The organism is Streptomyces spiralis (assembly GCF_014654675.1).
Classification (GTDB): Bacteria; Actinomycetota; Actinomycetes; order Streptomycetales; family Streptomycetaceae; genus Streptomyces; species Streptomyces spiralis.
In genome coordinates, this window is sequence record NZ_BNBC01000044.1 from 20,417 (window position 1) to 76,224 (window position 55,808).

52 protein-coding genes and 2 tRNA genes (1 of these 54 cut by a window edge) are annotated in these 55,808 nt (G+C 70.1%); 28 read left to right on the plus strand and 26 right to left on the minus strand.

Annotated elements, in window-relative coordinates; translation table 11 throughout:
* Positions 1 to 171: 171 nt before the first annotated feature.
* Positions 172 to 1,530: a M6 family metalloprotease domain-containing protein gene (locus IE318_RS33905; RefSeq protein ID WP_189906526.1), complete on the minus strand. Its 1,359-nt coding sequence runs from the start codon at positions 1,528 to 1,530 to the stop codon at positions 172 to 174.
* A 904-nt stretch (positions 1,531 to 2,434) separates the two neighbouring features.
* Between IE318_RS33905 and IE318_RS33910 the strand changes: the two genes are divergently transcribed.
* The gene (locus tag IE318_RS33910; protein ID WP_229903927.1) at positions 2,435 to 4,255 is read left to right on the plus strand and encodes a putative bifunctional diguanylate cyclase/phosphodiesterase; all 1,821 of its coding nucleotides are present in this window, start codon (positions 2,435 to 2,437) and stop codon (positions 4,253 to 4,255) included.
* Positions 4,256 to 4,345: 90 nt separating this feature from the next.
* Here the strand turns inward: IE318_RS33910 and IE318_RS33915 are convergent, their stop codons facing one another.
* From IE318_RS33915 to IE318_RS33925, 3 genes are all read right to left on the minus strand, one after another.
* A complete protein-coding gene (locus IE318_RS33915; protein WP_189906528.1) occupies positions 4,346 to 5,437 on the minus strand; it encodes an LLM class flavin-dependent oxidoreductase in 1,092 nt (363 codons plus the stop codon).
* Positions 5,438 to 5,524: 87 nt separating this feature from the next.
* Positions 5,525 to 6,679 carry a glutathione-independent formaldehyde dehydrogenase gene (locus IE318_RS33920; protein WP_189906530.1) on the minus strand — a complete coding sequence of 385 codons (1,155 nt, stop codon included), beginning with the start codon at positions 6,677 to 6,679 and terminating at the stop codon, positions 5,525 to 5,527.
* A 219-nt stretch (positions 6,680 to 6,898) separates the two neighbouring features.
* Positions 6,899 to 7,627, minus strand: a complete 729-nt coding sequence (locus IE318_RS33925) for a maleate cis-trans isomerase family protein (protein WP_189906532.1) — start codon at positions 7,625 to 7,627, stop codon at positions 6,899 to 6,901.
* A gap of 106 nt (positions 7,628 to 7,733) precedes the next feature.
* Here IE318_RS33925 and ehuB point away from each other — a divergent pair, with 106 nt between their 5' ends.
* The 5 genes from ehuB (at position 7,734) to IE318_RS33950 (ending at position 10,966) form a co-directional block, all read left to right on the plus strand.
* On the plus strand, positions 7,734 to 8,645 hold the full coding sequence (gene ehuB / locus IE318_RS33930) for an ectoine/hydroxyectoine ABC transporter substrate-binding protein EhuB (protein ID WP_189906534.1): 912 nt from the start codon (positions 7,734 to 7,736) through the stop codon (positions 8,643 to 8,645).
* Entirely contained in the window at positions 8,642 to 9,370 is a 729-nt protein-coding gene (gene ehuC, locus IE318_RS33935; protein WP_189906536.1) for an ectoine/hydroxyectoine ABC transporter permease subunit EhuC, read from the plus strand. The genes ehuB and ehuC overlap by 4 nt, the downstream gene beginning before the upstream one ends.
* Positions 9,367 to 10,017, plus strand: coding sequence for an ectoine/hydroxyectoine ABC transporter permease subunit EhuD (gene ehuD / locus IE318_RS33940; RefSeq protein WP_189906538.1), 651 nt, complete (start codon positions 9,367 to 9,369; stop codon positions 10,015 to 10,017). The genes ehuC and ehuD overlap by 4 nt, the downstream gene beginning before the upstream one ends.
* Positions 10,007 to 10,795 carry an ectoine/hydroxyectoine ABC transporter ATP-binding protein EhuA gene (gene ehuA, locus IE318_RS33945; RefSeq protein ID WP_189906540.1) on the plus strand — a complete coding sequence of 263 codons (789 nt, stop codon included), beginning with the start codon at positions 10,007 to 10,009 and terminating at the stop codon, positions 10,793 to 10,795. Before ehuD ends, ehuA begins: the two co-directional genes overlap by 11 nt.
* A 97-nt stretch (positions 10,796 to 10,892) precedes the next feature.
* Positions 10,893 to 10,966, plus strand: a tRNA-Lys gene (locus tag IE318_RS33950).
* A gap of 359 nt (positions 10,967 to 11,325) precedes the next feature.
* On the opposite strand, the gene IE318_RS33955 is transcribed toward IE318_RS33950, so the two are convergent.
* Positions 11,326 to 11,931: a lytic polysaccharide monooxygenase auxiliary activity family 9 protein gene (locus IE318_RS33955; RefSeq protein ID WP_189906542.1), complete on the minus strand. Its 606-nt coding sequence runs from the start codon at positions 11,929 to 11,931 to the stop codon at positions 11,326 to 11,328.
* Positions 11,932 to 12,119: 188 nt separating this feature from the next.
* Here IE318_RS33955 and IE318_RS33960 point away from each other — a divergent pair.
* The 3 genes from IE318_RS33960 (at position 12,120) to glxA (ending at position 16,592) form a co-directional block, all read left to right on the plus strand.
* Positions 12,120 to 12,193: transfer RNA gene (locus IE318_RS33960), tRNA-Lys, on the plus strand.
* 404 nt (positions 12,194 to 12,597) lie between these two features.
* Positions 12,598 to 14,655 carry a glycosyltransferase family 2 protein gene (locus IE318_RS33965; protein ID WP_189906544.1) on the plus strand — a complete coding sequence of 686 codons (2,058 nt, stop codon included), beginning with the start codon at positions 12,598 to 12,600 and terminating at the stop codon, positions 14,653 to 14,655.
* Positions 14,652 to 16,592, plus strand: coding sequence for a radical copper oxidase GlxA (gene glxA, locus IE318_RS33970; protein ID WP_189906546.1), 1,941 nt, complete (start codon positions 14,652 to 14,654; stop codon positions 16,590 to 16,592). The genes IE318_RS33965 and glxA overlap by 4 nt, the downstream gene beginning before the upstream one ends.
* Before the next feature lie 62 nt (positions 16,593 to 16,654).
* Here the strand turns inward: glxA and IE318_RS33975 are convergent, their stop codons facing one another.
* From IE318_RS33975 to IE318_RS34015, 9 genes are all read right to left on the minus strand, one after another.
* Complete coding sequence (locus IE318_RS33975; RefSeq protein ID WP_189906548.1) at positions 16,655 to 17,692, minus strand: glycoside hydrolase family 6 protein; 1,038 nt, start codon at positions 17,690 to 17,692, stop codon at positions 16,655 to 16,657.
* Between the two features lie 222 nt (positions 17,693 to 17,914).
* Positions 17,915 to 18,121: a hypothetical protein gene (locus IE318_RS33980; protein WP_189906550.1), complete on the minus strand. Its 207-nt coding sequence runs from the start codon at positions 18,119 to 18,121 to the stop codon at positions 17,915 to 17,917.
* A 14-nt stretch (positions 18,122 to 18,135) separates the two neighbouring features.
* Positions 18,136 to 18,360: a hypothetical protein gene (locus tag IE318_RS33985; RefSeq protein WP_229903926.1), complete on the minus strand. Its 225-nt coding sequence runs from the start codon at positions 18,358 to 18,360 to the stop codon at positions 18,136 to 18,138.
* 102 nt (positions 18,361 to 18,462) lie between these two features.
* A complete protein-coding gene (locus IE318_RS33990; RefSeq protein ID WP_030185725.1) occupies positions 18,463 to 19,242 on the minus strand; it encodes an HAD-IIA family hydrolase in 780 nt (259 codons plus the stop codon).
* 42 nt (positions 19,243 to 19,284) lie between these two features.
* Positions 19,285 to 20,109, minus strand: a complete 825-nt coding sequence (locus IE318_RS33995) for an HAD family hydrolase (RefSeq protein ID WP_189906552.1) — start codon at positions 20,107 to 20,109, stop codon at positions 19,285 to 19,287.
* 8 nt (positions 20,110 to 20,117) lie between these two features.
* Positions 20,118 to 21,242, minus strand: a complete 1,125-nt coding sequence (locus IE318_RS34000; RefSeq protein WP_189906554.1) for a TIGR03364 family FAD-dependent oxidoreductase — start codon at positions 21,240 to 21,242, stop codon at positions 20,118 to 20,120.
* Between the two features lie 130 nt (positions 21,243 to 21,372).
* Positions 21,373 to 22,128 carry a GntR family transcriptional regulator gene (locus IE318_RS34005; RefSeq protein WP_030185731.1) on the minus strand — a complete coding sequence of 252 codons (756 nt, stop codon included), beginning with the start codon at positions 22,126 to 22,128 and terminating at the stop codon, positions 21,373 to 21,375.
* Positions 22,129 to 22,159: 31 nt separating this feature from the next.
* Positions 22,160 to 22,918, minus strand: a complete 759-nt coding sequence (locus tag IE318_RS34010) for a hypothetical protein (protein ID WP_189906556.1) — start codon at positions 22,916 to 22,918, stop codon at positions 22,160 to 22,162.
* A 250-nt stretch (positions 22,919 to 23,168) separates the two neighbouring features.
* A complete protein-coding gene (locus tag IE318_RS34015) occupies positions 23,169 to 24,329 on the minus strand; it encodes an ROK family transcriptional regulator (RefSeq protein WP_189906558.1) in 1,161 nt (386 codons plus the stop codon).
* 56 nt (positions 24,330 to 24,385) lie between these two features.
* Between IE318_RS34015 and IE318_RS34020 the strand changes: the two genes are divergently transcribed.
* The 3 genes from IE318_RS34020 (at position 24,386) to IE318_RS34030 (ending at position 26,953) form a co-directional block, all read left to right on the plus strand.
* On the plus strand, positions 24,386 to 25,465 hold the full coding sequence (locus IE318_RS34020) for a Gfo/Idh/MocA family oxidoreductase (RefSeq protein WP_189906559.1): 1,080 nt from the start codon (positions 24,386 to 24,388) through the stop codon (positions 25,463 to 25,465).
* Positions 25,462 to 25,941, plus strand: coding sequence for a heme-degrading domain-containing protein (locus IE318_RS34025; RefSeq protein WP_030167460.1), 480 nt, complete (start codon positions 25,462 to 25,464; stop codon positions 25,939 to 25,941). The genes IE318_RS34020 and IE318_RS34025 overlap by 4 nt, the downstream gene beginning before the upstream one ends.
* 112 nt (positions 25,942 to 26,053) lie before the next feature.
* Positions 26,054 to 26,953 (plus strand): LLM class F420-dependent oxidoreductase, encoded by a 900-nt coding sequence (locus IE318_RS34030; protein ID WP_189906561.1) that lies wholly within the window; start codon positions 26,054 to 26,056, stop codon positions 26,951 to 26,953.
* On the opposite strand, the gene IE318_RS34035 is transcribed toward IE318_RS34030, so the two are convergent.
* The 4 genes from IE318_RS34035 to IE318_RS34050 form a co-directional block, all read right to left on the minus strand.
* On the minus strand, positions 26,950 to 27,807 hold the full coding sequence (locus IE318_RS34035) for a fumarylacetoacetate hydrolase family protein (protein WP_189906563.1): 858 nt from the start codon (positions 27,805 to 27,807) through the stop codon (positions 26,950 to 26,952). The genes IE318_RS34030 and IE318_RS34035 overlap by 4 nt on opposite strands.
* A gap of 157 nt (positions 27,808 to 27,964) precedes the next feature.
* On the minus strand, positions 27,965 to 28,678 hold the full coding sequence (locus IE318_RS34040) for a YidC/Oxa1 family membrane protein insertase (RefSeq protein WP_030167452.1): 714 nt from the start codon (positions 28,676 to 28,678) through the stop codon (positions 27,965 to 27,967).
* A gap of 114 nt (positions 28,679 to 28,792) precedes the next feature.
* On the minus strand, positions 28,793 to 29,101 hold the full coding sequence (locus IE318_RS34045; RefSeq protein WP_189906565.1) for a DUF6412 domain-containing protein: 309 nt from the start codon (positions 29,099 to 29,101) through the stop codon (positions 28,793 to 28,795).
* Positions 29,102 to 29,133: 32 nt separating this feature from the next.
* Positions 29,134 to 29,661, minus strand: coding sequence for a winged helix-turn-helix transcriptional regulator (locus IE318_RS34050; protein ID WP_189906567.1), 528 nt, complete (start codon positions 29,659 to 29,661; stop codon positions 29,134 to 29,136).
* A gap of 173 nt (positions 29,662 to 29,834) precedes the next feature.
* Between IE318_RS34050 and IE318_RS34055 the strand changes: the two genes are divergently transcribed.
* The 7 genes from IE318_RS34055 (at position 29,835) to IE318_RS34085 (ending at position 39,526) form a co-directional block, all read left to right on the plus strand.
* Positions 29,835 to 31,253, plus strand: a complete 1,419-nt coding sequence (locus IE318_RS34055) for an MFS transporter (protein ID WP_189906569.1) — start codon at positions 29,835 to 29,837, stop codon at positions 31,251 to 31,253.
* Positions 31,254 to 31,384: 131 nt separating this feature from the next.
* A complete protein-coding gene (locus IE318_RS34060) occupies positions 31,385 to 32,416 on the plus strand; it encodes an SEC-C domain-containing protein (protein WP_189906571.1) in 1,032 nt (343 codons plus the stop codon).
* A 179-nt stretch (positions 32,417 to 32,595) separates the two neighbouring features.
* Complete coding sequence (locus tag IE318_RS34065) at positions 32,596 to 34,173, plus strand: ATP-binding protein (protein WP_189906612.1); 1,578 nt, start codon at positions 32,596 to 32,598, stop codon at positions 34,171 to 34,173.
* Positions 34,174 to 34,292: 119 nt separating this feature from the next.
* Entirely contained in the window at positions 34,293 to 37,208 is a 2,916-nt protein-coding gene (locus tag IE318_RS34070) for a Z1 domain-containing protein (RefSeq protein WP_189906614.1), read from the plus strand.
* A 47-nt stretch (positions 37,209 to 37,255) separates the two neighbouring features.
* Positions 37,256 to 38,236 (plus strand): NaeI family type II restriction endonuclease, encoded by a 981-nt coding sequence (locus tag IE318_RS34075; RefSeq protein ID WP_189906573.1) that lies wholly within the window; start codon positions 37,256 to 37,258, stop codon positions 38,234 to 38,236.
* 2 nt (positions 38,237 to 38,238) lie between these two features.
* Positions 38,239 to 38,997, plus strand: a complete 759-nt coding sequence (locus IE318_RS34080; protein WP_189906575.1) for an NgoMIV family type II restriction endonuclease — start codon at positions 38,239 to 38,241, stop codon at positions 38,995 to 38,997.
* Between the two features lie 10 nt (positions 38,998 to 39,007).
* Entirely contained in the window at positions 39,008 to 39,526 is a 519-nt protein-coding gene (locus tag IE318_RS34085) for a very short patch repair endonuclease (RefSeq protein ID WP_189906577.1), read from the plus strand.
* Here IE318_RS34085 and IE318_RS34090 read toward each other — a convergent pair.
* Positions 39,504 to 40,373 (minus strand): hypothetical protein, encoded by an 870-nt coding sequence (locus IE318_RS34090; protein ID WP_189906579.1) that lies wholly within the window; start codon positions 40,371 to 40,373, stop codon positions 39,504 to 39,506. The genes IE318_RS34085 and IE318_RS34090 overlap by 23 nt on opposite strands.
* Before the next feature lie 38 nt (positions 40,374 to 40,411).
* Between IE318_RS34090 and IE318_RS34095 the strand changes: the two genes are divergently transcribed.
* The 3 genes from IE318_RS34095 to IE318_RS34105 all read left to right on the plus strand — a co-directional run bounded on the left by IE318_RS34095 (position 40,412) and on the right by IE318_RS34105 (position 44,400).
* Positions 40,412 to 41,089 (plus strand): KpnI family restriction enzyme N-terminal domain-containing protein, encoded by a 678-nt coding sequence (locus IE318_RS34095; RefSeq protein ID WP_189906581.1) that lies wholly within the window; start codon positions 40,412 to 40,414, stop codon positions 41,087 to 41,089.
* 69 nt (positions 41,090 to 41,158) lie between these two features.
* Complete coding sequence (locus IE318_RS34100; protein WP_189906583.1) at positions 41,159 to 42,574, plus strand: ParB N-terminal domain-containing protein; 1,416 nt, start codon at positions 41,159 to 41,161, stop codon at positions 42,572 to 42,574.
* Positions 42,571 to 44,400: a DEAD/DEAH box helicase gene (locus IE318_RS34105; RefSeq protein ID WP_189906585.1), complete on the plus strand. Its 1,830-nt coding sequence runs from the start codon at positions 42,571 to 42,573 to the stop codon at positions 44,398 to 44,400. The genes IE318_RS34100 and IE318_RS34105 overlap by 4 nt, the downstream gene beginning before the upstream one ends.
* Before the next feature lie 54 nt (positions 44,401 to 44,454).
* Here the strand turns inward: IE318_RS34105 and IE318_RS34110 are convergent, their stop codons facing one another.
* Entirely contained in the window at positions 44,455 to 45,585 is a 1,131-nt protein-coding gene (locus IE318_RS34110) for a DNA cytosine methyltransferase (protein WP_189906587.1), read from the minus strand.
* A gap of 285 nt (positions 45,586 to 45,870) precedes the next feature.
* On the opposite strand from IE318_RS34110, the gene IE318_RS34115 reads away from it, so the two are divergent.
* Positions 45,871 to 46,164: an HNH endonuclease gene (locus IE318_RS34115; protein WP_189906589.1), complete on the plus strand. Its 294-nt coding sequence runs from the start codon at positions 45,871 to 45,873 to the stop codon at positions 46,162 to 46,164.
* On the opposite strand, the gene IE318_RS34120 is transcribed toward IE318_RS34115, so the two are convergent.
* Positions 46,161 to 46,793, minus strand: a complete 633-nt coding sequence (locus tag IE318_RS34120; protein ID WP_189906591.1) for an ATP-binding protein — start codon at positions 46,791 to 46,793, stop codon at positions 46,161 to 46,163. The two genes, IE318_RS34115 and IE318_RS34120, sit on opposite strands and share 4 nt — an antisense overlap.
* Before the next feature lie 220 nt (positions 46,794 to 47,013).
* On the opposite strand from IE318_RS34120, the gene IE318_RS34125 reads away from it, so the two are divergent.
* The 3 genes from IE318_RS34125 to IE318_RS34135 all read left to right on the plus strand — a co-directional run bounded on the left by IE318_RS34125 (position 47,014) and on the right by IE318_RS34135 (position 48,765).
* Positions 47,014 to 47,859 carry a helix-turn-helix domain-containing protein gene (locus IE318_RS34125; protein WP_189906593.1) on the plus strand — a complete coding sequence of 282 codons (846 nt, stop codon included), beginning with the start codon at positions 47,014 to 47,016 and terminating at the stop codon, positions 47,857 to 47,859.
* Positions 47,860 to 48,069 (plus strand): DUF397 domain-containing protein, encoded by a 210-nt coding sequence (locus tag IE318_RS34130; RefSeq protein ID WP_189906595.1) that lies wholly within the window; start codon positions 47,860 to 47,862, stop codon positions 48,067 to 48,069. It abuts the gene before it with no gap.
* Positions 48,070 to 48,213: 144 nt separating this feature from the next.
* The gene (locus IE318_RS34135; protein WP_189906597.1) at positions 48,214 to 48,765 is read left to right on the plus strand and encodes a lactonase family protein; all 552 of its coding nucleotides are present in this window, start codon (positions 48,214 to 48,216) and stop codon (positions 48,763 to 48,765) included.
* Positions 48,766 to 48,846: 81 nt separating this feature from the next.
* Here IE318_RS34135 and IE318_RS34140 read toward each other — a convergent pair whose 3' ends face one another.
* The 3 genes from IE318_RS34140 to IE318_RS34150 all read right to left on the minus strand — a co-directional run bounded on the left by IE318_RS34140 (position 48,847) and on the right by IE318_RS34150 (position 50,487).
* Entirely contained in the window at positions 48,847 to 49,323 is a 477-nt protein-coding gene (locus IE318_RS34140; protein WP_189906598.1) for a DUF2267 domain-containing protein, read from the minus strand.
* A gap of 139 nt (positions 49,324 to 49,462) precedes the next feature.
* Positions 49,463 to 49,882 carry an Hsp20/alpha crystallin family protein gene (locus IE318_RS34145; RefSeq protein WP_189906600.1) on the minus strand — a complete coding sequence of 140 codons (420 nt, stop codon included), beginning with the start codon at positions 49,880 to 49,882 and terminating at the stop codon, positions 49,463 to 49,465.
* 131 nt (positions 49,883 to 50,013) lie between these two features.
* Complete coding sequence (locus IE318_RS34150; protein ID WP_030167425.1) at positions 50,014 to 50,487, minus strand: carboxymuconolactone decarboxylase family protein; 474 nt, start codon at positions 50,485 to 50,487, stop codon at positions 50,014 to 50,016.
* 257 nt (positions 50,488 to 50,744) lie between these two features.
* On the opposite strand from IE318_RS34150, the gene IE318_RS34155 reads away from it, so the two are divergent.
* Positions 50,745 to 51,062, plus strand: a complete 318-nt coding sequence (locus IE318_RS34155) for a hypothetical protein (RefSeq protein ID WP_030167422.1) — start codon at positions 50,745 to 50,747, stop codon at positions 51,060 to 51,062.
* A gap of 30 nt (positions 51,063 to 51,092) precedes the next feature.
* Here IE318_RS34155 and IE318_RS34160 read toward each other — a convergent pair whose 3' ends face one another.
* Positions 51,093 to 52,643 (minus strand): MFS transporter, encoded by a 1,551-nt coding sequence (locus IE318_RS34160; RefSeq protein WP_189906602.1) that lies wholly within the window; start codon positions 52,641 to 52,643, stop codon positions 51,093 to 51,095.
* A gap of 320 nt (positions 52,644 to 52,963) precedes the next feature.
* Positions 52,964 to 54,304, minus strand: a complete 1,341-nt coding sequence (locus tag IE318_RS34165) for a DUF445 domain-containing protein (RefSeq protein WP_373311356.1) — start codon at positions 54,302 to 54,304, stop codon at positions 52,964 to 52,966.
* Positions 54,305 to 54,580: 276 nt separating this feature from the next.
* Here IE318_RS34165 and IE318_RS34170 point away from each other — a divergent pair, with 276 nt between their 5' ends.
* On the plus strand, positions 54,581 to 55,808 hold the 5' portion of the coding sequence (locus IE318_RS34170; RefSeq protein WP_189906604.1) for an SGNH/GDSL hydrolase family protein. Its footprint extends 119 nt past the window's final position; 1,228 of the gene's 1,347 nt are visible here — the first part of the coding sequence; the start codon lies at positions 54,581 to 54,583; the stop codon falls past the right edge of the window.

The following is a 55,808-nucleotide window of genomic DNA, read 5'->3' on the forward strand; positions in this document are numbered from 1 at the left end:
GCGATGGCGAGGCATGTTCGCGGAAAGCGCGAACCGGCCTCGCCATCGTTGTTTCCGCGCGGCTTCGCCGCGCGTTGTGGGGGCTTCGCCACCCACACCCCCCCGCGCCGCTCCCGCGCCCCCTCCGCCGCACCCCCTCCGCCCCTCCCCTCCCGGCCGCCCATCGTGCGGTCAGCCGGGGTGGTCCGTGGGGTAGCCGGGTGTGATCTTCACCGTGTACGCGCCCGAGGGCGTACGGTCCTCCACCTCCACACGGACGCCGTCGCCCGGCACCGTGAAGCTCTCCCCCAGGCCGATGGGCGCGTCCGCGAGCGGCGGGTACACGGAGCTCGCCGGGCAGGCCGAGGTGTGCGGATGGGCGTCGATCACCTGGACGGGGCCGCCGCCCGACTCCGTCTCGCTGCGCACCCGGTACACCAGCACCCCCTCCCGGCACCCGGCGATGTCGCTCCCGAGCGACTCCCGCACCTCGAAGGCCAGCGCGCTGTCGCTGCCGGTCCGCACCACCGCGAGCTTCGTGCCGCCGCCCAGCCCGAACATCGGCGGCCCGGCGGCACCCGTCGCCGGCGACTGCGCATCCGGTACGTCCGCGCCCGCCGGGCCCACCTCCACCGGCTCCAGCGTCAGCCGGGTCGGCCCGGTTCCCCGCACACAGGCCACCTGACGCGGGTCCAGCCAGCCGAGTTTCCACTTGTGCCAGGCGAACAGGTCCGGCGAGAGCGCGAACTGGCTCCCCATCAGGTCCCAGTCGCCCACATAGGTGTCCCAGTCACCCTTGTTGTCCGAGGGCCGGTGGTACAGGTCCGGCAGGTCGAAGACGTGCCCGGTCTCGTGGGCGAGCACCAGCCGGTCCGGGGGGTGCCGTTCGAACACCGTCACCACCCGCCGGATGTCCGTGTGGTCGGCCCGCAGCGGGGTGTCGAGGTTGACCACCTTCGTGGCGTCCGAGTCGACGCCGGGCGCGTCCGGGTCGGCGACGAAGTAGACGACGCGGTACCGCGAGAAGTCCACCTCCCTGTCGGCGGCCGCGAGGGCGTCGTGCAGGTAGGCGGCCCGGTCGGCAGGGTTCCAGTCGCGGTGCATGGCGTACGCGGTGGACGGCCGCGGCATCCGGATCCAGTGCTTCAGCGGGTGCGGGCGCAGCGCGAACCTGCCGTAGGACGCCCGTGCGTAGAACTGGCTGGTGGCCGGGAAATGGTCGGCGGCGATTTCCGCCGGGGTGGTGCGCGGGGTCGAGTCGGGGAAGGACAGGAAGATCATCACGGCGTCGATGGGCTTGGTGGGCCGGGCGTAGGCGGCGTTCCATGTGTCCACCCCCTCCGAGTGGTGCGCCTCGGTCCGCCGCAGCGCGCACGGCGCCGGCGAGAAGGGCTCGGCGACCGAGGGACCGCTCAGGATCGAGGTGGCGGCGACCGCCGACAGGACGCTGAACACGGCCGCCGTGCTGCGCAGTCGGGGCCGCGCCGCCGCCCCGGTCAGCGCGTTGAGGGCGTCACGGCTGAGCGCCTTCAAAGCGAGCTGACGCGGCACTGGGACCTCCGGGTGCGGTTCGCGGGGACACCGCACCCAGCCTGTGGGAGTTTGTAGGCGTACGCCCTGTTTGTCTGCACCGGAAGGGTGAGGGACGGGTGAGTGGTCCGAGTTCGCGCCGCACCAGGCCGTCGCCTGCCCGGCGTTCGCGGCCGGGGCCGCACGGAGTTCGCCGCCGTGGCGCATCCGGACGGCGACACCCCCGAACCGCTCACGGAACGTCACAAGTGGTCGGCCGTCAGAAGAACCCGTCCAGGTGCGAGCAGAAACGATCTGGCAGAAGGACCCGCCGCACGACAGAGGCGGCAAGTGGCTGGAACGGGTCAGGCGCCGGCATCTATGATCGGCACACTTTCCTGGCACTTCCTGCGCGGACACGGGCCCGGCGGCCGTGCGTCACCCGGCCGGCCACCCGACGAGACCGATACGAAGACCGAGTGCACTGCGGGAGCGAGCGGTGAGCGGAACGTCCGAGGGGCCGACGCCCACGGCAGACCTCATCCGGCCGAAAGTCACACAGAGTGATGTTACGAAGCCGTCCGGTACCGGGCCGCTCGCGGCCGCAGCCGACACGGGGGTCGTAGCCGCCACCGCCCCGGCCCCTCCCGCACCGCCCGAGAGCGGCCCCTGTGCGCCCTCCCCGACCGGTCTGACCGGCCCCTCCGACCCTGCGCCGGCACCCGTGCAGACGCCCCCGCCGGCCCCCCTCCGCACGCCCGGCCTCACTCCGATGGCGGAACCGGCCCCCACTCCGCCCGAATTCACCGACTTGGCCGAATCCCCGCAGGACCCCCGGCTCTCGCAGAACCCCCGGTCCGCGCAGGACCCCCGGCTCCCGCAGGACGCCCGCCCCGCCCCCGCCGGTCAGCCCTTCCGCTCGGTCTTCGAGGCCGCTCCCCTCGCGATGGCCGTCCTCGACGGCGACGGGCTGGTCGTCAGCGCCAACGACACCTTCGGCGCGCTGCTCGGCACCGGGCCCGACGAACTCGCCGGGCAGGTCGCCGCCGACCTGGTCGATCTGGCCTCCGACACCCGCACCTGGCACGCCTACCGCGAGGTCCTGCGCGGCCGGCAGGCCCGGCTGCGCTGCACCCGCCGCCTCAAACACGCCGACGGCCGCTCCCTGTGGGTCCAGGTCACGGTCGCCCCCCTGCCGCCCGAGAGCCCACCAGGACCCGCCGGACCCCCCGGCGTGCTGCTGTCCATCGCCGACGTCAGCGCCCGGCGCGAACTCCAGGCCCGGCTGCGGCATGTGCGGATGCACGACCCGGTGACCCGGCTGCCCAACCGCACGCTGTTCTTCGAACGCCTGTCGGCCGCGCTGGAGGCGGAGCCGACGGCGCCGGCGGAGTCGTACGACGAGGAGCGCGGCGGGACCGGCCGGATCGGCCTGTGCTACCTGGACCTCGACGGCTTCAAGGCGGTCAACGACACCCTCGGCCACCACGTCGGCGACCGGCTGCTCGCGGCCGTGGCCCAGCGGCTGACGAGCTGCGCCGACGCGGCCGCCCACGGCCGGGCCGGCGCCCCGCTGGTGGCCCGGCTCGGCGGTGACGAGTTCGCGCTGCTCGTCGAGGACTCCACCGGCACCGAGCAACTCGCCGGCCTCGCCGAGTCGGTGCTGACGGCCCTTCAGGCGCCGTTCGAGATCTCCGGCAGACGGCTGTCGGTGTCGGCCTCGATCGGCGTGGTCGAGCGGCAGGCGGCCGGGACCTCGGCCACCGCACTGATGCAGGCGGCCGACACCACCCTGTACTGGGCGAAGGCGGACGGCAGGGCCCGCTGGACCCTGTTCGACCCCGAGCGCAACGCGCACCGCATGACCCGTCAGGCGCTGGTCTCCACGCTGCGCGCGGCCGTCGAGCGGGGCGAGTTCACGCTGGAGTACCAGCCGCTGGTCGGCATGGACGACGGGCGGCTGCGCGGGGTCGAGGCGCTGGTGCGCTGGCGGCACCCGCAGTTCGGTGTGCTGACGCCGAATCGGTTCATCACACTGGCGGAGGAGGACGGCTCGATCGTGCCGCTCGGCCGCTGGATCCTGGCCACCGCCTGCCGCCAGGCCCGGCGCTGGCAGCTGGACCACCCGGACGAGCCGCCGATCTTCGTCAGCGTCAACGTGGCGGTCCGCCAGGTGTGGGACTCCGACCTGGTCGCGGACGTGGCCCAGGTGCTGGCGGAGACCGGACTGGCGCCGCATCTGCTGCAGTTGGAGCTGACCGAGTCGGCGGTGATGGGCTCGGCCGGGCGGCCGCTCCAGGCCCTGCGGGCCCTGAGCGACATGGGCGTGCACATCGCCATCGACGACTTCGGCACCGGCTACTCCAACCTCGCCTACCTCAGCCGCCTGCCGGTGTCGGCGCTGAAGCTGGACGGGTCCTTCGTGCGCGGCTTCCAGTACGAGGAGCGACAGCCGCGCGAGGCGGAGGCCCGGCAGGCGGAGTCCCCGGAGACGGAGCCCCGGCAGGCGCAGGCCCGGCAGACGCGGTCGGAGGAGGCCGCGGTGAACCGGTCGAGCCCCGCCGACGAGGTGATCGTGGAGGCGATGATCCAGCTGGCCCACCGGCTGGGGCTGACCGTCACCGCCGAGTGCGTGGAGACCTCCGACCAGGCCAGCCGCCTGCGCCGCATCGGCTGCGACACCGGGCAGGGCTGGCTGTACTCCCGGCCGGTGCCGCCGGACCGTATCTCCGAACTCCTCGACGGCCACGCCTGCGGACGCCGGTAGCGGCGTCGGGCCCCCGGCGAGAGATCCCCTAGGGGGTGTCTCGTCGATCAAACCGGATCAGGGAGCCCGGCATGATCGGCGCGACACCCCCTAGGGTGCGCCGGGCAGCCCGTAGGCGTCCGCGACGAGTTCGTAGCTGCGCAGGCGCACGTCCCCGGTGTGGGCGTTGCTCGTGATCATCAGCTCGTCGGCGCCGGTGCGCTTGTGCAGGTCGTCGAGGCCGGAGCGGACCTCGTCGGGCGTGCCGTGGACGACGTTGGCCGTCCAGGAGGCGATGAACTCCTCTTCCATCGGGCTGAATTCGTACGCCTCGGCCTCCTCGGGGGTGGGGACCAGGCCGGGGCGGCCGGTGCGCAGCCGGACCATGTTCAGCGCGGCGGCCCGCACCTGGCGGCGGGCTTCGCGCTCCTCGTCGGTGGCGAGGGCGGCGACGCCGATCAGGGCGTACGGGGCGTCGAGCACCGCGCTGGGCCGGAACGACTCGCGGTACAGGTCCAGGGCCGGGATGGTGTTCTGCGCGGAGAAGTGGTGGGCGAAGGCGAAGGGCAGACCGAGCATGCCGGCCAGGCGGGCGCTGAAGCCGGAGGAGCCGAGCAGCCAGATCGGCGGCCGGTGCGGGGACTGCACGCCGCCCGGGGAGGTGGCCTGGACCGGGCCGGGGACGGCGTGGATACGGCGGTAGGGGTGGCCGTCGGGGAAGTCGTCGTCGAGGAAGCGGGTGAGTTCGGCGAGCTGCTGGGGGAAGTCGTCGGCGCCCTCGTTCAGGTGGTCGGTGCGGCGCAGCGCGGCGGCGGTGGCGCCGTCGGTGCCGGGGGCGCGCCCGAGACCGAGGTCGATCCGGCCGGGGGCCAGGGCCTCCAGGGTGCCGAACTGCTCGGCGATGACCAGCGGGGCGTGGTTGGGCAGCATGACGCCGCCCGAGCCGAGGCGGATGCGCTCGGTGTGGGCGGCGAGGTGCGCGAGGATCACGGCCGGTGAGGAGGAGGCGACGCCCGGCATCGAGTGGTGCTCGGCGACCCAGTAGCGGTGGTAGCCCCTGGCCTCGGCGAGGCGGGAGATCGCGACACTGGTGCGCAGCGCGTCGGTGGCGGTGCTGCCCGCTCCCACGGTCACCAGGTCCAGTACGGAGAGGGGTACGGGTGCGATGCCGTGGGCTTCGCCGCGGATCTCGTTCGCCAACACGGGGGCGCCTCCTGTGTGTGCCGTGCGCTGTCCTGCCTGCGCGGCGTTAACAGGAGACGCTCTCCGCTTATTCCCTCACCCCGTCTCTCAGGCCGCCAGCGCGTGCCCCGGGTGCAGGACCACCTTCGTGTAGCCCTCGATCCGCTTGTCGAACTTCTCGTACGCCTGGGGCGCCTGGTCCAGCGGCAGCTCGTGGGAGACCACGAAGCTGGGCTTGGCCCGCCCGGCGATGATCAAGTCGCGCAGCTGGCGGTTGTACCGCTTGACGTTGCACTGGCCGGTGCCCATCTGCTGGCCCTTCTCGAACATCCGGCCGATGGAGACCAGCAGCTGGCCGTGCTTGGCGTGCTCGTCGGGGCCGCCCGGGTCGGAGGGGACGTACAGACCGGGCACGCCGAGCATGCCGGTGGGCCGTACCGTCTCCACGAGCGTGTTCAGGACGACGGCGGGCTCCTCGTGGCTGACGTCCTTGTGCGACTGCGCCTGGTAGCCGACGGCGTCCACACCCTTGTCGGTGCCCTCGCCCGCCGTCTGCTCCTTGATCTGCTGGGCCGGGTCGCCCTTGGTGAAGTCGATGGGGATGGCCCCGATCTCCTCCGCCTTGGCGAGCCGCTCCGGCACGCGGTCCACCGAGAACACCTTGGCCGCGCCGCGCAGCAGCGCCGAGTAGGCGGCCATCAGCCCCACCGGACCGGCGCCGAAGACGGCCACGGACTCACCCGGCGAGACCTGGGCGAGTTCACAGCCGTGATAGCCGGTCGGGAAGATGTCCGCGAGCAGCACGAAGTCGGTCTCGTGCTCCTCCCCGGGCGGCAGCTTCAGACAGTTGAAGTCGGCGTAGGGCACGCGCACCCGCTCCGCCTGGCCCCCGAGGAAGGGGCCCATCGCCACGTATCCGTAGGCTCCCCCGGCGAAGCCGGGGTTGACCGTCAGGCAGAACCCGGTCTTCTCCGCGAGGCAGTTCTTGCAGAAGCCGCACGCGACGTTGAACGGCATCACGACCCGGTCGCCCTCGGACAGGGAGGTCACGCCGCTGCCGACCTCCTCGATGATGCCGAGGTTCTCGTGCCCGAAGACGATGCCCGGCTCCGCGGCCGTGCGGCCCTCGTACATGTGCAGGTCCGAGCCGCAGATCGCGGACGACGTGACCCGGACGATCACATCGTTGGGGTGCTGGATCCGCGGGTCGTCGACCTCTCGCACCACCACGTTGTAGGGCTTCTCATAGACGACGGCTTTCACCTGGGTCACCTCCGCGTCGGACGCTGGCCGCCGACGGCGACGACGGGTCGCTGCCGGGGACGGGGACACACAGGGGCGGGGACACACAGGCCGACCGGGCCGCCGGGTGCTGCCGTGGGCCCCGGGGCGTTCTCGCTGCACCGCCGGTACTTCCAGGTAACGCCCCCGCGACGGGGGCCGCAACCGCGCCCCGACATGCCCGGACATACCCGGGCGGTCTCACACCTGGACGATCGGCTCCCGCGTGAACAGCGCACCCAGGTCGGGCGCGTTGACCCGGCGGTCGGTGAGCCTCAGCCCCTCCCACACGGTCACCTGGTTCGCGGTGAGGACCGCTTTGCCGAGCCTCTCCTCCAGGACCGGGATGTGGGAGGCGGTGTGCAGGGCCGTGTCCGGCAGGAGCAGCGCCTCGGCCCCGGTGGTGTCCACGGCCCCTGCCAGGGCCAGCACCTCCGGCTCGCCCCAGCCGGCCACCTCGGCCGCGGTGGCCGCACCGGCGCTGTGCGCGGCGACCACCTCGATGCCGCCCGCCCGCAGGAAGTCCGCGAACAGGGCGGTCACGTCCTCGGGGTACGGCGACGCGACCGCGACACGCCGTACGCCGATCTCGCGTACCGCGTGCACGAAGCCGAAGGAGGTGGATGAGGCCGGCATGCCGGCGGCCCGGGCGAGGGTGCGCACCTGTGTGTGGGCGTCGTGCGGGCCCGGCCCGAAGCCACCGCTGGTGCTCGCCCACACCACGGCCTCCGCACCGGCCAGTCGCAGCCCCTCGACGTTCCGCGCCAGTCGCTCGGCCGGGACCGTCTCGCGCACCGCCGGCGCCCGGTAGGCGTCCTCGCAGCCGACGTGCACCAGGTCCACCCGAATGTCACTGCCCAGGAGTTGCTCGATGCGCGGATAGTCGTCGTCGGCGAAGTGGCCCGGATAGAGGACTCCGAGTGCGGTCATGACCAGCCTTCCTGCTGCGGTCGTTGCGGCCTTCCGATGCGGGTACCCAGCAGCCGCCGCCATCTTCCGTTGCATAACTCGCTTGGGTCTGGGTAGCGGCGCGCCCATGGCTGCACCACTTGCACTGGGAAGAGGCAGACGGATACCCGGGCCCAGCCGGCGGTCGCTGCTCGCGGGGGTCGCGGCGCTCGGCGCGCTCGGCGCCGCGGGCTGCAGTCGCGTGGCGACGGCGTCCACCGAGAACGGCGGTGACCTGCTCGACCGGCTCCGGGCGGCGGGCGTCGTACGGCTCGGCATCGCGGGCGAGATCCCGTTCGGGTACATCGACAAGGACGGCGAGCTGACGGGCGAGGCGCCCGAGCTGGCCCGGGTGATCTTCAAGCGCCTCGGCGTGGACAAGGTGCAGCCCGTGCCGACCGAGTTCGGCTCGCTGATCCCAGGGCTGAACTCACAGCAGTTCGACGTCGTGGCCGCCGGGATGTACGTCAACCCCGACCGCTGCGAGCAGGTCATCTTCGCCGACCCCGACTACCAGATGCTCGACTCCTTCATCGTCCGCAAGGGCAATCCGAAGGGGCTGCACAGCTACCAGGACGTGGTGGCGAAGAAGGCGAAGTTCGCCACCGGCACCGGATACGCCGAGATCGAGTACGCGGTGGGCGCCGGCTACAAGCAGAGCGACATCCTGATCGTCCCCGACCAGGTGGCGGGCCTGAACGCCGTGGAGGCCGGCCGGGTGGACGTCTTCGCCGGTACGGCGCTGACCACCCGCGAGGTGGTCAAGAAGTCCTCCAAGGCCGAGGCCACCAAGCCCTTCGCTCCCCTCGTCAAGGGCAAACCGCACGTCGACGGCGGCGCCTTCGCCTTCCGGCCGACCGAGACCAGGCTGCGGGACGCCTTCAACACCGAGCTGCACAAGATGAAGAAGAGCGGCGAGCTGTTCCGGGTCCTGAAGCCCTTCGGTTTCACCGAGGACGAGATGACGGACCTGACCGCGAAGGAGTTGTGCGGCGGATGACCACAGGACTCTGGGAACTCGTCCTCAAGGGCGTCTGGACCACGGTCCAGCTGCTGATCTTCAGCGCGCTGCTGGCCACCGCCGTCTCCTTCGTGGTCGGTGTCGCCCGCACCCACCGGCTGTGGATCGTCCGCTTCCTCGCGGGCTTCTACACCGAGGTGTTCCGCGGGACCTCGGCGCTGGTGATGATCTTCTGGGTGTTCTTCGTGCTGCCGCCCGCCTTCGGCTGGCAGCTGGTGCCGATGTGGGCGGGCACGCTGGCGCTCGGGCTGACCTACGGCGCGTACGGCTCGGAGATCGTGCGCGGCGCGCTGAACTCGGTGGACCCGGCACAGCGCGAGGGCGGCGTCGCGCTCAGCTTCACGCCCTGGCAGCGGCTGCGGCTGATCCTGCTGCCGCAGGCGGTGCCGGAGATGATCCCCTCCTTCTGCAACCTGCTGGTCGAACTGCTCAAGGGCACCTCGCTGGTGTCGATCATGGGCATGGGCGATCTGGCGTTCAGCGGCAACCTGGTGCGCCTGGCCCTCCAGCAGAGCGCGGAGATCTACACGTACGTGCTGCTGATCTACTTCGTGATCGCGTTCGTGCTGACCCGGCTGATGCGGGGGCTGGAGAAGCGGCTGAAGCGGGGAGTCGGCAAGGACCCCGGGACCGAGTCGGCGGCGCGTGAGCTCAAGCGCGCGGAGACCACCGGCGTCGGGACCGCCGGAGGTGGTGCAGCGTGAAGTGGGACTGGGGCGCCGTGAGCGACTTCATGCCGCACTTCTGGGACGGCCTGCTCGTCACCCTTCAGGCCCTGGCGCTGGGCTCGGTGATCTCCTTCGCGCTGGGGCTGGTGTGGGCGCTGCTGATGCGGCTGCCGACCCGGTGGGTGCGCTGGCCGGTCGGGGTGGTGACGGAGTTCGTCCGCAACACCCCGCTGCTGGTGCAGCTGTTCTTCCTCTTCTACGTGCTGCCCGAGTGGGGGCTGACCTTCTCGGCCCTGACCACCGGGGTCGTCGCGATCGGGCTGCACTACTCGACGTACACGATGCAGGTCTACCGGGCCGGCATCGAGGCGGTGCCCGCCGGCCAGTGGGAGGCGGCGACGGCGCTGAACCTGCCGCGGCGTCGGACCTGGACGGCGGTGATCCTGCCGCAGGCGATCCGCAGGGTGATCCCGGCGCTCGGCAACTACGTCATCTCGATGCTCAAGGACACGCCGATGCTGATGGCGATCACCGTCCTGGAGATGCTCGGGCAGGCGCGGCTGTACTCCCAGCAGCACTTCCAGTTCACCGAGCCCCTGACCGTGATCGGCGTGGCCTTCATCCTCGTTTCCTATCTGGCCTCCCTCCTCCTGCGAGCACTGGAGCGACGTCTTGTCCGTTGACGCAGCCAAGAATCCCGAACGCCCGACCTCCGCCACCACGACCGACGAACTGGTCCGCCTGGATGGCGTGACCAAGCGCTTCGGGGACCAGACCGTCCTCGACGGGCTCGACTTCTCCGTCCGCCCCGGCAAGCACGTCACCCTGATCGGCCCCTCCGGCTCGGGCAAGACCACGATCCTGCGGCTGCTGATGACCCTGACCAAGCCCGACGAGGGCACCATCACGGTCGACGGCGACCAGCTCTTCCCGGCCGCCGAGAAGCAGGTCCGGGAGATCCGCAAGAAGATCGGGATGGTCTTCCAGCACTTCAACCTGTTCCCGAACATGACCGTCCTGCGGAACATCACCGAGGCCCCGGTCACCGTGCTCGGCCTGTCCCGGGACGAGGCGGAGGCCCGCGCGCGGGAGCTGCTGGACCTGGTGGGCCTGGCCGACAAGTGCGACTCCCGGCCCTCGCAGCTGTCCGGCGGGCAGCAGCAGCGGGTGGCGATCGCCCGCGCGCTGGCGATGCGCCCGCAGGTGCTGCTGCTGGACGAGGTGACCTCGGCGCTGGACCCGGAACTGGTCGCGGGCGTGCTGGACGTGCTGCGGGACATCGCCCGCACCACCGACATCACGATGCTCTGCGTGACCCACGAGATGGGTTTCGCCCGGGACATCTCCGACCAGGTGCTGATGTTCGACTCCGGGCGGGTGGTGGAGTCCGGCCCACCGGAGCGGATCTTCGGCGATCCCCGCGAGGAGCGGACCCGGGAGTTCCTCAGCGCGGTGCTCTGAGCGTTCGCCTGGTCCCGAGGGGTGGTCACGAGCACCCCTCGGGACCAGGTAGTATTTTCTTCGTCGTCGGCCGCGTGAAGCGGAAGGCGAGAGTCATGCGCCGCTAGCTCAGTTGGTTAGAGCAGCTGACTCTTAATCAGCGGGTCCGGGGTTCGAGTCCCTGGCGGCGCACGATGACGATGGCGAGGCATGTTCGCGGAAAGCGCGAACCGGCCTCGCCATCGTTGTTTCTGCGCGGCTTCGCCGCGCGTTGTGGGGGCTTCGCCACCCACACCCCCCGCCGGCACTCTTCCTCGCACGGATGTGCCGCCGTGAGACTTACGTGTGCATGAGCGGACGACCGTGGCCGGGCCGTCCTCCTCCTCGAACCGCACCACGCGGCCGTCCCGCGCGGTGAACCGGGCACGGCATGGAACAACACGCTCATCGCGCTCCCCCGTGGTCCTCGCGCCGCCCCCGTTCGGCCGGCGTGGCAGGAACCTACCCACGCCGGCCGCGCCCGTGGCTCAGACCATGCTCAGAGTTGTGCGTCAGAACGTGACGTCCGAGCAGGCGTAGAACGCGTTGCCCGTGTCGGCGATCGTCCAGACGGCGAGGATCACGTGGTGGCCGCTCAGCCCGGTGGGCAGGGTGCCGCTGTGGCTGAGGGTGGAGGGTGGCTGCTTGCCGCCGTAGGGGACCGTCAGGAACGGCGTCGTGTTCAGGTCGGAACGGGTCAGGGCGTGGTCCTGGTTCCAGCCCTGCCTGGTGACGTAGTACTTGAAGTCGGTCGTCGCGTGCCTGGCCGTGAACTGCCAGCGGAAGGTGTAGCTCTGGCCGCCGGTGACCTTGGTCGTCGGCCAGGCACCGCCCGAGGGCGTCCGGGGGCTGTCGAGCTGGGCGAACCGGGTGTTGTTGCCGGAACAGATCCGCCCGTCCGCCGGTCCGGCCGCCGGGAAGCCCTTGGGCCCCTCGACGCTCTGCGGCTCCCACTGGATGTCGCCGCAGTTGGTGACCGTGCCGTTGGCGCAGAGCTTCTGCCTGCTGATGGGGAGGTCGGTGTAGCCGTGGCTGCTGGCGCCGCCGGTGGAGAGCACGAAGGCTCCGGCGGTGGTGAGGCCCAGCACGGCCGCGTACAACTTGGCCTTGGTGCGCATGCTGCCGCTCCTGAAACGTGTGGGGAGTTCGGTGAGCTGTGCTGTGCGTGTGCTGTGCATGCTGGTCTAGACCAAGTTCAGGCTATTGCGCGTACTTGAACATGTCCATACCAATAGCAGGACGGCTTCCGGACATCCGGTGGTCGGGACCACCCCTCACCGTCCTGTAAAGTTGTCCACGTCAGCAGGCGCCGCTAGCTCAGTTGGTTAGAGCAGCTGACTCTTAATCAGCGGGTCCGGGGTTCGAGTCCCTGGCGGCGCACGATGACGATGGCGAGGCATGTTCGCGCAAAACGCGAACCGGCCTCGCCATCGTTGTTTCTGCACGGCTTCGCCGCGCGTTGTGGGGGCTTCGCCACCCACACCCCCCGTCGGCACTCCTCCTCGCACGGATGTGCCGCCGTGAAACTTACGTGTGTATGAGTGGTTAACTCCGTTTTTCGCATCTTGCGATCATGCTGAGCACCGTAGAACCCTGGATGCGGAGATGCCGCATGTACGCGGCAATTGGGGGGTTGTAGGGGGGTTTCGAAAGGTCGTTTGAGCCTGTTGCCCGATGTGTGGGGAGAAGGGGCTCCCGCGCGTCGACGGCCGCCGAGGGGGGCAGCCATGCAACCGGCACGAATCCGATGACACGCGCGTGACCTGCGTGTGGGGGGATGACTCATGACGTCGACGCCGACGGGCGCCTGGCACCAGTACGACCACACCAGCCGAACCGGCCGCACAGGCCGCGACAGTCACACAGGCCGCTCCGGCCGCACAGGCCACACCGGGAGTCTCCGCAGACTCCGGAAGACCCTGCCGAGATACGACTACGAGCACTACAGCCGCCTGGCCGGTCCCCTCACCCAGCCCGACCCGGACCGGCCCTACCGGGTGCAGTACCGCTCGCTGATCTCGCAGGAACCGCACCGCCTCCGGGTCGCGCTGATGCTCGCCGCCGCGCCGCTGCTCTCGCTGGTCCTGCTGGCCTGGCTGCTGCGGCCCGAACACTGGACCGAGCGGGACTACCCGGCGTACGACTTCCTGCCGGTCCTCGACGTGGTGATGCTGGTCTCGATCGGCCTGATCGAGTTCTTCCGCTGCATGAACGTGCTGTCCAACGCGCACGCCACCCTGGTCGCCCGCGACCCGGTCCCGGTGGTGCCCGAGACCGGCACCCGCGTGGCCTTCCTCACCACCTTCGTGCCCGGCAAGGAACCGCTGGAGATGGTGACGAAGACCCTCCAGGCGGCCGTACGGCTGCGCCACCGGGGCGTGATGCACGTCTGGCTGCTCGACGAGGGCGACGACGACGAGGTGAAGGCGGTCTGCGCGCGCCTGGGCGTGCACCACTTCACCCGCAAGGGCGTCGAGCGCTGGAACCGGCCCAAGGGCCCGCACCGCGCGAAGACCAAGCACGGCAACTACAACGCCTGGCTCCAGGCGCACGGCGACGAGTACGACTTCTTCGCCTCCGTCGACACCGACCACGTGCCGCTGCCCAACTACCTGGAGCGGATGCTGGGCTACTTCCGCGACCCGGACGTCGGCTTCGTCATCGGCCCGCAGGTCTACGGCAACTACGACACGTTCGTCACCAAGGCCGCCGAGTCGCAGCAGTTCCTCTTCCACGCCCTGATCCAGCGCGCCGGCAACCGCTACGGCGCGCCCATGTTCGTGGGCACCTCCAACGCCGTACGGATCAGCGCCATCAAGCAGATCGGCGGGCTGTACGACTCGATCACCGAGGACATGGCGACCGGCTTCGAGATGCACCGCGCCAAGAACCCGGCGACGGGCCGCAGGTGGAAGTCGGTCTACACACCGGACGTGCTCGCCGTCGGCGAGGGCCCGAACGCCTGGACGGACTTCTTCACCCAGCAGCTGCGCTGGTCGCGGGGGACGTACGAGACCATCCTCAAGCAGTACTGGAAGGGCTTCGGCTCGCTGCCGCCGGGCCGGCTCTTCAACTACACCATGATGATCATCTTCTATCCGATGTCCGCCCTCAACTGGATCCTGGCCGCGCTGAGCTGCGCGCTGTTCCTGGGCCTGGGCGCCTCGGGCGTGAACATCGACCCGACGGTGTGGCTGATGCTGTACGGCAACGCCTCCGCGCTCCAGATCGGCCTGTACGTCTGGAACCGCCGGCACAACGTCTCCCCGCACGAGCCGGAGGGCTCCGGCGGTGTCGCGGGCATGGTGATGTCGGCGCTGTCAGCGCCGATCTACGCCCGCTCGCTGATGGACGCGGTGCTGCGCCGCAGGAGCAGGTTCGTGGTGACCCCGAAGGGCGAGTCGGCGAGCCCGGACACCCTGTTCGGGACCTTCCGCGTGCACTGGTTCTTCATCCTCGTCTTCGCCGGCTCCCTCGCCGCCGGCTTCGTCCGCGGTCACTCCCACCCCGCGATGATCACGTGGGCGGTCCTCGCCCTGCTGATCACCGCCTCGCCGATCCTCGCCTGGCGGTGGACGCTGCGGCAGGACGGGCGCGCGCCGGAGCCCGCCCAGGCCGCGCCGCACGCCGACCCGCAGGACGCCGCGCTGCCGGCGCAGACAGCACACGCGCAACCGCACGAGCCACACACGCCAACCCACGCACCACAGACGCAGCCTCACACGCCGCACACGCCACCACACAGGCCCACCTGGGCCGGGTCCGGCGCGAGGAGCTCGGAGGGGACGGGCGAGCACACCATGCAGATCGCCCTCGGCGGGCTGGGGGGACGTAAGGAATGAGGGAGCAGCAGGCCGGCCTCCGCCGTGCCCGCCGGCTCGGGATCGGCGCGGTGGCGGTCCTCGCCCTGGCCGGGATGAACGGGCCGTGGCTCTACCGCTTCGGCACGGAGCGCTACCACCAGTACGTGATCAACAAGCCCGAGTACAAGGCCGCCAACGGCCACTGGGACATCATCGAGTTCCCCAGGAAGTACCGGCAGGACACCATCCACGCCGTGCTGCTGCACACCGGGAAGGTGCTGCTGGTCGCGGGCTCGGGCAACAACCAGGAGAACTTCGACGCCAAGAAGTTCGACTCGCGGGTCTGGGACCCGGTCAAGGGCACCGTCAAGAAGGTGCCCACGCCCAACGACCTGTTCTGCACGGGCCACACCCAGCTCGCCGACGGCAAGATCCTGATCGCGGGCGGCACCAAGCGGTACGAGAAGCTGAAGGGGGACGTCACCAAGGCCGGCGGGCTGATGATCGTGCACAACGAGAACCCGGACAAGCCGATCACGCTGCCCTCGGGCACGCGGTTCATCGGCCGGGCGAACGGGAAGACCTTCGTCTCCAAGGACCCGGTGCTGGTCCCGCGCGCGAAGAAGAACTTCGACAAGAAGACGGGGAAGTTCCTCGGCAACACCCCGGGACTGGGCCGGATCTACGTCGAGGCGCAGAAGAGCGGCGCCGCCTACGAGACCGGGACCCAGGACAACTACCGGATCCAGGGCCTGACCGGCACCGACGCCCGCAACACCTACGGCATCGCGCAGAAACTCGCCCTGGACAAGAAGGACTTCCAGGGCATCCGGGACACGTACGAGTTCGACCCGGTCGCGGAGAAGTACATCAAGGTCGATCCCATGCACGAGGCCCGCTGGTATCCGACGCTCACGACCCTGAGCGACGGCAGGATCCTCAGCGTCTCGGGCCTGGACGACATCGGCCAGCTGGTCCCGGGCAAGAACGAGATCTTCGACCAGCGGACGAAGAAGTGGACGTACACGCCGAAGACCCGTCAGTTCCCGACCTACCCGGCGCTGTTCCTGATGCAGAACGGCAAGATCTTCTACTCGGGTTCGAACGCCGGCTACGGCCCGGACGACGTGGGCCGCGCCCCGGGCATCTGGGACGTGGCCGGCAACACCTTCAGCGAGCTGCCCGGCCTGAGCGACCCGGACATGCTGGAGACCTCCGGCACGGTGCTGCTGCCGCCGGCCCAGGACGAGAGGTACCTGGTCATCGGCGGCGGCGGGGTCGGCGAGTCCAAGCTGTCCAGCAGGAAGACCCGGCTGATCGACCTCAAGGCGAAGCACCCGCACTTCACCGACGGCCCGTCCCTGGAGAAGGGCACCCGCTACCCGCAGGCCTCCGTCCTCCCCGACGACACCGTGCTGGTCTCCGGCGGCTCTCAGGACTACCGGGGCCGCAGCGCCTCCGACATCCTCCAGGCCCGGTTGTACGACCCGAAGTCCAACACCTTCAAGCGGGTCGCCGACCCGCTGGTGGGCCGCAACTACCACTCGGGCTCGATCCTGCTGCCCGACGGCCGGGTGATGTTCTTCGGCTCCGACTCGCTCTACGGCGACAAGGCCAACACCAAGCCGGGCACGTTCGAGCAGCGCATCGAGATCTACACGCCGCCGTACCTGTACCGGGACGCGCGGCCCTCGCTCTCCGGCGGCCCGGGGACCATCGCGCGGGGCGCTTCGGGGACGTTCACCTCGCAGCACACCACCACGATCAGGAAGGTCCGGCTGATCCGGCCCAGCGCCTCCACGCACGTCACGGACGTCGACCAGCGCTCGATCGCGCTGGACTTCAAGGCGTCCGGGGACAAGGTCACGGTGACGGTGCCGAAGAACCGGAATCTGGTGCAGTCGGGGTGGTACATGCTGTTCGTGGTCGACGACCAGGGGACGCCGAGCACGGCGCGGTGGGTGAAGGTGCCGTAGCCGGTCCGATGGCCGGGCCGGCCCGAGGGCTGATCCGGCCCGAGGGCTGATCCGGCCCGGCGCTACCGGCTGGCCCTGGCGAGGGCGAGCGCATAGCTCGCCCACCACTGACCCGCCTTCGGCCCGCCCTTGCACTCGCCGTCCGACTCGCCGGGCCGCTTCACCCACAGGTAGGCGTCCACGAGCGGGTCGGCGGTCCTGGTCGTGGGCGGCTCACCCAGGGCGCGGCCCGGCGGGTTGCACCAGCGCTCGTCCGGGTCGCCGTCGGTGTAGGGGCCGTTGCCGTTGCGGCTGGTGTCGATGACGAAGTGCTTGCCGCCGGCCTCGGCCGACAACTGTTTGCCGTAGGCGAGGGAGTCCGGCGTGGAGTAGAAGTTGGACACGTTGACCGCGAAGCCGTCCGCCGGGTCGACGCCCGCCCGCTTCAGCGGCTCGACGACCTGGTCGGGGCGGCCCCAGCCGGCGTTGCCCGCGTCCAGGTAGACCTTGGTGTTCTTCAGTGACTTCAGCGTGGTGACAGCGCCCTCGAGGAGGTCGTAGCGCTCCTCGTGGAACTCCTCCGGGGTGCAGCCGTCCACCAGGTGCAGTACGGCGTCCGGCTCCAGGATCACCGTCGCCGGGCGGTCCCCGATGCCGCGGGCGACGGCGTCGATCCAGGCGCGGTAGGCGTCGCCGTCGGCGGCACCGCCCCGCGAGTACTGGCCGCAGTCGCGGTGCGGGATGTTGTACAGCACCAGCAGGGCCGTACGGCCCGCGCGGTCGGCGGCCTCGGTGAAACCGCGGGCCTCCTGCTCGGGGTTCTCCGGGCCGATCCACTCGCCGGTGGGCTGCTCGGCGATCTTGCGGATCTGCTCGGCGTCGCCCCTCCTGCCGGCCTTCTCGTACGCCGCGACCTGCCGGGCCGCGGTGCCGTCCGGGTTCACCCAGAACGGGTCGGCCTCCTTGGGCTGCTGGGTGATACGGGCGCCGGCCCCTTCCTTCCGGTCGCCTCCGTCCCCGTCCCCGCCACCCGATGAGCACCCCACGACGAGCAGCGCCGCCCCCAGCACCGCCGCGGTCACCGGGGCGCGCCGGAACCGGGCCCCCCTCCTGCCGTCCATGCGACTCCCCCTCGGTGCGCTCGGTCACCTGGCCCGCGTTCCATGCTGCCAGGTGGCCCCGGCGCACGGGCCGGTTCCGGCGAGGTGGCGCGTGGACCGGTTGCGCGAGGTGGGACGGGGTACGCGGACACGCTCCGGGCGCCGGCCGGGGGGTGCCCCAGCGGCCGGACGGTGTACCCGGGGGGGTGCCTCAGCGGCCGGGCGGTGGACCCGGGGAGTGCCTCAGCGGCCGGACGGCACAGGCGGCGGGCTGTCCGTCATGGGCCGGCCGACCGCGGCCATGTCCCCGGTGACGGTGGCCGGCCGGACCGGGCCCTGCCGCACCTCGGCCCGGTCGCTTCCCCACTCCCACACCCCGAGCAGCAGGACCAGCCAGGCGAGCCCGGCCAGCAGACGGCCGGTACTTCTCAGACGTTCGGTGTCGGACATCGTGATCGCATCCCTCAGACCTCTGTCTCGGACTCGGTCTCGTTCTCGGCCCGAGTCTCGGTCTTGGTCTTGGTCTCGCCGTCGTCCCGGGTGCGGCTCGCGCCGAGCGCCCGGGGCAGGAGGAGGACGGCGGTCGCCGCGGCGCCCGCGAGAACCAGGCCGGTCACCGCGTGCGCCGTACCGGGCGGGGCCGCGACGGGGTGGAGCTCCGCACAGAGCGTCATGCGCAGTGAACCCATCGTGACAACCTCCGGGTACCAGGAGACGCCCGGAGGACCGGCCCCGCATCCGCGGGCGGTGCGTCACTGCTCCGTTCGGGTGACGGGGAGGGTCGCGGAAGGTCAGACCAGGTCCACCAGGTCGGCGATCGAGTCGACGACCTCGGACGGCCGGAACGGGTAGCGGTCGACGTCCTTCGGCTGCGTCACCCCGGTCAGCACCAGGAACGTCCGCATCCCGGCCTCCAGGCCGGCGAGCACGTCGGTGTCCATGCGGTCGCCGATCATGGCGGAGCTCTCCGAGTGGGCGCCGATCGCGTTCAGCCCGGCGCGCATCATCAGCGGGTTGGGCTTGCCGACGAAGTACGGCTTCTTCCCGGTCGCGGCGGTGATCAGGGCGGCGACCGAGCCGGTGGCCGGCAGGTCGCCCTCGGCGGACGGGCCGACGTTGTCGGGGTTGGTGGCGATGAACCGGGCGCCGCCGTTGATCAGCCGCACCGCCTTCGTCAGGGCCTCGAAGGAGTACGTCCGGGTCTCGCCGAGGATCACGAAGTCGGGATCGTGGTCGGTCAGGATGTAGCCGACGTCGTGCAGCGCGGTGGTCAGGCCCGCCTCGCCTATGACATAGGCGCTGCCACCCGGCCGCTGGTCGGCCAGGAACTGGGCGGTGGCCAGCGCCGACGTCCAGATGTTCTCCACCGGCACGTCCAGGCCCATGCGGCTCAGCCGGGCGTGCAGGTCGCGCGGGGTGTAGATGGAGTTGTTGGTGAGCACCAGGAAGGGGCGGCCCGAGTCCCGCAGCTTCTTGAGGAAGGCGTCGGCTCCGGGGATCGGGACACCCTCGTGGATCAGGACTCCGTCCATGTCGGTGAGCCACGACTCGACGGGCTTGCGTTCTGCCATGTGCGGATCTCCTGCCGTACGCGGGCCTGCGTGGGCCTCAGCCTAACGAGTGACCCGATCTTGCCGGAACGGTTCAGCTTCCTGCGGTCCGCTTCCACGATCCGACACACACGGCGCCGGTCGCAGCAGGGCGGGCAGGGCGGCGACCGAGTCGAGGACGTGGGTCGCGCCCGCGCCGCGGAACTCCTCGTCGCCGTGGGCTCCGGTGCGGACCCCGGCCACCAGCCCCGCCCCGGCGCGGACGCCGCTGAGCACGTCGTAGGAGGTGTCGCCGACCACGGCCACCTGGCGCACGCCGTCGGCGGCCCTGGTACGCAGGAACGCCTCCAGCACCATGTCGGGGTACGGCCGCCCGCGCCCGCCCGCGTCGGCCGGGCAGAGGGTGAGCGGCACCAGGTAGCGCCAGCCGAGCGCGTCGAGGATCGCGTCCTGGGTGACGCGCGCGAAGCCGGTGGTCAGGACGACCGTGCGGCCCTCGGCCTGCATCTCCTCGACGGCCTCGCGGGCGCCGGGGACCGGCGCCACGAGCCCGCCGTCGACGAGTTCGCCGTACGCCCTCTCGAAGGCGGTGTTGGCCCGCTGAGCCGCTTCCTCGGCGCCGAACAGGTGCCGGAAGACGGAGATCTTCGACTCGCCCATGGTGGCGCGGACGTAGGCCAGCTTCCTGGCGTGGTCGGCGGAGCCGGGCTCGACGCCGAGTTCGGCGGCGGCCGCGGCGAACGCCTGCTCGACCAGGCCGCCGTCGGCGACGGTGGTGCCGGCCATGTCGAGGACGACGAGGCGGATGTCGTCCCGGTCGGTGGCGTGTGCGTCGGTGGTGGCGTGTACGTCGGTGGTGTGTGCGTCGGTGGTGTGTGCGTCGGTCATCTCTCTCCTCACCAGCCCAGTTCGTTCGCGGTCCGCTCGGCGATCGCGGGCGCGCAGGTCATGCCGCGCCCGCCGGGCCCGGTCACCAGCCACACCCCGGCGCGGACCTGCTGCCGGTGCACCACCCGGCTCGGGTCGGTGCACTGCGCGTACACCCCGGCCCAGCGGCGGCGGATCCTCGGCAGCGGGCGGCCGAGCAGGGACTCGACGACGGCGGCGAGGTGCTCGTACGGCTCCTCGACGGTGTCGAAGGCGAAGGGGTGCTCGTACTCGTGGGTGTCGCCGATGGTCAGGCCGCCGTCGGCGCGCTGCACCATGAGCAGCTGCATCCGGTGCGCGGCGGCCGTCGCGGACTGCGGCTGCCGGGCGTCGAGATCGTCCAGGGCGGCGGAGGCGTACGCCGGGTAGTACCGGAAGCTGTCGGCGTCCGCGACCGAGGTGGGCAGCGGCTCGCCCAGCGGGTCGGTCTGCATCATCTGCAGCCGGACCCGGCGCACCGGCAGGTCCGGGCCGGCCAGTTCCCGTACGAGTCCGCCGAGCCAGGCTCCCGTGCACAGCACCACCACGTCGGCGGCGTGGACGTCGCCGTGGTCGTCGCGGACGGCGCTCTCGCCGACGACCTCGCGGACCTCGCGGCCGGGCAGGAAGGTGTAGTTCGGGTGCTTGAGCAGTTCTGCGCGCAGGGCGCGCTGGGCGGTGCGCGGCTCGACGGCGGCGTCCCGCTCGCAGTACAGGGCCGCGTCGAACTCGCCGCGCAGGGCGGGGTTGAGGGCGCGGGCCTCGGCCGGGGTCAGCAGCTTGTGGCCGCGGGCGGCGGCGTCCGGGCGGGCCACGGCGGCCTCGGCGACGGCGCGCTCCAGCTCGCCCCGAACGGGGGTCAGGGAGCCGTTGGCGCGGAAGCCCAGCGCGGGCACTCGGCCGCCGATCTCCTCCCAGATCTCCCGGGCGCGCAGGGCGGTCTCCAGCTCCTCGCCGCCCGCCCGGCCGCTCACCCAGATCTGCCCGAAGTTGCGCAGTGAGGCGCCGCGGGCCTCGGCCTCGCGCTCGATCTGCACGACCTCGTGGCCGCGTTCCACTGCCTGCCAGGCGTGCATGGTGCCCACCACGCCGGCTCCGACGACTGTCACTTTCACGACGTCGACGCTCCTCTCGAAGGGGGAACCGGAAGAGTCCGGCCGACTACGAGCCTGGACGAGCCGCGACGATTGGGCTAGACCCGTTATCTTTTCGTGACACGACACTCCGGCAGGAGTGGCTTTTGTCTCAGCCGCGCAGGTGCGTGGCGAAGGAGAAGCGGTCCCCCCGGTACAGGCTCCGGACCCGCTCCAGCGGGCCGCCCTCGGTGTCCCGCGAGACCCGGTGGATGAGCAGCATGGGCAACGCGGGCGGCGTGCCGATGAGCAGGGCCTCGCGCGGGGTGGCGAGCACGGTCTCGATGCGTTCGTCGGCGTCGCCGAAGACGATGCCGAGCCCTTCGAGGTAGGCGTAGAAGGAGGAATCGGGGTCGAAGTCGGTGTCCAGGCGCGGCAGGCGGGCCACGGCCACGTACGTGCTCTCCAGGCCGATCCGCTCGTCGTCCGCGAGGAGCACGCGCTCCAGATGCCAGACGGGCTCGCCGCGGGTGAGGCCGGTCTCGGCGGCGAGGGCGTCGGGACAGGGGAAGCGGTCAAGGGTGACCAGGGTGCGGCCGGGTGTACGGCCCTGGCGCCGCACGCCCTCGGTGTAGCTGGCCAGGGACAGCGGCTGCTCCAGCTTGGGGCCGGCGACGACCGTGCCCCGGCCCCGGCGCCGCAGCTTGCCCTCCAGGACCAGCTCGCGCAGCGCCTGCCGCACGGTCTCGCGGGCGACGCCGTACTCCTCGGACAGATCGCGCTCGGTGGGGATCGGCCGGCCCTCCCCCAGCTCGCGGACGAGGCGGTCGATCCTCGCCTTCACCGCGTAGTACTTGGGGATCCGGCCGTGTTCCGGGATGCCGGAGCGGACCGGGGCGCCGGGGGCCTGGTCGTTCGGGTAGTCCACCCAGGGATCGTCGCAGACTCGGGCCACGCCTTCAGCGGCGCCTCCAGGTCAGTACGAGCGTGCCGCCGGCCGCCAGCAGCAGGGCGACGGCCGTGATCACTCCGTGCGGGGTGACGAGGCCGGTGCGGGCGAGCTGGTCGGCGAAGGGCAGGTCGTCGTCGGGGTCGGCGGGGTCGGCGGAGGCCGTGGGGGTGGTGGTGGAGGTGGCCGAGGGGGCTGGGCCGGTGTCCGTGTGGGCGTGGGACCGGATACGGAACCGGTAGTCGTTGGACTGCCCGACCCAGTCGCCGTCGTCGTCGTGCCGCTGTACGACGGCTGCGTTCGCGGTGACCTCGTTCGCCACGGCGTCGGAGGTGAACGAGAGCCTGACCTTCACGGTGACCGTCCTGCCCGGCCCCACGGTGAACCCGGGCAGCCCGGCGTCGAACGGGCCGACGAGTTCGTCCTGGTCGGTGGACTCGAGGCGCACGGGGTGGACGCGGGCGCCGTCGTAGAACTCCAGCCGGGTCTGGCCGGCCTTGAGGGCGCGCTTGCCGTCGACGAGGACGACGACGGGGTGGACGGCGGCGCAGGTGCCGGAGGTGGTGTTGGTGAGGTCGAGGGAGAAGGTGCCGTACCCGCCGCCCGCGCGGTAGGCGGCGGGGCCGCCGTGGATACGGCTGGTGATCGGGAAGTGACGGTCGTCCGGCCCGGCACAGGCGGGACGCGAGTCGGCCCGGGCGAGGGTGGGACCGGCCAGAAGGAGGGCGGCTGCGGCAAGGCAGGGGGACAGGGACGTGCACAGTCGCATGACCACGTGACCTTCCCGAACCCCACCCCCTCCAGGAAGCCACCCCGAACACACCCCTCGAACAGCCGCACATTTCCGCCCGACCAGCCCAGTTACCCAGCTACCCAGCTGCGGGCAGTCGTGCCTCCCCCAGTGCTCGACGCCTGGGAGGTACCCCCATGGCGGCACGGGTGGGCGCAGCGGCACCCCCACGCGGGGCAGGCGCCCCCACCCACAGCAACCACCCCCTGGGGGCGCCCAGGGGGTGCGCTCACCCCTCCCCCCGCCCGAACAACGGCGCCAACAGCAACTGCGCCGCCCCCACCGCGACCCCCCACTCCCCACCCGGCGCCACCCGAACCGGCACCCCGCAAGCAGAACTCCCACCCCGCCGAGCCCGCGCAGCGACCCCCGCGCCCACCCCCGACACGAACACCTCCGTCGCCGCCGCGACCGTACGCCCGCCCAGCAGCACCCGATCGATGTCCAGCAGCCCCACCAGATTCGCCGCCCCCGCCCCCAGCACCCGCGCCGCCTCCTCGACGTCCCCCCGCTCCACGGCCGCCAGGCACAGCGCCTCGACACACCCCCGCTCACCGCACTCGCACAGCGGCCCGTCCAGCTGGATCACCTGGTGACCGAACTCCCCTGCCCCGGTCCGCGCCCCCCGGTGCACGCTCCCGCCGATCACCAGCCCGGCCCCGAGCCCCGTACCGAGATGGAGGTAGGCGAACGAGCCGCCCTCCCCGGCGACGGCGAGCCCCAGTGCGGCGGCGTTGGTGTCCTTGTCGACGACGACCGGCAGCCCCAGGCGCGCGGCGAGCGCGTCCCGCAGCGGAAAGCCGTCCCACTCCGGGAAACCGGTCACCCGGTGCAGTACCCCCCGCGCATGGTCGAGCGGCCCGGGCAGCGCGGCGCCCACCCCGAGCACCGAGCCCGCCGGAACCGACCCGGCCGGCGGCCGCACCGACCGCTCCACGGCGTCCAGCACCGACTCGGCCCCCGCGCCGAGATCGAGCGGCGCACGCCGCTGCCCGACGACGGCACCGGTGAGGTCGACGAGGACCACCCGCAGTTCGTCGCGGTCCAGGTGCACGCCCACGGCATGCCCGGCGTCCGGCACCAGCCGCAGCACCGTGCGCGGCTTGCCCCCCGTGGAGGCGCGCCGCCCGGCCTCCGCGGCCAGTCCCTCCTCCCGCAGCCGGGCGGTGATCTTGCTGACGGCCTGCGGGGTGAGCCCGGTGCGCTCGGCCAGTTCGAGCCGGCTGATGCCCCGCTCACCGGCCGTGCGCAGCAGATCGAGCACCAGCGCGGTGTTGTGGCTGCGCACACCCAGCAGGTTCACGCCCGCCGCGTCGTTCCTGATGCCGCCGATGCCACCCACTCCGCCGATTCCGCCGTCTCCGCCCGCCCTGCCGTTCGTACCGCTCACAGCCCCATTCTCTCCGCCGCTTGCACTTTGGCAACAGCGTTGCGAAAGTGGGAGCCATGACAGGTACGACAGGCACCCCCCTCCGCGTGGGCCTCATCGGCTACGGCCTCGCGGGCTCCGTCTTCCACGCCCCGCTGATCGCCACCACCGACGGCCTGGTCCTCGACACGGTCGTCACCTCGAACCCGGAGCGGCAGGAGCAGGCCCGCGCCGAGCACCCGGGCGTGCGGACCGTGGCCGGCCCGGACGAGCTGTTCGCCCGCGCCGGCGAACTCGACCTGGTCGTCATCGCCTCCCCGAACAAGACGCACGTCCCGCTCGCCACGGCCGCGCTGAAGGCCGGACTGCCGGTGGTCGTGGACAAGCCGGTCGCGGGCACGGCGGCCGAGGCGCGCGAGCTCGCGGTCCTCGCCGAGGAGCGCGGACTGCTCCTGTCCGTCTTCCAGAACCGCCGCTGGGACAACGACTTCCTGACGCTGCGCCGGCTGATCGCCGACGGCGAGCTGGGCGACGTATGGCGGTTCGAGTCGCGCTTCGAGCGCTGGCGGCCCAAGCCCAAGGGCGGCTGGCGCGAGTCCGGCGACCCGGCGGAGATCGGGGGCCTGCTCTACGACCTCGGCAGCCACGTCGTCGACCAGGCCCTGGTCCTCTTCGGCCCGGTCACCCAGGTGTACGCCGAGTCGGTGATCCGCCGCGCGGGCGCCGAGACCGACGACGACACGTTCATCGCGCTCACCCACGCGAACGGCGTCCGCTCCCATCTGTACGTCTCCGCCACGACCGCCCAACTCGGCCCGCGCTTCCGGGTGCTGGGCTCCCAGGCGGGCTACGTCAAGTACGGGCTGGACCCCCAGGAGGACGCGCTGCGGGCGGGGGCGCGCCCGGGTCCCGAGGGCTGGGGCCGGGAGGACGAGTCCCTGTGGGGCCGTGTGGGTGCCGGGGAGTCCCCGGTGACCGGCGGCGGCCGGGCCGTACCGACCCTGCCCGGCGACTACCCGGCGTACTACGCCGCCGTGGCCGCCGCCCTCCGCGAGGGCGCCCCGAACCCGGTGACGGCCCGTGAGGCCGCCGCCGCGCTCGACGTCCTGGAGGCGGCCCGCCGCTCGGCCCGCGACGGAGTGGCGGTGCAGCTGTGACCACGAACCCGGAAACCACCCCCACCATCGAGGAGCTTCAGGCGCAGGAACGCCGCCTGGTCTTCAGCCGGTTCAGCCACGAGGACGCCTGGGTGCTGGGCTCGCTGCTGGTGGAGCTGGCGCGGGAGCGGCAGGCGCCGGTGGCCATCGACATCCACCGCGCCGGCCAGCAGCTCTTCCACGCGGCCCTGCCCGGCTCCACCCCCGACAACGACGCCTGGATCGCCCGCAAGCGCCGGGTGGTGGAGCGCTACGGCTCCGCCTCCTACCTGGTCGGCGCACGCTTCCGGGCCAAGGGCACGACCTTCGAGGACTCCTCCCGCCTGGACCCCGACACCTACGCGGCCCACGGCGGCTCCTTCCCGATCAACGTCGAGGGCGTCGGCGTGATCGGCGCGGTCACGGTGTCGGGCCTGCCGCAGTTGCAGGACCACCGGCTGGTGGTGGAGGCGCTGGAGGCTTTCCTCGACCGGTAGGGCGGTTGGCGCCGAGCCGTAGTCCCCTCGGGGGATTACCGGCGAGGCCCCACGGGTTGGGGTGCGTGTACGCGAGATGATCACCGCACCCCGCCCGGAGGGATCGGAACCGATGAGCGACACGACAGCCCCACTGAAGGAAACGGCCGCGCTGAAGGAGAAGGTCGGACGGTACGGCGTCTGGAGCATCGGCCTGCGCTCGGAGGACCCGACCCGGCGCGGCGAGATCGCCGAGGCCGCCGCCGAACTGGAGGAACTCGGCTACGGCGCCGCATGGCTCGGCGGCAGCAGCGCGCCGGGCAACGCCGCCCCGCTGCTCGAGGCGACGTCGAGGCTCGTCGTCGGCACCAGCATCCAGAGCATCTGGCAGCACGACGCCGAGGCGAGCGCGGCCGGCTTCACCGAGCTGGAGGCGTCCCACCCGGGCCGGTTCCTCCTGGGTCTGGGGGTGAGCCACGCCAGGGCCACGGAGCAGTACCGGCGCCCGTACTCGGCGCTGGTCTCCTATCTGGACGACCTGGACGCCGCCGGGGTGCCCGCCGGACGCCGGGTGCTGGCCGCGCTCGGCCCCAGGACACTACGGCTGGCCCGGGACCGGGCGGCGGGCGCGGTCCCCTACCTGGTCACCCCGGAGCACACCGCGCAGGCCCGGGAGATCCTGGGCGAGGGCCCGCTGCTGGCCCCTGAGTTGAAGGTCGTCCTGGACGAGGACCCGGACCGCGCCCGCGAGACCTCCCGCGACTACCTCGCGATGTACCTGGAACTGCCGAACTACACCAACAACTTCCTGCGCCTGGGCTTCACCGAGGACGACGTGCTGCACGGCGGCAGCGACCGCCTGGTCGACGCGGTGTTCGCCTGGGGCGACGAGAGCCGGATCCGCACCCGTGTCGAGGAGTTCCGGGCGGCGGGCGCGGACCACATGGCCCTCCAGATCGTCACCGGCACGGGCGACCGCGACGAACTCCCGCGGGAGCAGTGGCGCAGGCTGGCCGATCTGTTGAACGGCTAGGCATCCTTGAGTTCCTGGCGCTGGCGTCCCAGGCCCTCGATCTCCAGCTCGACCACGTCCCCGGAGCGCAGAAACGGCTTGGGGTCAGGCTGACCGAGGGCCACGCCGGCCGGGGTGCCGGTGTTGATGACGTCGCCCGGGTAGAGCGTCATGAAGTGGCTGACGTAGCGCACGACTTCCGCGACCGGGAAGATCTGCTCGGCGGTCGTGCCGTCCTGCTTCAGCTCCCCGTTGACCCACAGCTTGAGGGAGAGGTTCTGCGGGTCGGGCACCTCGTCGGCCGTCACCAGCCACGGCCCGAACGGGTTGAACGTCTCGCAGTTCTTGCCCTTGTCCCAGGTGCCGCCCCGCTCGATCTGGAACTCGCGTTCGGACACGTCGTGCGACACGGCGTACCCGGCGACATGCGCGAGCGCCTCCTCCCGCGACTCCAGGTAGCGGGCCGTACGGCCGATGACGATCGCCAGCTCCACCTCCCAGTCGGTCTTGGTGGAGCCGCGCGGCACGAGCACGGTGTCGTTCGGCCCGACCACCGTGTCGGCCGCCTTGAAGAAGATCACCGGCTCGGCGGGCGGCTCGGCACCGGTCTCACGGGCGTGGTCGTGGTAGTTCAGCCCGATGCACACGACCTTGCCGATCCGCGCGAGCGGCGGCCCGATCCGCAGCCCGGTCGCGTCCAGCGCGGGCAGCTCCCCGGCCTCGGTGGCGGCCCGGATCCGGCCGAGCGCCGCGCCGTCGGCGAGCAGCGCGCCGTCGATCTCCGGCACGATTCCCGACAGGTCACGCAGGGTGCCCTCGGCGTCCAGCAGCGCGGGCCGCTCCGCCCCCGCCGTACCGACTCGCAGCAGCTTCATGTTCCCCATCTCCCTCGATCGCGGTCAGCCCGGCCGAGCGACGCGACCTGGGTGCGGCGGACGCAGCCGTCGGACGACTGGTCGATCCTCCAAGGTCGGCATCCAGTCCGCAATACCCCGTTCACGTACTGGACCGTAGCCAGGTCCACGCACAGGGTCACCGGTAGAGCACCGCCCGCTCGACGGCGCTCCACGCCGTACTGGTCACCACATACAGCGCGGCGGCCAGCGGCACCACCGCCACGGTGACGAGCGTGAAGTAGGACATGAACGGCATGGCCCTGCTCACCGCACCGAGCCCGGGAACCTGCTCCCCGCCACCGAGGCCGACCCCGCCGCTCTCGGCCATGCTCCGCTTCGCGCGCAGGAAGTTGAGGGTGGCGACGGCGGCGACGACGGCGAACAGCGCGACGTACACGAACCCGGACACCCCGAAGACCTGGCCGTCCGCCAGGACGTCCGCCCACCGCCCGCCGAGCGGGGCGGCCAGCAGCCGGTGGCCGAGCAGTCCGTTGTCCTCGCCGCCGATCGTCGAGCTGGAGAAGAGGCGGTAGAGCAGGAAGAAGGCGGGCAGCTGGAGCAGGCTGGGCAGGCAGCCGGACAGCGGTGACACCTTCTCCTCGGTGTGCAGTTCGAGCACCGCCTTCTGCAGCCTCTCGGGATCCTTCCGGTACTTCTTCCGCAGCTCGGCGACCCTCGGCTGGAGCGCCGCCCGGGCCCGCTGCCCGCGCGCGGCGGCGCGGGAGAGGGGGAGGACGAGGAGTCGTACGAGCGCGGTGAACAGGACGATCGCGGCGGCGGCCGCCGAGGCGTGGAACAGCGGCTGGAGCAGGTCGGCGAGCCGCTCGACCAGGCTCGCGAAAACGGACAGCAGTGCGGACATGGGTGAGCCCTCCGGGGGTCTCTCGTCGTGCCGGGGTCGATGACATGGCGGCATGACGACCGGACCCGCGCAGGGCCGAAAAGGGGAGAGAAGAGGTGCGCCCTACGCGACGACGGTCGTCGGGAGGGCGCATCCGGGTGCCCGGGGCCGTCGCCGGCCCGCGGCGTCGGGATCGCGCTGCGGCAGGAAGGCCGTACGGCGCGCCCGGTCGCGGATGGCCGTGCGCACCCGGGTGGGCGGCACGACCGGCACGGAGCGCGCCGCGAGCAGGGCGCAGGCGACGAGCGCCGCCCCGGCCGCGACGGTGACGGAGAGGCTGCTGCCGGAGTCGAGCAGCGAGAGCTGGAGGACCAGGACCAGCAGGGACAGCAGCACGGGAGCGAGTCGCGCGCCGACCCGGTGACGGATCACGGTCGACTCCCTTCCTCGCGTCCCAGCCGTTCTCACGCAGGATCGATCTGGAGCGGCTGCAACAGCCTCTTCGGCCGCAGCAGCGCCCGGCTGACCGGATCCGCCGGGTGGGGATCGAGTCCGGGTCCCGGCACCATGATGACGTCCCGGACGGGCACGACGGTTCCGCAGGCGGGGCACTCGCCGTACGACCCGAGTTCGGTACCGCAGTCGGCGTGCCGGAAGAAGCGCAGCTGCTCCTCGCCGAAGTGCTCGCGCCCCCACAGGCCGAGCGCCCGCAGGGCGGGCCACAGGGCGATCCCGCGCTCGGTGACGACGTACTCGTCGCGGGGCGGCGACTCCTGGTACCGCCGCTTCTCGAGGATGCCCTCGGAGGTCAGTGTCTGGAGCCGGGCGGCGAGGACGGCGCGGGGGGCGCCGAGGTGGACCAGGAAGTCGTTGTAGCGCCGTATGCCGTAGAGCGCGTCGCGGACGACGAGCAGCGTCCAGCGCTCCCCGACGATCTCCAGCGCGCGGGCGATCGAGCACTCCTGCGTCGCGTAGTCCTTGCCCAGTGCCATGGGACCCACTGTAGCCACTTTTCGACATCTTGGTTCAGTGAACGAACTGAGGATGCTACGGTGACCGCAGGCACTGAGTTCAATCACTGAACCAACATGGAAGCCCAAGGCTGAACCAACGGATCCGGCACACGGAAACCGTGGATCCCCGCCCCGTCCGGAAGGACCAGGTCATGACCGGCCTCGACTCCCCCGCCACGGCAAACGCCACCACAACCGCAACCGCACTCGGCAAGGAGGCCCTCCGCGAAGAACGCCGGGCCTCGCCCCCACGCCCGCGGGCCACCCTCGCCGTGACCAGCGCCGCCACCGCCGTGACCCTGATGACGTACACGGCGCCGATGGTCACGCTCCCCGACACCGCGACCGCCCTGCACACCTCCCTCTCGGCGCAGGCCTGGCTGCTCAACGGCACCCCGCTGGGCCTGGCGGCACTCCTCCTGGTGGCCGGCAGCCTGGCCGACGACCACGGCCGCCGCCGCGTCTTCCTCGCCGGCACGCTGGCCCTGGGCCTGACCACGGTCCTGGGCGCCTTCTCGACCTCGACCTGGCAGTTCACGCTGGCCCGTATCGCCCAGGGCGCGGCGAGCGCCGCGCTGCTGGCCAGCAGCCTGGGCCTCATCGTCCACGCCTTCCCGTCCCCGCGCGGCCGGCTCCACGCGACCGGCGTCTGGGGCGCCTTCGTGAGCGGCGGCATCGCGGTCGGCCCCCTGGTCTCGGGCGCCCTGCCGAACTGGCGGATCGGATACGGCATCCTGGGCGCGGCGGCGCTGGTGGTGACGGCGCTCGGCGCACGCGCCCTCTCCGAGTCGCGCGCCCCGAGGCCCGGCCGCCCGGACGTAGCCGGCGCGCTGGCCTTCGGCCTGGCCCTGGTCGCCCTGGTGGCGGCCCTGACCCTGGGCCGGGACGGCTGGCTCCGCCCCTCGGTGGGCCTCCTGCTCGCGGCGGCGGTGCTGCTGGTCGGGGTGTTCGTGGCGGTGGAGCGCCGTACGGCCACCCCGATGATCGACCTGTCCCTGCTGCGCCACCCGCCCTTCCTGGCGTCCTCGGCGGGCGGCCTGTTCACCGGCCTGGCGGTGATCGGCCTGTTCAGCTTCCTGCCGGCCCTGTTGCAGCAGACCCTCCACCTGTCCCCCATGGCCACGGCCTGGCTGTTCCTGCTCTGGTCGGGCCTGAGCTTCGCCGTCGCGCTCCTGGCGAGGCACCTGGCCGGCCGGCTCTCCCCCCGCACGCAACTGGCCCTCGGCTTCGCCCTGCACGCGGCCGGCGTCCTGACGATGCTGGGCGCGATCGGCTCCGGTTCCTGGGTACGCCTGCTCCCCGGGCTGCTGGTGGGCGGCGTGGGCAGCGGACTGCTGAACGCGGCCCTGCCGCTGGTCGCGGTGGAGTCCGTACCGGCGCAGCGGGCGGCGATGGGCTCGGGCGCCCAGCAGACCTTCCGCTACATCGGCTCCTGCGCGGGCGTCGCCCTGACCATCGCGATCGCCACGTCGGCGGCGAGCCCGGCGCGCGGCGCGAACCTGGCGATGCTGGTGTCGGTGGGACTGGCCGCGGCGGGCGCGCTGACGGTGGCGGCGGCGCGGGGACGGTGACGCCGGCGCCCTGACGATGACGGCAGCGCGGGGACGGTGACGGCAGCGCGGGGACGGTGAGCGGCCAGGGCACACGATCCCGGCCGGCAGGTGCCTCACCTTTGTCACCGCCCGGCAGTACGGTGTCCACCATGCGCCCCGACACGCCGCCCGCCGACAACGCCGACACCGTCGACCACGCCGCCGAAGCGGCCCGCCTGGAGCGGACCGCCGGCCTGTACCCCGAGGACGCCGAGGCCCTGCTGCTCCGGGCCGCGGCACACCTGGAACTGTCCGGCGACCGCCCCGCCGCGACGGCTCTCTACGACCGTCTGATCTCCTCCGGCGACGGCCTGGAGAACCCCCACCTGGTCCGCGCCCTGAAGGCCTCCAACCTCTGGGAGTACGACCACGAGGCGGAGGCGAGGGCGATCATCGAGGGCATCCGCACGACGGCGCCCCGGGACCCGGCCCCCTGGGTGATCATCGCCGAGTCCCTGGAGTCCCACGACGAGCTGGAGTCGGCGCACAAGACGTTCACGGAGGCGGTGGACCTGCTGCTCAGGGACGTCCCGGAACCTCCGTACGCCACGCACCCCCTCCTCTTCGGCCGCCACCGGGTCCGCCGCATGCTGGGCGCGGCCCACGACACCTGGGACACCCTGGCCGACACCCTGCACACCGCCCCGGTCTCCCTGGACGAACTCCACGACCCCAAACGCGTCTGGTCCCTCGGCTCCGACAACCCGGCGGAACTCCAGGCCGAACTGGTACGCCTCCGCGCCGAACTCGGCACCTACCGGGAGGCCCTCTCCCGCCCCTTCCCGGTCGCGGTCCTCCACTGGCCGACCCAGGAACTCCAGGAACTGCTCACGGCCTACCCGGACCTCACCACGGAGTACCCCTCCCACGAGACCCACCTGGCGACCATAGAAGCGTCCCTGCGGGAACTGGCCGCCTCCGGCACCCAGAATCTCGGCATCGTCTCCGGCACCCTCCCCTCCTACGAGGCCTTCGCCGCCTCCGAGGGCTCATCACCGGCGGACACGACCCTCCTGCCCCAGTACGCGACGACTCTCGCGGCCAGGGGCCGAGCGGTGGCCTGGCCGCCGCAGAGGGAGGCGGAGTGCTGGTGCGGCTCGGAACGGCCGTACGAGACGTGCCACGGGGTTCAGCAGGCCTGAGGCCGCGGGTCGGGCGGGCCTCCTGCATCGCCCCGGGAACGCATCCAGGAGCTACGGACGTATTTGTTCCTATCCGGTTACTCCTTCACGTCACGCTCACGCTAACGTCACATGCGAACCAGTTGCACTGGCATGTCCGTACACACCTGGGCATGCCCCGGCCCGCGAGGAACACCCGTATGCCGCCCTACGAGCCGTCTTCTGACTGGCAGTTCGACGTACCCACCACCGGAAGCAAGCGGCTCCCCCCGGCGGCCAGGTCGTTCGAATCGCTCGCGCATCAGGGCTACGGCTTCGAGGCGGCCATCGCCGACCTGATCGACAACTCGATCGACGCAGGAGCGCGCAACGTCGTCGTCAGCTTCCTGCGGGACACCGGTGAGCGGGGTGGACGGGACCGGCTCGTGGGCTTGCTCGTCATCGACGACGGCCATGGCATGGACGAGACGGGCCTGGACACGGCGATGACCGTGGGCGGCCGTCAGGAATACGCCGTCGGCGCCCTCGGGCACTTCGGGGCCGGTCTGAAGGCCGCTTCCCTCTCGCACGCCGATGCGCTCACCGTGATCAGCCGCACCAAGCGCAGTCCGTCGGCCGGCCGCCGCTGGCTCACCGCCCGCGCCCAGGCCGACTTCACCTGCGACATCGTCGATGCGACGTACTGCCAGAACCTGGTCGACCGCTACGACGGGATCATCGGCTGGCACGGGACGATCGTGCGCTGGGACCAGGTCCGGACGTTCGAGACCATCACCGTCGGCCAGACCGACCGCTATCTCGACGACGCGATCGAACGGCTCGAGACCCACCTCGGACTGCATCTCCACCGCTTCCTCGCCCGCGACGGCTTCCACATCGACATCGTCGTCGAGGACGTCCACACCCGGGAGGAGCTGGACCACCGCGGCGTGGAACCCATCGACCCGTTCGGCTACCGGATTCCGGGCCGCCCCGGCTATCCCCGCGCGTACACCGCGCCTGTCGAGGGCGTCGGCGACGTCGAGCTCACCGCCCATATATGGCCGCCCAAGTCACCCCTCGTCGCCTACCGCGGCATCGGGCCGCTCGCCGAGCGGCAAGGCTTCTATCTCTACCGCAACGACCGGCTCGTCCAGGCCGGCGGCTGGAACGACACCCGGAGTCCGGAGGGCCACCTCGCCCTGGCCCGCATCGCCGTCGATCTGCCGCCCGAGCCCAATGACGTGTTCGCCCTGACCGTCAAGAAGGACGGAGTCCAGGTCACCCCGGCGTTCGCCCGGGGCCTTGAGAAGGCGGCGGCCCAGAGCGGCCACACCTTCGCCGAGTACGTCCGCGAGGCCGAGGTGACCTACCGCGAGGCCGCCAAGCGGCGTACGGAGGTCAAACGCGCGGCCGTCATCCCGCCCGGCAAGGGCATCGACCCGAAGCTGAAGCGGACGCTGCGGGACGAACTGCCGCAGCTGGAGGGCGCCGACCCCATCACCTTTACCTGGGCCAGGCTCGACGTGCCACCCGGCGTCGACTCCGCCGAACTGCTCTTCACGATCGACCACAAGGAACGCCGGGTCGTCCTCAACAAGGACTACCGGAACGCCTTCAACCGTGACCGACGCGGGGGTTCCAACGACGCACCGGTCCTCAAGAGTCTTCTCTATCTGATGCTCAACGAGATCTTCCAGAAGGAACGCGTCTGGGCCAACCAGACCGACAAGGTCGCCCTGTGGAACAGCGTCCTCGTCACCGCGGTGCGTGCCGAACTCGCCCGCGCAGAGGGTTAGTCACGCCTCTCGCCCGCGCCCGCCCGTATCTCCAGAAAGGCCGCCCAGCCACCGTGACCGCCGAGAACACATCCGCTCCCGACCACCTTGCTGACCTGCACGGCGAGGTCCTCGACGCGATGAGCAGGCGTGGCCCCAGGCACTTCGCCAAGCTCGCCTTCGTACTTGCCGACGCCGACGATCCGGCGGACGCGGACATGGCCCGTTTCCGCGACCGTCTGCTGGCCGCGGATCCCGGCGACGAGCTGCTCACCCTCTGGCGCCGCAAGCTCACGGCATGGGACTTCGAGCAGTCCCCGACGTGGTCGGCCACCACCGCGCCCCGCACCGCGGAGCGGCGCGCCGAGATCTACGACAAGCTCGCGTTCGGCGCGGACCTGCGCAAGGCGCTCGACGCGGCAGTCCCCGTGCACGAAGAAGCGGGACCCGTCACCATCAGCCGCGAGTTCGAGCCCTGGTACACCCGGGAGCAGGCCGCGAACCGCTCCTTCTACTGGACGTCGTACGAACGGCTGCTGCGTCGCAAGGGCTGGAGTGACGCGGCGGTCTCCAGCCTGGACGAGGCCGCCCACGCGGTCGTCGAGCGGCTTGCCGATCCCACGCGCGACACCCCGTACGGCGCCCGCGGACTCGTCGTCGGCTACGTGCAGTCCGGCAAGACCGCCAACTTCACCGGCGTCACCGCCAAGGCCATTGACGCAGGCTACCGCCTGGTCATCGTTCTGGGCGGCACCCTGAACCTGCTGCGCGGCCAGACCCAGCGCCGGCTCGACATGGAGCTGATCGGCCAGGAGAACATCCTGGGCGCCGCCGACCCGAACGACCCGGACGCCCTGGTCGGCATCGACTACCAGGACGACGAGGACTGGCCCGCGAAGTTCGTCTCCTTCGGCGCCCGCCCCTCCCTGCTCGGTGCCTTCGACATCGAGCGTCTGACCTCTCGCGACCGTGACTACATGGCGCTGGAACGCGGCATCAGCGCCCTGGAGTTCGAGAAGCCGGACCGCACCCGGCCCCTGTACGAGCCGGCGAACCTGCACGCGGCCCGCGCCCGCGTCATGGTCGTGAAGAAGAACAAGTCGGTGCTGGAAAAGCTGGTCACCGACCTCAAGAAGATAGGTCCGATCCTCGGCGAGATACCGGCCCTGATCATCGACGACGAGTCGGACCAGGCCTCCGTGAACACGACCGACCCGAAGAAGTGGGAGGACGGGAAGGTCACCCGCACCGCGATCAACGGCCAGATCAGCAAGCTCCTCAAGCTCCTGCCCCGCGCCCAGTACGTCGGCTACACGGCGACCCCCTTCGCCAACGTGTTCATCGACCCGGGTGACGAAGAGGACCTGTTCCCCCGCGATTTCCTGATCTCGCTGCCCCGCCCCACCGGCTACATGGGCGTTCAGGACTTCCACGACCTGGACACCATCGACGGCGGCGAGGGCGAAGCCGAGAAGAAGCACGTCCGAGGCATCTACTACTCCACGGGCGACCGCCTCCAGGAGGCCCTGGACGCCTTTGTGCTCACCGGCGCCCTGAAGCTCTACCGCGAGAACCACGGCGTTGCCTCGGGCCCGTTCCGCCACCACACGATGCTCGTGCACGAATCGGTCCGCATGGCCGAGCACGCCGTACTCGCCGAGCGCATCGAGACGATGTGGCACAACGCCGCCTACACCGGCCCGGAAGGCCACGCCCGCCTGGCATCCCTCTTCGACAAGGACTTCCACGCCCACGCGGACGGCTCCCTGCCCACTCCCGCGACCTACGCGGACCTCAAGCCGTACGTCTCCGGGGCCCGCCGCCTGATCAACCAGGGCGGCGGCCCGGTCATGGTCGTCAACGGCGAGAACGAGCGCGACTACGCCCAGCCGGACCTGGACTTCGACCGCACCCCGAACGTCTGGAAGATCCTGGTCGGCGGCACCAAGCTGTCCCGTGGCTTCACGGTCGAGGGCCTGACGATCACGTACTACCGCCGCACGACGCAGCAAGCGGACACGCTGATGCAGATGGGCCGCTGGTTCGGCTTCCGCCCCGGCTATCGCGACCTCGTACGTCTCTACATCGGCCGCGAGGAAACCCTCGGCCGCGGCCGCAACGCAAAGACCGTCGACCTGTACGAGGCCTTCGAGGCGATCTGCCGCGACGAGGAGCTCTTCCGCGCCGAACTGGCCCGCTACGCGCCCTTGGTGGACGGCCGCCCCCAGGTCACCCCCGCACAGATCCCGCCACTGGTGGCCCAGCACCTGCCGTGGGTGAAGCCGTCGGCCCGGAACAAGATGTTCAACGCGGAGCTGGTGGAGGTCCGGTCGCCCGGTACGCCGATCGAACCGGCTGCATACCCGGTGGACTCCAAGATGACGGCACGGAACACCGAGCGCTGGAAACCCGTTCTCGCGGCACTCAGCGGGACATCGACGACGTGCCTGCTGCTGCCGGATGACACTTCACCGCTGTCCCGTAGCTTCCAGGCAGCGACCACGGTGATCTCGCACGCCCAGCTCCTTTCCGTCCTCAGCTCACTGGAGTGGGAGGACGGCAACGTACTCGCCCCGCACCTGGCCTACCTGTCCCAGCTCGACGGCCGCCTGGCCAAGGTCGACGATTGGCTGGTCATTGCTCCGCAGCGCACACAGCGCAACCGGATCGAAGCCACTGTGGTGGATCAGGGCCCCTTCTCCCTTTTCCGCCGAAGCCGCCAGTCCGGCAAGCTGTCCTTCGGCCGTATCTCTGGCCTGGAACACCGTTTGTACGCACAGCAGCTGGTCAACCAGCCCGACTCGGCCTCCCCGGGGGACAGCTCCCCGGTACTCGGAGCGGCTCAAGGTGTAGTCCTCCTGTACCCCGTCGTAGAGGCCGCTCAGGACGATGAGGTGAAGGCCGTTGCCGCGACAGGTGCTGCCTCGGCTGACCGGGTCACCATGGCGTTCACCGTGATTCCGCCCAAGGCAGCCATCGACACGAAACAGCAGCTGGTGCGCTTCCGGACAAAGGACTCCACTCGTCCGGACGCGGTGATCGTCAAGGCGTTCTGAGGCGCGGCGGGTCTGCACGTAACGAACCACTCACCGACGGGGAGAGCATGCTTCCTTTCGAAGAGGCCGACATCAAAGCCGCTACCGCGGTCGCTCTGCAGCATGCGGCGGCCGCGGTAGACCCTGAACTCGACAAGGTCTGCGAGCACATCAAGGCTCTCGACCCGACGGGCCGACGGTTCGCCAGGGTCCTTCGTGACACCATCGACCAGCTGCTCAACGGCGAGGTGACCGGACGCTACGACTGGAAGACGCTCTTCAAGACCGAGAAGACTCACGCGGGAACTCTCGTGGAGATCAATCTGCAGCGCGAGTTCAGGTTCGCGGACGGCGACGCTATGGACTACCAGATCGCCGGCGTCGACGTGGACTGCAAGTACTCCCAGCAGTTCGGCGGCTGGATGATTCCGCCAGAGGCGGTCGGCCACCTCTGCCTGCTGGCTTGGGCAGACGACTACAAGTCCCTCTGGAGCATCGGCCTTGTCCGGATACGCGAGGAGTGGCTGAACACGGGGAACAACCGTGACCTCAAGCTCACGATCAAGGCGGCACACCGGAACAAAATCCAGTGGATCTGGCACGACGAGGACCTCCCCGAGAACGTGCTGCTCCACATGGATGCCGCAGACCGGGAGGCCGTGTTCAGCGCGAGCTCGGGGCAGGGCCGCTTGAACGAACTCTTCCGGCGCGTCCAGAAGCGACGTATCGGCCGTAACGTGGTGCGCACAGTGGCCCAGCAGAAGGACTACATGAAGCGGGTCCGCGGCAACGGCGGCAGCCGGTCGGCACTCAGAGCGGAGGGCATCCTCATCATGGGGGACTATGCCAGCCACCGCGAGATCGCCGACCAGCTCGGTCTCCCGCTCCCGGACGAAGGCGAATTCGTCAGTGCCCGGGTCGTCGCCGCAACACCTCAGCACGAGGACACTCCGCGAGTGTCCCTAGACGGGAAGCAATGGGTCCTCGCCCAGCCGGGCGACCCCGTTGAGCCCGCCCCGGTCTTGCCTTCACACACCAGACAGGACTGACGATGCACGCGCCGTTCGCAACTGGCCTCCTCGGGTGGAAGAGACTGGAGAAGACCGGAAAGCTCGTCCCAAACAACGCGGACTCCGACAGCAATACGTCAAAGCTGCTCGCGAGGCATGTCCTTGAGGCACTGGGGGTGGAATCCGATGTCGTGCTTCCCGATACCCCTGAAAGTCTTGGCCCAGCGCTGGAACACGCGGTCTGTGATCATCTGAGGATCGCGCTGCCCCATCTGTCTCCGGAACGTACGTGGCACGTTGATCACAAGAAGACCGTGGCCGACTTCGCGCAGTACGAGCACTTGGACAGAGTGGCTGAAGCGGTACGCAAGAACGCCACCCTTCGTGTTGATCTCGGCCGTGATTACCTCATCAAGCCTGATGTCACGGTAGGCGTCACACGTCCAGGGACAGAGGCCGCGACCCGTCCGCATCTGCATGCCGCGGTATCCTGCAAGTGGACAATCAGGTCAGATCGCGTACAAAATGTGCGCCATGAATTTCTCCAGATGATCAGGCACCGGCGCGGTCGGCTGCCGCATCTGGTGGTGGTGACCGCGGAGCCTATGCCCAGCCGGATCGCCTCGATAGCGCGAGGGACGGGAGAAGCCGATGCTATCTATCACATCGCCTTCGATGCCCTGAAGGCGGCAGTTGCCGCTGTTGGCAGCCGCCAGCAACAGGATGCTCTCAACGAGATCATCGAACAGGGCCGTCTCCTTCCCTATGGGACGCTGCCGCCAACTCTGTCCGACTGGTAACTCACCGCAGATGACTGCTTCCACTCCAGAACCAGATCCGTCACAGACCGCCTGGGTGCCGCCCGAGGGCTCATGGGCGTCGTCCGCCGCGCGCCGCCGCAACATGCAGGCGATCCGGAGCCGGGACACCACTCCGGAGCGGCTTGTCCGCCGGCTGGTGCACGCCCAGGGGCTGCGCTACCGAGTGGCGGCTCGCCCGCTCTCTGGCCTTCGCCGTACCGCCGATATGGTCTTCCGGCCCGCGAAAGTAGCCGTCTTCATCGATGGGTGCTACTGGCACGGCTGCCCTGAGCATTACGTTTCTCCGAAGACCAACCCTGGTTACTGGTCCGACAAAGTGGCCCGGAACGTGGCCCGTGACCGCGATACAGACGAGCGCCTGCGGGAAGCCGGCTGGCTTGTCCTGCGCTTCTGGGAGCACCAGTCAGCGGAGGAATGCAGTGAGGTGATCCGCCAAGCCGTGATATCCAGGCGTCCGCCCTCCCTCGCCATCAAGGCTGACGCCCCTACTGAGCAAGGGACATCTTGAGTACTCGCCGGGCCATGACGTTGTCCTCGATCCTCATGAACTCGTAGGCGATCTCGGCAAGCTGGCGCCCATCGCGTCCGGTCTGTGCATACCTGAGGATCACGTCTGCCTCAGAACGCAGCCCGCACGCCCTGCACGCGGCCACCGCGTGAGCCACCTCTGCCGGCCCCCCCGCCATGCCGACGTGCCGCAGGATGCCGGCAACGTCCTCAGCCCTTCTGGTCTGCTTCATGTCCAACAGGATCAGCGCGGTGGGCCACTGCCCTTTCCCGTGTTGCCGGTCCCCCTGCGCTGGGGGGACCGGCAACATAGTCCGCTGGCAGTTGGTACACAGGCGTGCCGGCGGCTGACGCGCCTTGAGCCAGAGGTCCTCCAGCTCCTCCCAGGTGGTCGGCATTGCGGCACCGTTCGTCCGCGCCACGGTCTCCGCCAGGTCGTAGAGCGCGCGGATAACTTGCCCCTTGGGCCTGTGTATGCGTGCGTTGAGCAGGTCGGACAGTGCGCTCGCTGAGGTGTCGCAGCTGTGGTCGCGCCTTGCCAGCTCCTCATGCGTCTGCCGCAGCGAGAGGCCAACCACCTTCATCAACCCGCGCAAAGCCCTGGCGAGGGCCCTTCTCTCATCCGGAATTTCGGCATCCAGTTCTCTGAAGTGACCCGGTCTCGGCACGCCAGCTCCTTCTGTCCTCACTGCAGGCAGCTTTGACGACAGTGTGCCGCCGCCCAACCCGAACGGGCTTCTCAATTGTGTCCGGATGCTCATCCGGACACCCAGCAGCTTCACTTTCAGGTCGGCTTGGAGTTCCGTTGTGCCCAGCGGGCCACCGTCAGGCACCAACTGTCCTGACATGCAGCCGGGCTGGCCCGCTCAGGCTCTGCGAGGTGGAGATGAGCACGGCCTTGCCTTCATGGCAGGACAGCAAACTGGGCACGATGAAGCGGGCCGCACTCTGGCTCGTCCAGGTGGTCGGCGAAGGGAACGTCTTCACCAAGGCACAGCTCCGCGATGCCTTTCCGGATGTGGCGCAGATCGACCGCCGCATGCGGGATCTCCGTGATTTCGGGTGGAAGATCGACACGAAGCGTGAGGACATCGGCCTGGACGCCAACGAGCAGCGCTATGTGCAGCGCGGCGAGCCCGTCTGGGAGCCGGGCCGCGGTACTCGGCCCAAGAGTGCGATCACGGTGAACCAGCGCCGGGAGCTGCTGGCCACCTACAACCACAAGTGCAGTTCGTGTGGCGCCACCCCGGGAGACACGTACGCCGACTCGGAGGTCACAGCTCAGCTCGACGTGGCCAGGCGTGAAGTCCTGCTGCCGAACGGGACAAAGGCTCTCCAGTACGTCGTCGAGTGCAACCGCTGCCGAGTCGGCGGCATCGGTTCCACGTACGACGTGCCGGCGTTGCTCTCCGAGGCTGCCTCGCTCCCCTCGCTCGAACTCGACATCCTGAAGTCCTGGATCAAGCGGGATGCGCGGACGTTCAGTTCCGTCGAGGACGTCTGGGCGAAGTACCGGGCACTGCCGGCCGAGGCACGCGAAGCCTTCCGCGAAGGCCTGGGGTAGGAGCCTGCGGCTCCCTTGCCGGCGTTCGACATCATCGTTTCCCCGCTCACTTCACGACGAGAGGTACCCATGCCGACGGACTTCGGCGTCCCCCCGATCGCGGATGAGAACCGCGCCCTGGTCGAGCAGCGACTCCAGGATGTGCGCGCAGGTGACGCAGTGCCTGAAACACTCCGCGTGGAGTTCCGAGGCCGCCCTATCCACGTCGAAGTCATCGACATGCCGGTAGAACGGCTCTACTACAACCCCGCCACCCACAGGGTCAGTGCACAACGCGCTTACGACCCCGTGCAGGAAGAGGCACTGGCTAAGGATCACTGGTCCGAAGCCGGCCAGAGCTACCTGCACCACCTGCTGACAGCAATGCCGTCTGACCCGCGCCAGCGCGATCCGGACTTCGACAAACTGAAGGAGAGCCTTCACGAACACCGCCAGAACGAGCCGGGACTCATCTCCCGTGAAGGTGTTCTCGTCAACGGCAACACCCGCCGGGCCGCTCTCAAAGAGCTGGGCGTCCAGTCCATCCGCGTGGGTGTTCTGCCGGCTAGCTGCACCTGGGACGATATTCTCTCCGTTGAGCTGTCGCTGCAGCTCAGGCCGGACCGGCGGCGCGAATACTCCTACGTCAACAAGCTGATGGCCATTGAGGAGCAGATAAGCCAGGGGCTGCCTCTTCCCGCCATCGCCAAGCTGTTTCACACCACAACGCGGGCGCTGGAACGGGACACATGGGTTCTCGGACAGCTGCGCGACCTCGTCAAGCGCAGCGAGCACGGCCGGATCAAACTGCGCCTCATGGACTTCGAGGACGCTAAGGAGAGCTTCGCCGAGCTCTACCGAACCTATGACAAGGAGAAGGCCAAGAACAAGGAGGCGGCGGACACCCTCCTTGAATACCGGTTGGCGGCGATTGTCCTTGAATTCGCCAAGACTGATATCCGTAATATCCGCACCGACTTCCGCGAGAAGTACCTGGAACGCTACTTGCCTGAAGGGATCCGCGCAGCCGCCCCGGAGCCGCCGAAGGCGGTCTCCATCCCTGGTCTCAATCGTTCCGTGCCGGCACCAAGTTCCGAAACAGCCGGGGCCCGTGCCCTCACTGACGTGCTCCTCCGGGCGAAGGCCACACAGAAGTCCGCGTCCACAGCGACCGCCGAAGAGCTCACTGCGGCCAACACTTCCCTGTCTTCGCTGCGGGAGGCCTTCGAGGAGTCAATCCAGGATGCTGACAAGGCGAACCGCGACCGGAAGAAGCGGCTTGCGGCCCCCGACCGAGTCAACGCGGCAGTTCGAGAACTTCAGCAGTGCATCACCGACCTGGTGCTGGCACGGGGCAACAACAGCCTGGATGAAGCCGCCTTCGATGACACTCTGATCGCACTCAGGCAAGCACTGACCAAGGTGTCAGCCGAAGCGTCAAAGAGCATCCAGCTCCCGGGGGAGGGCCTGTCGTGGCTGCGTGAGGTCGTGGCAGACCAGCGATGACGCACTCTGACCTCCCGTCGCTCCGGATCAGCTTCGACGTCACCAGGACGCGGGCAGTGCTCCGTGCCCGGCCGGGCCTGGAAGGCGACTTCGGGATGCTGGCCACCCGGGTGACTCCGGGTGGCCAGCGCGGCCCGCTGACATCGGATGCTGATCTGGACAGCTTTCTGTTCTCAATCGGCGAGCTGGCCACCTGGCCCCACGCTGATGTCGAGTGGGAGCCTGAGCTGGCCAGCCTGGTCACCGGTGTCCTTGATGACGCCGAGACAGTACAGGCCCGGCTGGGCTCATCGGCTGCCGGCTCCGAGCAGCTGCCGCTCACTCCAGGTGATGTCCAAGCGCTGCTGGGCGCGGGCTGGCAGGCAGACCTCACTTCGTTCCAGCTGCGGGACATCGGGGAGCTGCTGTCCCTGGGGCACGGCGCGAACTTCAGCGTCCCCGGTGCCGGCAAGACCCGCACGGCCCTGGCGGTATTCAGCGCCCTGCGCGAGCGGGGAGAGGTCCGGCGACTTCTCGTCGTATGCCCCAAGCCGGCCTACGAGTCCTGGCAATTCGAAGGGGAGTTCTGCTTCAAGGAACCCCTGCTGACATCCGTCATGGACACCGGATTCCCCGATCCGGAAGCCGATGTTGTCCTGGTCAATTACGAAAGGCTGTCCGGGTCTGTCAACCACCTGTCGGAGTGGCTGCGTACGGCTCCGGCGATGTTCGTGCTCGACGAAGCGCACCGTATGAAACTCGGAGCCCGCGGCACCTACGGATCTGCTTGTCTGTCGCTGGGTCCACTGGCCCGGCGGCGCCTCATCCTCACTGGGACACCAGCTCCCAACGGCGCCCGGGATCTGGAAAGCCTGCTCTCGTTCGTCTGGCCAGGCCGCGGAAAGCAACTCGTCGTCGAAGCGGTCAGCGGCGGCGATCTCGCCTACGCCAGCCAGGCCCTACGTCCGCTGTTCACGCGGACAACGAAGAAGGAGCTCGGCCTCCCTCCCTTTGAACCCGTAGTCCGCTATGTCGAACTTCCGCCCTTGCACCGCGAGTTGTACGACGCACTCAAGGGGATACCGTCCGCACGCCGAGGTGACCTGGCCGCACTCGGCAAGGCGGCGATGCGCACCCTGATGGCCGCCATCAGTCCGGCTCTGCTGGCCCCGAGTGACAACCCCTACGACCCTCTCGCCTTTCAGCTGCCGACGCTGGACGTCTCCCATGGCGATTCACTTCACACGCTGCTCCAGCGACTGCCGCAGCATGAACTTTCCCCGAAGTACGAGGAGGCCGTTCGCATCGTCGCGAAGAACGCGCAGGCCGACCGCAAGACACTGGTCTGGACTGGTTTCATCCGAAGCCAGAAAACTCTGGAGGAGCTGCTGGCACCGCATGCCCCGGCTTCCGTCTACGGCGCCACCTCGGCCCAGGACCGGGAAGCTGAGCTCAGCCGCTTCCGTGAGGACCCGTCATGCAAGGTCCTGATCTCCAACCCCGCGACCCTTGGTGAAGGGATCAGTCTTCACCAGGTCTGCCACGATGCCGTGTACGTGGACCGCGACTTCATGGCTGGCCGCTTCCTGCAGAGCCTTGACCGCATTCACCGGCTGGGGCTGCCTCCAGACACCGAGACGCGCGTGACCGTTCTGGCGGCCCGGGGCACGATCGACGAAATCGTCGCTATGCGTCTCGAAAAGAAGCTGCACTTCCTGGGCAGTGTGCTCGACGACCCCGCGGTGCGCCAGCTCGGCGATCTCCAAGAGGAGGAGACCACGGGCCTGGGCATGGACGCCGATGACATCCATGCCCTTCTGGCGCACTTGGACAGCCGGACGCCATGACGGACGGCTGAGCTGCGGTACCGCCCACGTATGCCGCTTCTCAGCCGCCCTCAGTCACCGACCGGCAGCCCGCCTGCGGTCCGCCTTGAGCACCTCGATGATCGATTCGCCGATGGCCTGTGCGACGGGCGGCGGGAACGCGTTTCCTACCTGCCGGTACTGGGCCGTTTTGCGCCCCGCGAAGTCCCATTCCGTCGGGAACCCCTGAATGATCGCGGCCTGCCGAACCGTGAGCATCGGGCCTTCGGCACCGAACAAATCCCTGTCCTCCGTACCGGTCGGCTCACCGTTCACCGGCGCGTTGGCCACGCCCATGCCCGATACCCCGAGCGCTCGCCACGCCTTCTTAGCCCGGCTGGGACCAAGGTCGGCACCGCCATGCTTCTTGGAGCCTCCCACGAGCGTGGGGGCGACGTCCTTGCGGGCGTTCTCCTTCCAAGCGTCAAACGCCCTTTGCGCCTGGGCAGCCCGAGACCCGTCCTTGAACGGCTTGAAGCGCTCCTTCATCGTCTCCTCAAGCGCATCGAAGACGGTGACCCTCTCGGCACTGGGCGCCGGAGCTTCGTACTTCAGATCCTTGAGTACGTCCTTCCGGAACGCGACGAGGATGGAACGCGGCCGAAGCTGCGGAACACCGAACTTCTCAGCCTCGTACACCTCCCACCCCACAACCTCATAGCCGGGCAGTCCGTCGTCGTCAGGCTCCATCTCCTCGAGACTGGCCCGGATTCGTGACCTGTAGTCGTCGAACTTGGCGTCCATGAGACCGCGGACGTTCTCGATCATCACAGCGCGAGGGCGGATGAGTTCGGCCAGCTCCAAGATGCGCGGGAAGAGATCGCGTTCATCGTCCTCGCCGAGCTGCTTGCCAGCGTGAGAGAAGGGCGGGCACGGGACGCCGCCGGCGAGCAGGTCAACCTCACCCCGCCGATACAGACGGGCGCTCTTCTCCAGGTCACGCTCGGGATCGAACTCAAGCACGTCTTTGCAGAGAACATCGCAGTTATCGCGCTCCCAGTCCCACTTCGGGTGCACCTCGATGTTTTCACGCAAGGTCGCCGCCGCGTACTTGTCGATCTCGACGAGGGCAAGGTGCCTGAAACCGGCCAAGTGCAGTCCGATCGCCTGTCCGCCCGCGCCGGCACAGATCTCGATCGACGTGTAGCCCCGGTCAGTCCCGGTCATGGCCCCTCCTCTTGCACGAATTCCAGTGACGCCTCATACGGCAGCCCTCACAGAGGGTGACACGACCCACTGACATTGCGACTCGACACGGCGGCACACACCAGTGTGCGGCATCCCCTGGACCACCTTGGCCACCACCAGCCCAACGGACGCCAATTTTCGAATGCCCGTACGATATCGCGACAGCCCGCGCCGGGGATCCGGGGTCACTACGAAGGGTGTCCGACTGAGCCGCGAGGGGTGGCCCCTCAGACGCCGGCCCTCTACCGCTAGCGGGGCAAGCCCATGCACGACCGTAAGATCCAGGCGGTACTGGAAGAGGGCACGCCGCTGCGGTGTGAGTTGTGCTCGTTCGGCTTCACCGCTGCCGACGGCGAGCCGGGAGACGGCTCCATAGAGGTCCACCACAGGCTGCCTCTCCACATATCGGGCGTAACGGAGACCCGGATCGCAGATCCTGCCCTCCTGTGCGCGAACTGCCACCGCATGCTCCACAGGAGCCGTCTTGCAGAATCCTGGCGCACTCCAGCATCTCTGCGCGCGGAGATGGGGATGCCCACTCGGTCGGCGTCCCACTAGGCCATCTCCGCTTCGGCTTCGTAGTGCATGTGAGCCCGGTCAAGGACGTCTTCCGGGTCGTGCCCACGTGCGGCTGTCCAGTGGAGCAGGTCGGCGATCAGCTCGACTGCGCACTTCTCAAGGGCAGCGTCCCGGCTCCGCCCGCGCCGGCCTGCGCCGCTTTCGGCGCCCTGGTACCTCTCCAGCGCCTCGACCGCCCGCTCGATTCGAAGGCAATCCGTCTCTGCACTGAGCGGCACCTCACACCAGACCGCCTTGCCGCCAGCGGTGACAACCGCCCCCCAGCCAACGGCGAGGCCGGCGATGAGATGCAGGCCTCGACCGCACTCTTCGTAGCAGTCCGCGTCCCGGAGGGACGGGAGAGCAGGACTCCGGTCGTGGACCTCCAGCCGGAGTCGGTCACGCCTCCACTCCAGAACGAGCATCGCCGAGGCACCCTCCCCCACATGCTTGACGACGTTTGTCGCCAGCTCCGTGACGATGACTTCGGCCTCGTCGACAGCGACCGGCACATTCCACCTGCTCAGTTGCCTTGCGGCAGCTCTCCGCAGCAGCGTCACCTCGCTAGGCGCGGCCTCGAATGGCAGAACGCAGCGGACCCGGCAATCAGTTGTTTTGGGGACGGACATCGCCAATCCTCACTCCCAGGCCACGCACATGCCTGCGCCTGCCGTATCTGATCGGCTGCACTGCGTAGCGATCCGAGGCCGAGCATGGCACACGGGAAGTCTCGCTGTGTAACTTCTCACCAGAATCAATCGAGTGAAGCTGATGGTGAGCCCCGCATAGAGCTACCTAGCCTGATGGGCGTCTTCCGGGCCGCCGCCCGGCACACGGCGAAGGAGCCACATGTCCGAACGGACCACCACACGCCGGCGACAACTGGGTGCGATGATGCGCAAGTTGCGCGCCCGGAAGGGTCTGACGCTTGAGGAAGCCGGTCTGCTTGTCGGGGTATCGAAGGCGACGGTCAGCCGATACGAGACCCAAGCAGGGCCGGTCAAGTGGATCGTTATCGATGCCCTGTGCCGGGAGTATGGCGCCACCGAGACCGAGCGGCGCGCTGTTGTCGGACTCGCCAAGGACGCGAGGCAGCAGGGCTGGTGGAGCACCTTCGCCGACTCCATCCCCGAGAGCATGAACTTGCTGCTCACGCTTGAGGACGAAGCGGTCGGGGAGAGCCACTTCTCCTGCGTCTACGTCCCAGGGCTGCTCCAGACCCGCGACTACAGCACCGCTGTGCAGAAGGCCAATGAAGTACCCCTGGAAGCGGAGGAGATCGAGCGGCTCGTCGACATCCGCATGAAGCGGCAGGAGATCCTTTCGCGGCCGAGGCCGCTTCGCCTGTGGGCCATCCTGGACGAGTCCGTCATCCGCAGGGTTGTCGGCTCTCCGCAGGTCATGAGGGAACAACTCGGCCGACTGCTTGAGGCCAACGAGTCTCCCCACATCACGCTGCAGATGCTGCCCTTTTCCAAGGGAGCTCACGCCGCAGCACTGGGCAGCTTCGTCGTGATCGGAGGCCGGGAGCCGACCCTCGATGTCGTCTACGTCGACTTCCACACCGGGTCCCTCTTCCTGGAGAAGGACGAAGAACTGGAGCGATACAGACTTGCGTTCGAGTATCTGCGCGCACAAGCGTTGGACATGGAGGCTTCCTCCGCCCTGATCGACCGCGTTCGCAAGGAGTTGTAAATGCCTGCCGACCCTTCGTTCCCACATGAGCTGGCGTGGTTCAAGTCGTCACATAGCGGCGGCAACACCACTGAGTGCGTGGAGGCCGCCTTCGTCCCGTCGGGCGGCGTGCTCATACGGGACTCCAAATGGCCGGAGGGCTCTTGCCTCGCCGTGTCGGAAGGGGCATGGGAGTGGTTCGTGACAGCTCAGGCCCGCTCTCGGAGGTAAGAGGCCTCGCAGATCGGCGTTTTGACCCATCCATGCCGCCCCAAGCCGTACAGGAGTCTTACGCCGCCGAGCCTCGTCTGGACGGCGCCCGCCCCCAGCCCCCCAACTTGGTCTGGACCAATAACCTCGCTTTGGAGGCGGAGCATGAGACGAAAGATCGCGACCTCAACCGCCGCGCTGACAGCCGTCCAGGTGTTCCCCTTCTACGGCGGCCGGCCGGCCTCCGCCCCGGTGACCAGCCCCAGTGCCAACCCGGTGCCGTTCGCCGGCGTCTTCGACGAGGCGGGCGATCTGCTCCTCACCGAGGCGGGCCCGTCGACCGTCACCGCCTACCACCTCGCCCCGGACGGCACGCTCAGTGTGATCGGCTCCTCCGCGTCCGACGGCAAGACGGCCCCGTGCTGGATCGTCGGCGTCGACGGCCACTACTACGGCACGAACGCCGGCAGTGCGAACATCAGTCGGTTCGAGGCCGGTTCCTCCGGAGTGCCCATGGCACAGACCGCCGCGGCGAGCGACGCGGGACCGATCGACATGGCCGCCGGCGGTGACTACCTGTACGTCCAGAACGCCGGCGCCGATACCGTCACCGGCTACGCGGTCGACCCCGCCGACGGAGCCCTGCGCCAGGTGACGTCCGTGACCGGACTGCCCGCCTACGACAACGGGGGCATGGAGGGGATCGCGGTGAACTGATCGCGTCACCGCGGTGGCCACCGCCGGGGAACTCCCGCTTCCTGGCGGTGGCCGCAGGTCTGGTGGGTACGTGCGTAGGCGTTACCGAGCCGCGGCCAGTTCCGCCCTGCCGAACAGCAGCGCATAACCCGGCGGGAGTTGGGCCAGGATGCGGTTCAGCAGGTTCGGGGCCAGCATGTCGGCCAGGACGCTCAGGACCGAGCTGACGTCCCAACGGGCCGTGGCCGGTGTGGAGCCCTCGATGCGGGCCGCGGCCGCCTCGACGAACTCCGGTGCGGTGAGGGGGCGGGTGACCGGGATCTGGGAGGCGATCACCTGTGCCGCTTCCCTGGGGAGGGTCCGGGCCAGGTCCACTCGTTCCTCGCCGGTCACATGGCCGCCCAGGGCCGAGAGGACTATGCGGGTGACTCGTTCGGCCTCCGATCTTGTCGCGTACTGGCCGGCTTCCCTCACCTTCTCGGCCAGTTCCTCCCACCGCCGGTGTTCTGCCGCTTCGTCGCCGCGCGCGGCGCTCGTGCCGCGCCTCGTCGTCTCGACCGGTGCCGTCGTCGCGATCATTCTGTGGTTCTCCTCCGCGTGGGGTCCGTCCGGGCAGGGACACGTCACTGCGGCGCCCGCGGGTGGTGCCACAGGGCGGCACCATGCCCGCGGGACGCCTCTCGTGAGCCGCTTGCGCCGCGGCTGCCGGAGCAGGTGGTCAGCCGGTCAGCTGCCTGCGCCGGTTGCCGCCGGCAACCTGGATCTTGCGCGGCTTGGCCTGTTCGGCCACCGGGATGCGCAGCGTGAGGACGCCGTCCTCGTACGACGCGTCGATGCGGTCGGTGTCGAGGGTGTCGCCGAGGAACAGCTGGCGGGTGAAGGCGCCCGTGGGGCGTTCGGCGGCGATCATTTCCGCACCCTCGGGGGCGGGGGACTTCCGCTCGGCGCGGATGTTGAGCACGTTCCGTTCGACGTCGAGGTCGATCGTCTCCGGGTCGACCCCTGGAAGGTCGAAGTGGACGACGAAGTCGTCTCCGGAGCGGTAGGCGTCCATGGCCATCGTGCCGGGGCGGGCCGGGCCGAAGACCTGCTGCGCGAGCCGGTCGAACTCACGGAACGGGTCGGAGCGCATGAGCATCACAGGTCACTCCTCTCGTGCGGCACTGCTGTGCGATGCCCTACGCCCCTTATATAACCCGCTGGATGAAAGTTGACAAGAGGCAGCTCAGGTTGGCTGACTCGGGTCGAGTGCCGGGTCCGGGCTCCGGCTCAGCCGAACATGCCCGGCTGGTAGTCGCCCGCCGGCTGCTGGACGATGACGTTCACGCGGTTGTAGGCGTTGATGAGGGCGATCAGGGAGACCAGGGCGGCCAGTTGGTCCTCGTCGTAATGCTTGGTGGCGTTCTCCCAGACCTCGTCGCTCACGCCGCCGGCCGCGTCCGCGATCCGGGTGCCCTGCTCGACCAGCTCCAGCGCGGCACGCTCGGCCTCGGTGAAGACCTTCGCCTCCCGCCAGGCCGCGACCAGGAGGAGGCGCTGCGCGGTCTCCCCGGCGTGCAGGGCGTCCTTGGTGTGCATGTCGGTGCAGAAACCGCAGCCGTTGATCTGGCTGGCGCGGATCTTCACCAGTTCCTGCGTCGCGTGCGGGAGCGTCGAGTCCGACAGGACCTTGCCCGCGGAGTTGATGTAGCGGAGGAACTTGTTCGCGACGTCGTTACCGAAGAGGTTGATACGGGCTTCCATCGTGGGCTCCTTGCTCGTCGTCCTGCTTGTCGACCTGCTTGTCGACTTGCTTGTCGTCGGCTCGTTGTTTCGGCGTTGCACAGGTACGACGGAGGCCGGCCTCGGCGTGTGACAGCTCTGCCCGAGCGGATGATGTGACCTGCGTCTCATTCGGTGGACCGGTGAGTCGCGGTCCGGAGGGGCGGTCGATCGGCGGACTCTTGTGCGGGTTAGCCTCGGTTTGCTCGACTTCTGTTCGACGTCTGCGGGAGGCAGTGATGGCGAAGGTCGCGGCGAAGGTTCCCCCGGCGGTGGTCGCCGCCGGTGGGCTCGTCGGCGGGTACGGCGTGGCCCGGTGGACCAGGAAGCGGCAGCTGGGCGGGGCCGTACTGGCCGTCGCCGGGGCCGCCGCCGCGCAGCAGTGGCGGCAGCGGGCCGGCGGGAAGGCGGCCGGGGCGCTCACCGCCGCCTATGTCGCCGCGTTCGCCGGGTCGCATCCGCTGGCCAAGAAGATGGGCGCCTGGCCGTCCGTGTTCACCGTCGCGGGGGCGGTCGCGCTGGCCTCCTGGGCCGTCGCCGACCGGCGTCACCCGTAGGCGTAGGTTCCGGATCCGCCCACCGTCAGGTCAGGCCGGGCTCGACGACGGGGGCGTGGCGTCCGGAGGCGAGCCAGGCGGCGTGGTGTCCTGGTGGCCGCCGCCCTTGGCGGCCGCCTTCGCCTTCTGCGCCACCGCCGTCAGCGGCTTGGCGATGTCCTCCAGGGAGCGGCGCTCGGCGTCCACGGCCAGGAAGGCCGCCACCAGGCCCGCCGCGCACATCAGGGCGGCGCCGATGGAGAAGGCGAGGACCGTGTCGCCGATCTTGCCGGTGCCGGTGAGGTCGGCGAAGAGCAGCGGGCCGCTGATGCCGCCGGCCGCGGTGCCGATGGCGTAGAAGAAGGCGATGGACATCGCCCTGGTCTCCATCGGGAAGATCTCGGAGACGGTCAGATAGGCGCTGGAGGCGCCGGCCGAGGCGAAGAACAGCACGACGCACCAGCAGGCCGTCAGCGTGACCGTGCTCAGTACGCCGCTGTGGAACAGCCAGGCCGTGCCGAACAGGAGCACGCCGGACAGCAGGTAGGTGGAGGAGATCATCACCCGGCGGCCGACGGTGTCGAAGAGCTTGCCCAGCAGCAGCGGGCCCATGAAGTTGCCGACCGCGATGACGGCGAAGTAGTAGCCGGTACGGTCGGAGGGCACGTCGAAGAACTTGGTCAGGATGGCGCCGAAGCCGAAGGTGATGGCGTTGTAGAGGAAGGCCTGCCCGATGAAGAGCGAGAAGCCGAGGACGGCCCGCCTGCGGTAGTCGGCGAAGACGGTGCGGCCGATCTCGACGAAGCTCACGCTCCTGCGCTGGTGGATGGTGATCTCGCCGTGCGGCTCGGGCAGCGGCTCGCCCTTCTCCGCCTCGACGCGGCTCTCGATGTCGGCCACCACCTCCTCGGCTTCGCGGTCCCGGCCGTGGATCAGCAGCCAGCGCGGGCTCTCGGGGACGTGGCGGCGGACCAGGAGGATCACCAGGGCCAGGACGGCGCCCAGGGCGAACGTCATCCGCCAGCCGACGTCGGCGGCCAGGATGTCGGTGTTCAGCGCCAGGATCGACAGCAGGGAACCGCCCACCGCGCCGACCCAGAAGCTGCCGTTGATGATCAGGTCGACGCGTCCCCGGTAGTTCGCGGGGATCAGCTCGTCGATCGCGGAGTTGATCGCCGCGTACTCGCCGCCGATCCCGAAGCCCGTCAGAAAGCGGAAGAGGAAGAACCACCAGGCCTGGAAGGAGAAGGCGGTCAGGGCCGTCGCCGCGAGATACACCGCAAGGGTGATCATGAAGAGCCTCTTGCGGCCCCAGCGGTCGGTCAGCCGGCCCCAGAAGAGGGCGCCCGTGCAGGCGCCCGCCACATAGAGGGCCGCCGCCACGCCCGTGACCTGACCCGAGGTGATCGACAGGCCGCTGCCGGGCTCCGACAGCCGGCCGGCGATGTTGCCCACGACGGTGACTTCCAGGCCGTCGAGGATCCACACGGTGCCGAGACCGATGACGATCGTCCAGTGCCAGCGCGACCAGGGCAGGCGGTCGAGCCGGGCGGGGATGCTGGTGGTCACGGTACGGCCGGTGGCCGCGTCGGCGGTGGCCATGGGCTCCCTCCTCGTCGAGCGGAACCCCATGCGGGTTCCCCTCGAAGGAACGGATCACGCCCGGGGCACGGCCGACCGGCCTACCCACCATCGGAAACCGGCCACGGCGGTCGGCCTACCTGGCCATGGCTAACCGGCCACGGCGGTCGGCCTACCCGGCCATGGATAACCGGCCACGGCGGCCGGCCTACCCGGCCATGGAAAACCGGTCACGGCCGAACGGACTACCCGGCCACCCAAAACCGGCCACAGTCAGCCGGCCCAACCCGGTCCGTCAGCCGGCCCACCCGGTCCACCCGGCCCCGCGGCGACCGCTCCCCCTACGCCCCCAGCACCCGCGACACCGTGTAGATCAGCAACCCCGCCAACGAGCCCACCACCGTGCCGTTGATGCGAATGAACTGCAGGTCGCGGCCGATGTGGGCCTCGATCTTGCGGGTGGTGTGCTCGGCGTCCCAGCTCGCCACGGTGTCGGTGATCAGGGAGGTGATCTCCTTGCGGTACGTCGTCACCACGTAGACCGCCGCGCCCTCCACCCAGCGGTCCACCTTGCCCTGCGCCTTGGGGTCCACGGCCATCCGGGCGCCCAGGGAGAGCAGGGAGGCCCGCACGCGCAGGCGCAGCTCGCTGTGCTCGTCCTCCGCCGCCGCGACGATCATGGACCGTACGGCCGTCCAGGCGGAGGCGATCAGGTCCTGGACCTCGCCCCGGCCCAGCACCTCGCCCTTGAGCCGCTCCACCCGCGCGCGTGTGTCGCTGTCGGACTGCAGGTCGGAGGCGAAGTCGGTGAGGAAGCGGTCCAGCGCCCCGCGCGCGGGATGGCTGGGCATGTCCCGCATCTCGGTGACGAAACGCAGCAGTTCCTTGTAGACGCGCTCCCCGACCTTCCGGTCGACGAACTTCGGGGTCCAGCCGGGCGCGCCGCCCTGCACCGCGTCCATCACGGAGTCGCCGTGCAGCACCAGCCAGTCGTGCGCACGGGTGACGACCAGGTCGACGACGCGTCTGTGGCCGCCGTCGGCGACGATCTTCTCCAGCATCTTGCCGAGGCCGGGCCCGATCTCCTGGGCGCCCGCCCGGCGGGTGATCGCCTCGCCGACCACCGCCTGCACATCCGAGTCGCGCAGCACCGTCAGGGCGCCGCGCAGCGCGGTGGCCAGCTCGGCGGTCACCCGGTCCGCGTGTTCCGGGTGGGCGAGCCAGGCACCGAGGCGGCTGCCGATCCCCACGGCACGCAGCCGCAGCCGTACGACGTCCTCGGAGAGGAAGTTCTCGCCGACGAACTCACCCAGTGAGATGCCGAGCTGGTCCTTCTTGGTGGGGATGATCGCGGTGTGCGGGATGGGCAGGCCCAGGGGGTGGCGGAAGAGGGCGGTGACGGCGAACCAGTCGGCCAGGGCGCCCACCATGCCCGCCTCGGTCGCCGCGGCGACGTAGCCCGCCCAGGCGCCCGCGCCCCGGTGCTCGGCCCACTTGGCGAGGACGTACACCACGGCCACGAACAGCAGCAGCCCGGTAGCGGTCAGCTTCATCCGGCGCACACCGCGCCGGCGCTCCTCGTCGGCGGGGCTGAACACGGTCATCGCGCGGCGCGAGACGGCGGCCTCCGCCTCCGCCTGCGCCTGCGCCGCTTCCGGGCCGGCCTGTGTCGTCGGTTCCATCCACCCTTCCATCCACTCGACCGTTCGGCTCCGCTCCGGTCCTTCGGTCCGCTCCAGTCCTTCGATCCGCTCCGGTCCGGTGGCTCCGGCCGCACCAGGGTGCTCCGGAGCCTTTTGGTCCGCCCGTTTTGGTCCACCCGTTCGATGAGGGCCCACGGGTCCCGTACACAATTGTCCCTGCCTGAGCGACTCCCGGAACGCGACAGAAGTTCCCGGCGTCTGTCGGAAGAGGACCGGAGCGCTGGGCCCCCGCCGCCGGAGGAGAACGTCACCCATATGACCAGGCGTCACGGCTACGGCCTGCTCGCTGCGATCGTCGCGCTGATCGTGGCCGCTTCCGCCGCTCTGTACGGCGTGCTCTCCTCCGACGACGGCGCCCCCGAGGACTCCCTCGCTGCCCGGCACGGCCGGCACGGCTCCGTCGCACCCGCCTCCACGGCCGTCTGGGTGGGGGCCTGGGCCGCCGCCCCGGCCGCCGGCGAACCCGGCACGGAGACCACCGGCACGGCGCGGCGCTCGGTGCGCAACGTCGTGCACACGAGCGTCGCGGGTACGAGTGCCCGTATCACGCTGTCCAATCTCTACGGCCGGTCGCCGCTGACGATCGCGCACGCCTCGGTCGCGGTCGCCGCCGCCAGGGGCACCGGCACCGACGGCACCGCTGCCGCCGCCACGGGCACGATGCGGCGGCTCACCTTCTCCGGCGTGCCGAGCGTCGTCGTCCCGCCGGGCGGGCGGGTCGTCAGCGACGCCGTCCGCATCGCCGTACCGCAGGACGCGGACGTCCTGGTCACCACCTACTCCCCCACCCCCTCCGGCCCGGTCACCTACCATCCGCGCGCCCGCCAGACCTCCTACGTCGCCCAGGGCGACCACACCGAGGACACCACCGGCACGCCGTACACCGAGCGGACGCCGTACTGGCGCTACCTGACCTCGCTGGACCTGCTCAGCGACCAGGCGGACGGGACCGTCGTCGTCCTCGGCGACTCGATCACCGACGGCATCACCTCGACCGCGGGCGCCAACCACCGCTGGACCGACGTCCTGGCACAGCGGCTGCGGGCCGCCGTCGCCGCGGACCGGGACGTGCCCCGCTACAGCGTCGTCAACGAGGGCATCAGCGGCAACGAGATACTCACCGACGGGCCCGGACGGCCCGCGGCCAACCCCAGCGGGCTGCACCGCTTCTCCCGGGACGTGCTGGAGCGCACGAACGCCAAGGCCGTCGTGATCGACCTCGGCATCAACGACATCCTGCGCAACCGGGCGCTGCCCGACCCGGCGAAGATCGTCGCCGGGCTGCGCACACTGGTACGGCAGGCCCACGCGCGCGGCCTGAAGGTCGTCGGCGCGACCCTGATGCCCCTCGGGGGCCACCCCGGGTGGACGGCGGCACGCGAGGCGGTACGGCAGCAGGTCAACGGCGCCATCCGGGCCGGCGAGGTGTACGACGGCGTCGTCGACTTCGACCGGGCGCTGCGGGACCCCTACGACCCGCGGC

What these genes read in the sequence shown, in the direction of transcription:
- IE318_RS34110 (WP_189906587.1), bottom strand. Translation starts at nt 45,585, where the DNA reads ATGACCGGGACTGACCGGGGCTACACGTCGATCGAGATCTGTGCCGGC.
- IE318_RS33995 (WP_189906552.1), bottom strand. Translation starts at nt 20,109, where the DNA reads ATGACCGACGCACACACCACCGACGCACACACCACCGACGTACACGCC.
- IE318_RS33910 (WP_229903927.1), top strand. Translation starts at nt 2,435, where the DNA reads ATGGCCGTCCTCGACGGCGACGGGCTGGTCGTCAGCGCCAACGACACC.
- IE318_RS34070 (WP_189906614.1), top strand. Translation starts at nt 34,293, where the DNA reads ATGAGCAGGCGTGGCCCCAGGCACTTCGCCAAGCTCGCCTTCGTACTT.
- IE318_RS34075 (WP_189906573.1), top strand. Translation starts at nt 37,256, where the DNA reads ATGCTTCCTTTCGAAGAGGCCGACATCAAAGCCGCTACCGCGGTCGCT.
- IE318_RS33990 (WP_030185725.1), bottom strand. Translation starts at nt 19,242, where the DNA reads ATGGCAGAACGCAAGCCCGTCGAGTCGTGGCTCACCGACATGGACGGA.
- IE318_RS34065 (WP_189906612.1), top strand. Translation starts at nt 32,596, where the DNA reads ATGCCGCCCTACGAGCCGTCTTCTGACTGGCAGTTCGACGTACCCACC.
- IE318_RS34060 (WP_189906571.1), top strand. Translation starts at nt 31,385, where the DNA reads ATGCGCCCCGACACGCCGCCCGCCGACAACGCCGACACCGTCGACCAC.
- IE318_RS34105 (WP_189906585.1), top strand. Translation starts at nt 42,571, where the DNA reads ATGACGCACTCTGACCTCCCGTCGCTCCGGATCAGCTTCGACGTCACC.
- IE318_RS34085 (WP_189906577.1), top strand. Translation starts at nt 39,008, where the DNA reads ATGACTGCTTCCACTCCAGAACCAGATCCGTCACAGACCGCCTGGGTG.
- IE318_RS34165 (WP_373311356.1), bottom strand. Translation starts at nt 54,304, where the DNA reads ATGGAACCGACGACACAGGCCGGCCCGGAAGCGGCGCAGGCGCAGGCG.
- IE318_RS33955 (WP_189906542.1), bottom strand. Translation starts at nt 11,931, where the DNA reads ATGCGCACCAAGGCCAAGTTGTACGCGGCCGTGCTGGGCCTCACCACC.
- IE318_RS33975 (WP_189906548.1), bottom strand. Translation starts at nt 17,692, where the DNA reads ATGGACGGCAGGAGGGGGGCCCGGTTCCGGCGCGCCCCGGTGACCGCG.
- glxA (WP_189906546.1), top strand. Translation starts at nt 14,652, where the DNA reads ATGAGGGAGCAGCAGGCCGGCCTCCGCCGTGCCCGCCGGCTCGGGATC.
- IE318_RS34010 (WP_189906556.1), bottom strand. Translation starts at nt 22,918, where the DNA reads ATGCGACTGTGCACGTCCCTGTCCCCCTGCCTTGCCGCAGCCGCCCTC.
- IE318_RS34155 (WP_030167422.1), top strand. Translation starts at nt 50,745, where the DNA reads ATGGCGAAGGTCGCGGCGAAGGTTCCCCCGGCGGTGGTCGCCGCCGGT.
- IE318_RS34130 (WP_189906595.1), top strand. Translation starts at nt 47,860, where the DNA reads ATGCCTGCCGACCCTTCGTTCCCACATGAGCTGGCGTGGTTCAAGTCG.
- IE318_RS34100 (WP_189906583.1), top strand. Translation starts at nt 41,159, where the DNA reads ATGCCGACGGACTTCGGCGTCCCCCCGATCGCGGATGAGAACCGCGCC.
- IE318_RS33985 (WP_229903926.1), bottom strand. Translation starts at nt 18,360, where the DNA reads ATGGGTTCACTGCGCATGACGCTCTGTGCGGAGCTCCACCCCGTCGCG.
- IE318_RS33980 (WP_189906550.1), bottom strand. Translation starts at nt 18,121, where the DNA reads ATGTCCGACACCGAACGTCTGAGAAGTACCGGCCGTCTGCTGGCCGGG.
- ehuC (WP_189906536.1), top strand. Translation starts at nt 8,642, where the DNA reads ATGACCACAGGACTCTGGGAACTCGTCCTCAAGGGCGTCTGGACCACG.
- IE318_RS34150 (WP_030167425.1), bottom strand. Translation starts at nt 50,487, where the DNA reads ATGGAAGCCCGTATCAACCTCTTCGGTAACGACGTCGCGAACAAGTTC.
- IE318_RS34135 (WP_189906597.1), top strand. Translation starts at nt 48,214, where the DNA reads ATGAGACGAAAGATCGCGACCTCAACCGCCGCGCTGACAGCCGTCCAG.
- IE318_RS34030 (WP_189906561.1), top strand. Translation starts at nt 26,054, where the DNA reads ATGAGCGACACGACAGCCCCACTGAAGGAAACGGCCGCGCTGAAGGAG.
- IE318_RS34125 (WP_189906593.1), top strand. Translation starts at nt 47,014, where the DNA reads ATGTCCGAACGGACCACCACACGCCGGCGACAACTGGGTGCGATGATG.
- IE318_RS34145 (WP_189906600.1), bottom strand. Translation starts at nt 49,882, where the DNA reads ATGCTCATGCGCTCCGACCCGTTCCGTGAGTTCGACCGGCTCGCGCAG.
- IE318_RS33925 (WP_189906532.1), bottom strand. Translation starts at nt 7,627, where the DNA reads ATGACCGCACTCGGAGTCCTCTATCCGGGCCACTTCGCCGACGACGAC.
- IE318_RS34080 (WP_189906575.1), top strand. Translation starts at nt 38,239, where the DNA reads ATGCACGCGCCGTTCGCAACTGGCCTCCTCGGGTGGAAGAGACTGGAG.
- IE318_RS34035 (WP_189906563.1), bottom strand. Translation starts at nt 27,807, where the DNA reads ATGAAGCTGCTGCGAGTCGGTACGGCGGGGGCGGAGCGGCCCGCGCTG.
- IE318_RS34115 (WP_189906589.1), top strand. Translation starts at nt 45,871, where the DNA reads ATGCACGACCGTAAGATCCAGGCGGTACTGGAAGAGGGCACGCCGCTG.
- IE318_RS34095 (WP_189906581.1), top strand. Translation starts at nt 40,412, where the DNA reads ATGAGCACGGCCTTGCCTTCATGGCAGGACAGCAAACTGGGCACGATG.
- IE318_RS34055 (WP_189906569.1), top strand. Translation starts at nt 29,835, where the DNA reads ATGACCGGCCTCGACTCCCCCGCCACGGCAAACGCCACCACAACCGCA.
- IE318_RS34090 (WP_189906579.1), bottom strand. Translation starts at nt 40,373, where the DNA reads ATGTCAGGACAGTTGGTGCCTGACGGTGGCCCGCTGGGCACAACGGAA.
- IE318_RS34020 (WP_189906559.1), top strand. Translation starts at nt 24,386, where the DNA reads ATGACAGGTACGACAGGCACCCCCCTCCGCGTGGGCCTCATCGGCTAC.
- IE318_RS34050 (WP_189906567.1), bottom strand. Translation starts at nt 29,661, where the DNA reads ATGGCACTGGGCAAGGACTACGCGACGCAGGAGTGCTCGATCGCCCGC.
- IE318_RS34140 (WP_189906598.1), bottom strand. Translation starts at nt 49,323, where the DNA reads ATGATCGCGACGACGGCACCGGTCGAGACGACGAGGCGCGGCACGAGC.
- IE318_RS34160 (WP_189906602.1), bottom strand. Translation starts at nt 52,643, where the DNA reads ATGGCCACCGCCGACGCGGCCACCGGCCGTACCGTGACCACCAGCATC.
- ehuB (WP_189906534.1), top strand. Translation starts at nt 7,734, where the DNA reads ATGGCTGCACCACTTGCACTGGGAAGAGGCAGACGGATACCCGGGCCC.
- IE318_RS34120 (WP_189906591.1), bottom strand. Translation starts at nt 46,793, where the DNA reads ATGTCCGTCCCCAAAACAACTGATTGCCGGGTCCGCTGCGTTCTGCCA.
- IE318_RS33965 (WP_189906544.1), top strand. Translation starts at nt 12,598, where the DNA reads ATGACGTCGACGCCGACGGGCGCCTGGCACCAGTACGACCACACCAGC.